This is a genomic window from Flavobacterium xinjiangense (assembly GCF_900142885.1).
GTDB classification, from domain to species: Bacteria; Bacteroidota; Bacteroidia; order Flavobacteriales; family Flavobacteriaceae; genus Flavobacterium; species Flavobacterium xinjiangense.
This window is the reverse complement of record NZ_FRCL01000005.1, coordinates 115,344-173,014: the sequence shown is the minus strand read 5'-3', so window position 1 is coordinate 173,014 and position 57,671 is coordinate 115,344. Positions and strand designations below refer to the sequence as shown.

Below are 57,671 nucleotides of genomic sequence, written 5' to 3'. Positions count from 1 at the left end.
ACCACTGATACCTTTTACCATCAGGTTAGAGAAACAGGATTTATATATGGACACATAATCTCTTTTGAAACTAAAAGTCCTATTGAAACCAAAGGCTGGTTCAAGCAAGAGATTTCTAAAGTTGCTTTATTAAATACCTTATACGCTACTTTTTGCTCTACGGAAAAAGAAATTAGTCCGGAAAATTTCATCAAACAAACTGTTGCTTTTTACAATCAAATGAATCCTCAGGGATTTAACATCTTTAAGAAAATATTACCTAAAAATTCGCCTTCGCTTACTCTCGAAAAAATCATTGATGAACGCGTTCAAACTAATGATACAATCATCAGTAAAAACTTTTCGCATCTGGTAACAAATGCCTTATTGTTTATTGATGTACTGGCGTTTCGCCAATATTTAATTCATGGATCCATCCCTGAAAAATATCTAAAAAAAATTGAGGAAACGGTTGTTAATATTGTAACACTGGCATTGAAAGTAAAGTCCAACAAAACGCAATATGATGACTTATTGATTAAGCTTTTTGAAGCTTCGATACGTTACAGTAAATTTTCGAAGAATTCAGTTCAGAATTTAGAAACAATCCAATTGGATTATTTTACAAATGACCTTGAGAAATACTATCTTATTGATGTTGCTGGAATGGCTTTATGGAGCGATGGAAAAATAGAAAATAACGAAGCCTATTTTTTACATTCTTTAGCGAATGTCCTATCCGTTTCAGAAGAATTTGTCGATCGCAGTATTAGCAGTACCAATCTCTTTATTACAAAACATAAAAAGGATATCCCTTACTTTAATTATTCGAATCCTGTTAAGCATTTTTACGACCATACCACCCAAAGTGTTGTCACCCTAATCAGTCGCAATAAAAAGCGATTGGTCAAGGAGATAGTCCAAAGCAAAGAATTAATGGTATTGCTGGCCTATTCCACCCGAAGAGATTTAAACGAAAAAGAAAAGAAAAAAGTTAAGAAACAAATATTGGATATTTGTAAAACCATACCTTCATTGACTATATTTTTACTCCCTGGAGGAAGTTTACTCCTTCCTATTTTGATTAAATTTATCCCAACGCTTTTACCTTCGGCATTTAATGAAAATCTGGAAGAAATCGAATAATAAAAAAGCCGCTCGAGAGCTACACTTGGAAACAAGTTTGTAATAGGGATGAAGTAGATTCACACTGATTTTTAAGTTGATATTAAAAAGTCAAACACGAATTTCACGAATTTACACGAATTGTGCAAATTTGTGAAATTCGTGTTTAATATCCAATCCGGTTTTGGGTCCATACCGAAGGCTCGAGAGCGGCTTATATTTAAAATTTCAATTGGTATACTTCATCCAAATCATTATTGGAACTGATATTAACTTCTAAATCAGTAACAAAACCTGAATTTAGACCATAAGCCCAACCGTGTAAAGTCAACTCCTGACCATTTTTCCAAGCCGATTGTACTATAGAAGTTTTAGCCAAATTGAAAACTTGTTCTTTTACGCTGATTTCAACAAATGTGTTAAAACGTTCTGTTTCATCTTCGATAGAATCTAAATAATTGCTATGCAAACGATAAACATCTTTTATATGGCGAATCCAGTTGTCAATAATTCCGATGGAGTCATTGCCCATAGCCGCTTTTATACCACCACAACCATAATGACCACAAACTAAAACATGTTTTACTTTTAAAACATTAACGGCATAATCCAGAACACTTAACATATTCATATCAGAATGTACGACCATATTGGCAATATTTCTGTGAACAAAAACTTCACCTGGTTTTGCACCCACTATTTCGTTAGCAGGAACCCTACTATCTGAACAACCTATCCACAATAAGGGCGGAGTTTGTCCTTTGGCTAAATCTTGAAAATAATTTGGATCGCTTGCTAAAGAAGTTTCGACCCATTGCTTATTATTATCTAATATTTTTTTATAAAAATCATCCATTATTTTAGTTTTTAATATTTTTCAAAACTTTAAAAAATTGTCCTTTAATCATGTAAAGTAACAGAATTTAAACGTTTGTACATAATTAGTTTGTTTCTTTATTCTGGAAATACTTCTGCTTGCACTTCCTTTTTTACCATTTTTCTTTTTGCAAAGTCATAATAATGCTCGATTGTAACATGATTTTGTGTCTCCGAAGTATTTTCTAATTGATATGCTTTTTTAAACCCTTTTAGCTTGACTTTTATATTATTATCAATGGCTCTTGTGGTTTTAAATTCGTGAATCAAGTCTAAAATATCATGCGCAATATAAACGGTATCCTTCGCATCAATAACTACTTTTGAGTTTTCTGGAATATCATTTAAGGTCAGTTTTATTGCCGCTTTGTTTAAAAAAGAAACTTCTTGAGCCAAATCAATATGAATCACATCGCCATCTGCATATTCTTCTTTTCTAAAACTATACGCTCGTTTGAGGTTTCCTTTTAAAACAAAAATAATACTAATAACAATTCCTAATGCCACTCCTTTCAACAAATCAGTAAAAACAACAGCCAATAATGTTGCTATAAAAGGAACAAATTGGTATTTTCCTTTTTCCAAAAAATGTAAGAATGTCGCTGGCTTGGCTAATTTATATCCAACTAATAAAAGAATTGCCGCCAAAGTAGCCAAGGGGATTTTATTCAAAACAAACGGAATTGTAAGCACACTTATCAATAGAAAAAGTCCATGAATAATAGCTGACATTTTCGATTTAGCTCCAGAATTATTATTTGCTGAAGTACGTACAATTACAGATGTCAGCGGTAAACCTCCTAAAAGAGAACTTACCATATTTCCAATTCCTTGGGCTTTCAGCTCTACATTGGTATCTGTATATCGTTTCTGAACATCCATTCTATCAGCTGCTTCAATACTCAATAAAGTCTCAATCGAAGCTACAATGGCAATAGTTAAAGCAATTACCCAAACTTTAGGATTTGTTACTCCTGAGAAATTTGGCGTTACTATAATAGACTTAAATTCTTCTAAGCTTCCAGGAACAGGCAGGGAAACTAAATGTTCTTTTGCAATAGCTAATGTACTTCCTGCAGCAGTAAAAACTTCATTTAAAATCACTCCAACAACTACCGCTACAAGCGCACCAGGAATTAATTTTAATTTTTTCAAAAAAGGAACTTTATCCCAAGCAATCAATATTATTAATGACAGAACTGTAATTATTATTGAGCCTAATTGAATATAATTAAAGATACTAAATAATGAGGATAACGTGTCGCTCCCGTCCAATTGTAGAAAGGATTGATCTCCTTCAAAATCACTGTCATAACCGAAAGCATGAGGCAATTGTTTTAGAATAATAATAATTCCAATACCGGCTAGCATTCCTTCAATAACATTCGTAGGAAAATAATTTGAAATACTTCCCGCTTTGACAAATCCTAATACCAACTGTATTAAACCCGCAATAAAAACCGCGGTTAAAAAAACATCAAAAGCTCCTAAATCTGTGATTGCTGTAAGAACAATGGCAGTTAAACCCGCTGCCGGGCCAGAAACACTTATGTGTGATGTACTTAAATATCCCACCACTATTCCTCCAATAATTCCCGAAATAATTCCTGAAAATAAGGGAGCACCTGAAGCCATTGCAATACCTAAACACAATGGAAGCGCCACCAAAAAAACCACTAAACCAGACGCAAAATCAGATTTAAGGTTAGCAAAAAGATTGATTTTTTTTGTCATAATACCGAACTAAAATTTAACACAAAGAGTTTGTCACATTGAAAAATGTGAAAATTTGATTTCATAAAAATAAAATCAACATTGTATTAAACCTGGTTTGGCGGGGGAATAAATATGGTCGAGGTTATTTTATCATGTTTTGATAAATTCTCGGAAAAGATAAGACTTGACTTGTAACTCAACTCAGGTAGATCTTCAAATGAAATATGGGAAATAAAAACTGCCTTAATTTCTTTATGCGCTTTCTCTTCTTCAGAAAAACTGTAAACAATAGACGTATCACTGTCCTTCTCTATCAAACAAACAATTGTTGGAGTTATAAGAAAGCTAATAAAAACAAATAATAATATTTGAGCAGTTATTTTCATTGTCGCAAAAATAGTGCAAAGTTTTTGACAAAAGTAAAAGCTTTATTGAATTTAAAAAAAAATTAACATTATAAAAAAAACCAGAAAGAACTCATCTCCTCTGGTTTTTCTTTTTAAATAAATCTAATATTACAAACCTTCTTCCAGCCATGCTTGCATCATCCAAATTGTTTTTTCTTGTTCTGCAATAAAGCCACTCATCATTGAATTTGTCCCTTCATCATTAATTTCTGCAGATTTGTTTAGAATTTCTCTTTCAATTTTCAATAAATGAGATAATGAGTTTACTATTAGGTGAATTGCTTTTTCATCAATAGAAATATTTTTACCTACAGGCAACTGACTATTTTTAATGTAATCCTCAAAAGTATGAAATGGAGAACCACCAAGAGTCAGCACGCGCTCAGCAATCATGTCGATTTTTAATTGTGAATCATTATACAATTCTTCAAACTTTACATGTAAATCAAAGAAACGCTTACCGCGAATATTCCAATGAATTCCTCTTAAATTCTGATAGTATACTTGAAAATTTGACAATAATGTGTTTAATTCCGATATTATTAATTCGGATTCTTTAACTGGTAATCCTAGAATGTTAGTTTTCATTATTTTTTATTTAGTTACAAATTTATGCAAGAAAACAAAATTTGTACTATAAATTAAATTGATTGTTTTTATATTTGTATCAGAAATTACTATAAAAATGACAATCACTCAATTAAAATATGTTTTGGCTGTAGCCGAACATAAAAATTTCACACTTGCTGCCGAAAAATGTTTTGTTACCCAACCGACTTTGAGCATGCAAATTCAAAAAATAGAAGAAGAATTAAGCATTCAGATATTTGATCGATCCAAGAAACCAATTCAGTTGACGGATATTGGACAAAAAATTGTGAATCAAGCCAAAAACATTGTCAATGAAGCGGATAGAATTCAAGATATTGTTGAACAGCAAAAAGGTTTTATAGGAGGTGAGTTTAGATTAGGAATCATCCCAACTATCATGCCTACACTGTTACCTATGTTTTTGAATAATTTCATAAAAAAATATCCAAAGGTAAAACTCATAATCGAAGAGCTAAACACCGAAGAGATTATAACAAAACTCAACAACGGTCATCTGGATGCGGCAATAGCAGCAACTCCATTGATGGAAGAAAAAATTAAAGAAATTGTTTTGTATTTTGAACCCTTTGTAGCTTATATTCCAGAGAGTCATCAAAATTTTCAAAAAGAAGAGATTGAAGTGTCTGACTTAAATCTGGATGAAATCTTGTTATTACAAGACGGACACTGTTTTAGAGATGGAATTTTGAATTTATGCAAAAGCCAGGGTAAAAATGAATTTAATCATTTTCAAATTGAAAGCGGCAGTTTTGAAACATTAATAAAACTAGCCGATGAGGGTTTAGGAACGACACTCCTGCCCTATCTGCACACTTTAGATTTGAAAGAGTCAGACAAACTGAAGTTGCGTCATTTTAAGGAACCTAAACCTGCACGTGAAGTCAGTTTAATTTTCCCAAAAAGCGAATTAAAAATACAAATAATTGATGCACTAAGAAGCACAATTGCCGGAGTTATAAAAGGAGCAATTGTTTTTCACAATGTTCAAATTGTAAGTCCAATTCAGAAAAAATAAAAAAAGGAACCGATTAAGGTTCCTTTTTTATTTATGAATTGACGATAAGCAAGCATTGTTTCAATTCTGGTTTTTCGATCGTGAAATTTAATAACCATTCTCGTAATTGTTCCATTTCAAACGGTAATAGGGTTTTTATGGCTTTTTCTAATTCTTTACAAAAAAGTATTGGATCAAAACTTACTCTTTCTAGTATTGATTTTGTGTAATCAAACATGATTTTTGACATATTAAAATAATATTATAGGTTAGATCTTGATTTTTAGCTACTGTAAAAATACATTTTAAATAGATAGAACATTACATATTAACATTCTTTTTGATTTTTTATTTTAGCAGTAAAAAACATCTGTATTGATTCTCTATGTTTTTCGAGCACGAAACATCTCTCTTTTACCGGGAGGCCCTTCGAGCTTTTCAACGCTAAAGCCAACTTCTATCATGCTTCTCTTCACTACTCCTCTCGCTGCATAAGTAACAAGAACGCTATTTGGTTTAAGTGCATTATACATTTTTTGAAAAATTTCAGTGCTCCATAATTCTGGCTGTACTCGGTAACCAAAAGCATCGAAGTATATTAAATCAAATTTCTCAATATCTTCAATTGCTTCAAAAAATTGCTTTCTTTTTATCAATGAAAAATCTTTGCTTAAATTGATTTCTTCCCCCCAGTTACTCTCATGCATGGTTTTAAAAATGGCGCTATCATTCGCTGCATTCAACTCCGCAACATAATTCATGGAAAGAACTTCATCTGCAGAAATTGGGTATGCTTCAACTCCAACATAGTCAATCGTCTGATTTAGTTTTTTTGCTTCTAGAAAAGTGATGAATGCATTTAAGCCCGTTCCAAAACCAATTTCTAAAATAGACAAGTGCTTATTTTCAAATAAGGACAATCCATTTTTTATAAAAACGTGCTGTGCTTCTTGAATTGCTCCATGCTTAGAGTGATAACATTCGTCCCATTCTTCTATGTGAATAGTTGTAGAACCGTCAAGAGTTTGAATAATTTCTCTTTTCAAAATTAAAAATTGAGTTTATTAGTAGTTTTTATGCGCTATGATCAGGTCAAATTTAGTCAAAACTAAAACGTATCATCTAAAAAATTCTATATTTTTTATCTATTTGATATAAATTAAGTCAAATTATTTCGATTTTTTTAAATATAAATAAATCACAATTAAATCCTATAATTAATAGTTTTATCACAAGGATTTCGATGATTTTTATTTAATTTTGCAAATAACAATGTTCGCTTTGTGAAAAAATCAAAGATTTTAATATTCTTGTTCTTCAATTATAAAAATATAAAAAATACTATCATATTATGAGTACAACTCAAACTAGCAAAATTGAAATAATAAAAGCAGCTACTACAAAAATTAATGAAGTAGACTTTGAAAACTTAAGCTTCGGTTCTGTTTTTACAGATCATTTATTTGAATGTGATTTTAAAAACGGAGAGTGGCAAAAACCAGTCATTAAGCCTTATGCGCCCTTTTTGTTAGACCCTTCCACAAGAGTTTTCCATTATGGTCAAGCTATCTTTGAAGGTATGAAAGCTTACAAAGATGAGGATGATGCAATCTGGTTATTTAGACCTGATGAGAACTACAAACGTTTCAATAAATCAGCTGTTAGAATGGCAATGCAAGAAGTGCCAGAAGACATATTTATGAGCGGTTTGAAGGAATTACTTCAATTAGATGAGGCATGGATAAAAAGAGGTAAAGGAAATTCCATGTACATCAGACCATTTATGATCGCTACAGGAACTGGTGTAATAGCGAACCCATCTGATGATTATAAATTTATGATCATTTTATCACCGGTAAGCGCTTATTATGCAGGTGAAGTTAAGGTTCTTATCGCTGAGCATTACAGCAGAGCGGCTAATGGCGGAATTGGAGCTGCAAAAGCTGCCGGAAATTATGCTGCACAATTTTACCCTACTAGTTTAGCTAACAAACAAGGTTTCCAACAAGTGATTTGGACCGATGATGCCACACATACCAAACTGGAAGAAGCTGGGACAATGAATGTATTTTTTAGAATAAACGATACATTATTTACCGCTCCAGTAAGTGAAAGAATTCTTGATGGTGTGACTAGAAAGACTTTGCTTGAGTTAGCCAAAAGTGAAGGAATTAATGTAGATGTGCGTCCTGTTTTAGTTTCTGAACTTGTTGAAGCCTCCAAAAATGGAAGCTTGAAAGAAATTTTCGGTGCTGGAACGGCCGCAGTAGTTAGTCCTATCTCTGGATTTTCTTATCAAGATGTTTATTATGAATTACCTAAAAATGAGAATTCAATGGCATTGCAACTAAAAGATAAATTAACTAATATTCAAAATAAACTAGCTGAAGATACTTTTGGTTGGACTGTTAAAGTATAGACTTTAGATTTCAAGTATAAAAAAAAGCGATTTTCATAATGAAAATCGCTTTTTTTTATATTACTCGAACTCGCGTAACCCAATTTAAAAATAAATTTCTATCGCCTAATTCAAACAATTTGAATCCGTTCCTTATTCTCCAAGTATTTTTGAAAAATTTGGTTTGAAATAATTAGGGCCTTTCATAACCTTGCCGTCTTCACGATAAATAGGATTTCCATCTTCTCCTAACTTACTCATATTACTACGCTGAATTTCATCGAAAACTGCTTCAATTTTGTGTTGCAAACCATGTTCAATTATAGTCCCACATAGAATATACATCATATCTCCAAGGGCATCAGCAATTTCTACCAAATCATTGTTTTGAACTGCTTCAAGATATTCCTCATTTTCTTCTTTCATTAAATTATAACGAAGGGTATGTTTGCTTTCTCCCAAATCAGCTGTTGGAATTTCGCTATGTCCTATTTTAAATGCAGTATGAAATACCTTAACTGAATCAATTTGTTTTTGCATCTTTTTTATTTTTTAAATGAAAAGGCAAATTAGCAACTATTTCTAAACTATTAACTATTTTTGTTGCAAATAATTTAAACTATGTTTAGTCAAGGACAATTGATATTTGCAGGCTGTTTTTTTGTTGCTTTTGTTATTGCGATGGTAATTGCTTACCGAAAGGATGTAAAAATGCACAAAATATTTTACGAAGGAAATTACAAGATATTAATCGGTTTTTTAATTTTTATTGGAATTCTATTTATGATAAAAATATTTTTCAAACGTTAGAATCTTTATTTTTTGGAATAAAAGAATGCCCACTTGAAAAGGTGAGCATTTTTTTTGAAATTATTCTTCTAGTTTTCCGAAGGCAAAAACCCAAAGTTCTTAGAATATTTCAGCATTTGTTCCGCAAATGTTTTTGGTTGTTTTACTTCGATAGAAATAATATTCCCTTTTTTATCTAATTTTGGAACTAATACTGGATTAACAAAACCACTATAGGCTGCCGAAGCGAATTGTTTATTACGTTCTAAAACTTCAACATGTAATTTCTGATCTACTTTTACACCGTAGTCTTCCACTAATGCTTTTCCCGCATTAAAGTCACCTTCCGATTTAATTCGTTGTACTTCTCTTAATAGTTGTCCGAATAAATCATGTAATTTTTCATAATCAGTAATATTGAAATAAGTTTTCCCATTACGAGTTATTTTCTCAATAACATTGTCTTTTTTCCCTTTTTCAAAAACCCATGAACTTACCCACTGACGGTTTCTCATGTGTGCTTCCTCAATATTTGCGCCTAATTCTAAACGAACTAACTGCGTCATTAAACCATTACGGATATAACTGTCATAAGATTCCATTCCCAGTTTTTTCCAATCATCAACTAATCCTAATTCTTGTAGTTTAGGATTGTATAAATAGTATAAACCAACTAAATCAGCTCTACCTTCCTCAAGAGTGGAAGCATAACTTTTTAATGATTCTTTTGGAGTTCCTACACCAGGGTTTATTTGTCCTGAAGCATGACCAACCACTTCGTGTAAAGCAGTATGCATCTTATCCCCTATTTCACCATATTTTTTAGCCAAAGCAATTTCCTCCTCATCATTTGCGAATTCCTGCAATTTTCCTTTTCCTGCAGCTTTAGCATAAGAATCAATAATATTACCCAAAGAAACTGATTTCGAACCATGTTCCGCACGAATCCAATCGGCATTTGGAAGGTTTACTCCAATAGGCGTAGCTGGTGAAGAATCTCCCGATTCACCCGCAACAATTACTGTTTTGTAGGAAACACCTACAACATTTTTCTTTTTATGTTCTGGCATTAAAGGGGAATTATCTTCAAACCATTGGGCATTTTTAGAAACAACTTCCATTTTTGCCGACATATCAAAATCCTTGATCTGAACGATTCCTTCATACGAACCTCTATATCCTAATGGGTCATTATATACTTCAATAAAACCATTGATGTAATCAATATTCCCTTCAGTTGCGTGCAACCAAGCAATATTGTAATCATCCCAAGTTTTTAAACTACCTGTTTTGTAATAGTTAATAAGCAAACCTAACGCGTCACCTTGCTTCTTATTTTCGGCTACACCCTTAGCTTTTTCTAACCAATAAATAATTTTATCGATAGCTGCACCATACATTCCTTTGCTTTTCCAAACTTTTTCTTCTAATTGTCCTTTTGCATTTCGAACCAATTTAGAATTCAAACCATAAGAATAGGGCCTTTTAGGATCTGGACTTGTTTTTTTAGCGTAAAAATCTTCAACTTCTTTTAATGTAATTCCTTTTTCGTAAAAATTAATTGCAGAACCTTCTAATAAACCTTTAGATTCATCAAGATTTACTCTTTTTGTATCCACATCATTAAAAATAATTGCTGTAACAGAAGGTGATAAAGTTGTTTTAGTAGCTTTCATCAAACTGCTAAGGTATGCTGCAGAAAAACCCGGTTTAATTTTTTCGCTGGAATAATGATGGTGTATTCCATTTGAAAACCAAACTCTTTTTAGGTATATTTCAAAGTTTTTCCAGTCTTCTGAAGTTTTTTTCCCTGCATAATTTTGGTAAATATGCTCTAATGCTTTTCTGATTTTAAGGTTGTATTTATAATGTTGGTCCCACATTATATCTCGTCCTGATGTTCCTGCTTGCGTCAAATAATAAACTAACTTTTGTTCTTTTAAAGTTAGGTTTTCCCAACCCGGAATTTGATAACGCAATACTTTAATATCAGCAAATTGCTCTACAACATAATCAAAAGGAGCTTTCTCTGTAATTTTTGCTTCGGCAGTTTTTGCTATTTGTCCGTTACAAATAACAGAAACCGTTAGAGTCACAAATAATCCAGCAATTTTAAGTAATTTCATTATTAATGATATTTAAGTGTTTAATAAATTATTATTCAACAAATATACGCCATCTTTGAATAATAGATAAAAAGTACAGAATATTTTCTGCTAAAGTACGATCAAAAAATAACTAGCCTCGTTCTGTTCCAAAGTGTGTTTTTGTAGCCTGTTAACTTTGAACGACTTTTAATAAACAATTATGTTGCCAATTTTAAGTTGCTATTGCACCTAAACCAGCTTCAGATTGAACTACCAATTTTATTATTATTTTATAGTTCCTTTAGTTTATTAATAAAATTTATAACTTTACGGGATATAACCCCCAATATATCATGAAGATTTTAAAATATTTATTTCTTTTAGTTTTACTTAGTATAGTAGCATTATCAATTTTTGTGGCAACGCAAAAAGGAGATTATACGGTAGAACGAAATAAAGTTATTAATTCGCCTAAAGCAGCGGTTTATAATTATGTAAATGATTATAAGAACTGGGCTAATTTTGGTTCTTGGATAGCTCAAGATCCCGAAATGAAAATAAATTATCCGCAAAATACTGTTGGAAAAGGAGCATCTTATTCCTGGGAAGGAAAAGAGGGTAATGGAAACATGAAAACTTTTTTTGTAAAAGAAAACGATAGTATAGCGCAAAAAATGAATTATGAAGGAACCGCTTCCAATGTGTTCTGGAGTTTCAAAGACACTGTGGGTGGAACAAAAGTTACTTGGAAAACTACTGGTAAAATGAGCTTTATTTTTAAGATTTACACCGCTTTTAATGGGGGCGTTGATAAAGTTATTGGGGGCATGTACGAAAAGAGTCTTGCTAACTTAGATAAAACGCTGGATTATGAAATAAATACCTATGCCGTAAAAGTAGATGGTTTGGTAAAAATGCCTGAGACCTTTTATTTGCATCAAACCTTCACCAGTGAAATTTCAAAAGTTATCAAAAATTTCAGAATCGTTACTCCAAAAATAATTACTTTTTGCAAAAAAAACAATCTTCCTTTAGCCGGAAAACCGTTTGTAATATACCATACTTATGATCTTGTAAATGGCCTCACGAAAATATCCATTTGCGTTCCAATCAAAAATCAGATATATACGAGTGCAGGAAGCGACCTCTTAACCGGAAAATTAGAAGCGTATGAAGCCATAAAAACAACTTTGACCGGTGACTATTCGCACATTGTAAAAGCACTTGATAAAGCCAAAGCCTATCGTAATGCAAAACAAATTGTCGCTGATCCTTCTTTATCTCATATTGAAGTCTATACCATTGGTAAAACCGAAACAGAAAGCCCTTCTAAATGGGTAACTGAAATATATTACCCTACAAAACCAAAAATTGTGGTTAATAAAATTAATGTTATGACAAAAAAAGTAGAAGCTATGCCAAATCCGACTGATGTTGTAACCCCTAAAACTGATGTTGTCCCTCCAAAAGCTAATACTGACGTTACTGCACCAAAAACTAAAACAGCAGTTGCTACACCAAAAGCTAAAACAGAAGCAGTTGTTCCAAAAACAAAAAAGACTGTTCCTGCTCCGGTTAAAGAAGTAGAGATTCCTTCTGAATTTTAATTATTTTTTTGATTCGATTAAACCTATTTGATAAATTCTATTCTAAACAGATAAAAAAACCTTGCAAGAAGAACTGGAATTCATTAAAAAGTTATTGAACCCTAAAACGCAAAATGAAGCGTTTAAAGAACTCTTGCTAGAATATCAAAGACCGTTATACAATCATATCCGAAATATTGTATTACACCACGACGATGCAGATGATGTCTTGCAAAATACGTTTGTGAAAGTTTTTCAATATTTAAAAAATTTCAAAGGTGAAAGTAAATTATTTTCTTGGATGTATCGTATTGCCACTAATGAAGCACTGACTTTTTTAAATCAGAAATCAAAAATTAACCGAATTTCATCAGAGGAATTACAAAATAAAACTATTGATAATTTACAAGCAGATGTGTTTTTTGACGGAAATGAAATCCAACTTAAATTACAAAAAGCAATTGCTAATTTACCTCAAAAACAACAATTAGTTTTTAAAATGAAATATTGTGAAGAACTTAAATATGAAGAAATTTCGGAAATCCTGGGAACTTCAGTCGGTGCTTTAAAAGCATCGTATCACCATGCAGTAAAAAAGATAGAAGCCTTTGTAACGGCAAATTAAACCTTTTATATTTAATTAAGTCTAATGAGTATTATGAAAGAATTTAAATTAGAAAACGAACCTAAAATTGAGTCAGGATTCAAAACTCCAGACCATTATTTTGATCATTTTTCGGCCAAAGTTTTACAGCAGTTACCCGAAAGTGAACCAAAAGTGATCTCGATTTTTCAAAAAAGAAAAGCGGTAATCATGATGGTTGCTGCGCTTTTAGTACTCGCACTAATGATTCCAATTTATACCAGTATTTCAACAACTCCAAAAGAATTAGACCAAACGACTTTGGAAAATTATCTAGCCTATCAGTCTAGCCTTAATCAATATGATTTAATTAGTGAGTTAGAAACGGAAGATATTGCTAAAATGCAACCGGTTTCTTCGGCTGAAGACAAAGTTATTGAAGACATTCTAACTACAGATACTGATATGCAACATTTACTTATCGAATAAAAATTAAAATTGAACTTGAAAAATAAAACAATGAAACTTAAAAAATTATTTCCAATCCTATTATTATTAATCTCCTTCAGCTTTTATGGCCAAGGCGAAGGAATGAGAGAAAAAAAAGAACAAATTAAAGCTATGAAAGTCGCTTTTTTAACAACTGAATTAAAGTTAACTTCTAGTGAAGCAGAGAAATTTTGGCCTGTCTACAACACTTTTGATGATAAACAATTTGAATTAAGACATCAAAAAATGAAATCATTCATGAGGAGAATGAATGACGAAACTTTAGATAAAATGACCGAAAAAGAAGCTAGCGCTTTCTTGAATCAAATGGAAAGCACAGAAGAAGAATTATTCGTTTTGCGAAAAAATTTCATTGCAACACTGAAAGGAATTATTCCAGCTACAAAAATCATTAAACTCCGCAAATCAGAAGAGAATTTCAATAGAAAACTTTTACAACAATACAGAGATAAAGGTCCGAGAAGAGATTAAGTTCTTTGCTGATTTAAAAAAAACCTAAACAAAATAAAATATTTTGTTTAGGTTTTTTTTATTTCTTAAAAACGATGCGAACCATTTTATTTTTACCTGCCGCTATTGCGGTATGATTATCAATAAATCGAATCGTGAAAAGACTGGAATCCTTAGATAACTGTTTCCATGTATTTCCACTGTCTGAGGAATAATACAATCCTGATGCACCTACAACAACAAGTGCTTTACCTTTACCACCAGGTACATATTGCGCACAGGAAGCATACCCGAATCCCTGATTTTCAGCACGTAAATTCCAAGTTTTTCCTCCATCGTCTGACGATGCTTTATTTCCAAAATTTTGGTTTAGAAATTCATAATTTCCTCCGGCAACAAATCCGTTTTGAGAATCATAGAAATCGGCGGTGAAAATCCCAGTCATTGTTTTTCCTTGAATTATCGGCGTGTCAAAAACTTCCCAAGAATTCCCTTTATTTGGCGAATAAAAAACTCTTGCTTTCTTTCCTCCGGAAACAATCCATGTTCTATTTCCCTTAATTACAATATTAGTATTGCTTGCCGCAAATGCTGCTTCTCCCTCACTAAGTTGCGGCAATTTATCGCACACAATCTTATTCCAGGAATTACCACCGTCTCGTGTAGTTATTATATTGAAACAATTTGTTAGCGGATCTCCGATCGCAATTCCTTCTGAATCATTCCAAAATTGCATACTATCGTAAAAAACGTTCTCGTTATTTTCTTGATAAACTAATTTTGCTTTTGAACCATCTTTAGGAATTTTATACAGTAAAGCAGGATTGGAAACATTTAAAATAAAAATATTATTTGTCGTTTGAGCAATACTTCTAAACTCTGCTTTTGATTTATCAGTACCAATGGTACTTTCAGTCTTTTGATTTTTTTCCAAATCAAAAAAACCGAATCTTGAGTTATCAGCTGCGTACCAAACTATATTTTTATCGATCGCTATGGCTCTAATGCTGATTTTATCTTGAAAAAGAGTATCAATTTCGACCGATTCAAAGGTAGCATTTATACTTTTTTTATTGCCATAATTAATTGTCTTACAAGACCATAAACAAGAAAAAGCCAACACTGTTAAAAAAAAATTCTTCATTTAGATACAATTATTTAGGCTAATTTACGATATAATATGGTATTACCATATATCTTTAAATTTATTGGCACAATAATTGGATATTGAAAAAATAATAAATTTAATACCATTAATTATGAAAACGAAACTACTACTATTGAGTCTATTGACTACTGTTTTCGCAACACAAATACAAGCGCAAGGCAGGACTTCAGTAAACGCAATGAATTCAGAAATTAGCGATAACTTAGATCTAAGAGCTATTGCATCAATTTTTGGTGATTCTCGAAATCTTCAAGATTTTGAAAGACGATTGAATGATCCTAAACTTCAAATATCAAATTTAGATTTGAATAATGATGATGAAGTTGATTATTTACGGGTTATTGAATCCGTTGAAAATAGAACCCACGTTATTATTATACAATCCGTTATTGACCAAGATTTGTATCAGGATGTAGCAACTATTGATGTTGAAAAAGACAGATATAACAATGTTCATGTTCAAGTCATTGGCGATGAATTCCTATATGGTGAAAATTACATTTACGAACCTGTTTATTATACCACTCCCTTCTTTTACGCTTCTTTTTGGTCTTTTAACTATCGCCCTTATTATTCTAGTTGGAATTGGAATTACTACCCTAGCTATTATTACGCTTGGAATCCATACCCAATATACAGATACAGAAGCAACATCAATATTTGTTTGAACGTGAATAACAATTACAATTACGTAAGCTCTCGAAGAAGTAATGTAGCAATTAACCTATATAGTTCAAGACGTTCTAATGGCTATGAAAGACAACATCCTAACTACGCCTTTTCAAGAAGAAATACGCAAGTAACAAATCGTTACGAACTAGATCAAAGAAGAGGTGACAGAAATTTGGGTTCCCGAAATGAAACGGTAAATTCTAGAAACAGAACCAATCCTTCTAGAGAAGCTGGCGCACAAAGACAAGGCCATCAAAGAGATTATTCTCAAAACAGAACCAATCCTTCTAGAGAAGCTGGTGCACAAAGACAAGGCCAACAAAGGGATTATTCTCAAAACAGATCTAATCCATCTAGTGAAGCTACTCCTCAAAGACAGGGACAACAAAGGGATTACTCTCAAAACAGATCGAATCCTTCAGGTCAAGCTTCTCCGCAAAGACAAGGCCAACAAAGGGATTACTCTCAAAACAGATCCAATCCTTCTAGTGAAGCTGCTCCTCAAAGACAAGGTCAACAAAGAGATTATTCTCAAAACAGGTCCAATCCTTCCAGTGAAGCTACTCCTCAAAGACAAGGTCAACAAAGAGACTATTCTCAAAACAGATCCAATCCTTCCAGTGAAGCTACTCCTCAAAGACAAGGTCAACAAAGAGACTATTCTCAAAACAGATCGAATCCTTCAGGTCAAGCTGCACCGCAAAGAGCAGAATCACAGAGAGGTAATTCTGAAAATAGAAACAATTCATCTCGAGAAACAGCTCCACAAAGAACAGAATCTCAAAGAGATAATTCATCTCAAAGGAACAATAACAGAAGATCCTAAAAAAATAATATTAGATTCCAAAAACACGGTTCCAAAGACCGTGTTTTTTTTTATGCCTTTTTTTAAATAAAATGCTCTAATATCTTTTAAAAGAGTAAATTTGACGAGTTTTTTAAAAAATATACATGAGCGCATCGCACAAAGACTTGCACAGTAAATTGACATTAGGCGGGTTATTAATTTCTTTAGGTATAATTTACGGTGACATTGGAACCTCACCCTTATATGTTATGAAAGCCATACTTGGCGATCATATTATAAATGCAGATATTGTTTTAGGAGGCATATCAGCCGTATTTTGGACCCTTACCCTACAAACTACAATCAAGTATGTCATTATCACCTTGAGTGCAGATAATCATGGCGAAGGTGGTATTTTTGCCTTGTATGCCCTAGTCAAAAAAACGAAAATTCAGTGGCTCATTGTACCAGCAATTATTGGAGGAAGTGCCTTACTGGCCGATGGAATAATTACACCCCCAATTTCAGTATCTTCTGCTGTTGAGGGAATTAGAACGTACTACCCCCAAATGAATACAATACCAATTGTAATAGGAATTCTATTTGTATTGTTTACCATTCAACAGTTTGGAACTAAATTAGTTGGTAAATTTTTTGCGCCAATGATGATGATTTGGTTTGGAATGCTTGCTATTCTTGGAGTAATACAGATTGCGCAGCATACGGAAGTTTTCAAAGCAATAAACCCATATTACGCTTATCATTTATTGTCTATCCATCCGGACGGATTTTTTGTATTAGGTTTTGTATTTCTATGTACCACTGGTGCTGAAGCCTTATATTCAGACATGGGTCACTGCGGTCGAAAAAACATTAGAATAAGTTGGATTTTTGTAAAAACGGCATTAGTACTAAACTATTTTGGACAAGGGGCTTATTTAATTCATCATGAAGGGCAATCATTACTGACATTAGGCGGGAAAAACGGAAATCCTTTCTATCTTATTATGCCAGATTGGTTCCAACCAATAGGGATTGTTATTGCAACACTTGCTGCCGTAATTGCATCACAGGCATTAATTAGCGGATCATTTACATTAATAAATGAGGCTATGCGTTTGAATTTTTGGCCCAAAGTAAAAATTAAGTACCCTACTGAGTTAAAAGGCCAACTTTACATTCCTTCCATAAACTGGCTGTTGTTTTTTGGATGTGTTGGTATCGTACTGCATTTTGAAGAATCCAGTAATATGGAACATGCGTATGGTCTGGCTATTATATTATGTATGATAATGACTACGATTTTACTTAATTATTATCTGATAATGAAAAGAGTTAAATTGTATTTCATTATTCCAGTAATTGCAACCTACCTAGTAATAGAATTCAGTTTCCTTATCGCCAACATCACAAAATTTGCAGAAGGTGGCTACGTAACACTTTTTATAGCTATAGTGCTAATTTCAATTATGACGATTTGGTATTTAGCTAAGAAAATCAACAAAAATTATACGAAAATTGTAAAAATAGAAGACTACAAAAAAGTGTTGATCGAATTAAGCACTGATTTATCTATTCCTAAATACGCAACACATCTTGTTTATATGACAAATGCGGGTAGAGCGGATGAAATAGAAGAAAAAGTGATGTATTCTATTTTACAAAAAAGACCTAAACGAGCTGATATTTACTGGTTTGTACACGTCAATATCTTAACAGAGCCTTACAAAACAGAATATAGGGTAACAGAAATTGTCAAAGATGATATCTATCGTATTGACTTTAATCTGGGCTTCAGAGAACCTACAAAAATAAACTTGATGTTTAGAGAGGTAATCAGAGATATGGTGAAAAAAGGAGAAGTAGACATTACTAGTGGATATGAATCTTTGAATAAAAACAACATCATTGGTGATTTCAAATTTGTTTTGTCTGAAAAATTTCTTTCTAATGATAGTGACTTGAGATGGCATGAAAAAATAGTTATGAACTCCTATTTCTTCATTAAAAAACTAAGTTTATCCGAAGAAAGAGCATTTGGTCTCGATAGTAGCTCCGTAAAAGTAGAGAAATTCCCAATGGTCCTTCATGCACCTCAAAATATAGGTTTAACTAGAATTAAATAAGTATTTTATATACATAAAATTCATAAAAAGCACTGTTTTAGAAACAGTGCTTTTTTTTTATTAAAAAATTAAAAACAACATTCATTATTAAAAATATAACATTCGGTCAATTAATAGTACCTTTGCACCTCAATTATTTAAAATGAGATTACACAGAAATTTAGTTTATACTACCATCGATGCTTTGAACGCTATTTTTAATGAAGGCGAATATGCTGATAAAGTGGTAGCAAGATCCTTAAAAAAAGACAAACGTTGGGGAAGCTCTGACAGAAAATTTGTTGCTGAAACCATCTACGAAATCGTACGTTGGAAAAGATTATACGCAGAAATAGCAGAAGTAAAAGAACCTTTCGACAGAGACAATCTTTGGAGAATGTTTTCAGTATGGGCGGTTTTAAGAGGCTACCCTATTCCTGATTGGCGCCAGCTGGAAGGAACTCCAGAACGAAAAATTAAAGGACGTTTTGACGAACTTTCGAAAGTGAGAGCTTTGAAAGAATCTATTCCGGACTGGATGGATGAATTAGGAGTTAAAGAATTAGGAGAAAAAGTTTGGGCAACGGAAATAACGGCTCAAAATCAGCCTGCAAAGGTTATCCTAAGAGTAAACACACTGAAGACAACCAGAGAAGCGCTTCGTGCTATTTTAATGGATTTAAACATTGAGACAGAAACGTTGAAAAATCAACCTGATGCTTTAGTTCTAAAAGAAAGAGCTAATGTTTTCTTAACTGATGCTTTTAAACAAGGTTTCTTTGAAGTTCAGGATGCCAATTCACAATTAGTGGCTGCTTTTCTTGATGTAAAACCAGGAATGCGAGTAGTTGATACTTGCGCTGGTGCAGGAGGAAAAACATTACATATTGCTTCTTTGATGGAAAATAAAGGACAATTAATCGCTATGGATTTGTATGAAAGCAAATTGAAGCAATTAAAAATCAGAGCCAAAAGAGACGGTGCTTTTAATATTGAATACCGAATTATTGATTCTACAAAAATCATCAAAAAACTACACGAAAAAGCAGACCGTGTTTTAATTGACGCACCTTGTAGTGGTTTAGGAGTTTTGAAAAGAAATCCAGATGCTAAATGGAAATTAAAACCAGAGTTTATTGATAACATCCGTAAAATACAATCGGAAGTTTTAGAAAGCTATTCTAAAATTGTAAAACCCGGTGGTAAATTAGTGTATGCTACGTGTTCTATATTACCATCAGAAAACCAAGATCAAATTGCTCGTTTCTTAACTACAGATATCGGGAAACAATTTGATTTCATAAAAGATCAAAAAATATTGGCTTCAGAATCTGGTTTTGACGGATTCTATATGGCTTTGTTAGAAAGAAAAGAAGCGGTCGAAAAACCTGAAAGACCTGAAAAAGTTAAGATTTAAGATTTATTCCTATAAAAAAAGTCCTCGAAATTGAGGACTTTTTTTTATGGGAATATTTTTCAGCTTAATGCTTCTCTAACTTTAAACCTTAAACTAAAAAAAACTTTAAACTTTTTTTATTAATCATTCATTGAGATTAAAAACTCTTCGTTATTTTTTGTTTTCTTGAAACGGTCATTAATGAAATCCATCGCTTCCACCGGATTCATATCCGAAAGGTATTTTCGCATAATCCACATGCGTTGCAATGTTTTTTGATCCAATAATAAATCATCTCGTCTTGTACTTGAAGAGGTTAAATCGATAGCTGGAAAGATTCGTTTGTTTGCAATTTTTCTGTCCAATTGCAATTCCATATTTCCTGTACCTTTAAATTCTTCAAAAATAACTTCATCCATTTTCGAACCTGTCTCTGTCAAAGCTGTTGCAATAATACTCAATGAACCTCCATTTTCAACGTTACGTGCAGCTCCAAAGAAACGTTTTGGTTTTTGTAATGCATTAGCATCAACACCTCCACTCAATACTTTTCCTGATGCAGGTTGTACGGTATTATAAGCTCTTGCTAAACGAGTAATAGAATCTAACAATATAACTACATCATGACCACATTCTACCAAACGTTTTGCTTTTTCAAGAACAATATTTGCAATTTTCACATGTTCCTGCGGCTCTCTGTCAAAAGTAGAAGCAATTACTTCCCCACGCACACTGCGTTGCATATCAGTAACCTCCTCCGGGCGCTCATCTATCAATAAAACGATTAAATAAACTTCTGGATGGTTCGCTGCAATTGCATTTGCAATATCTTTCAACAACATGGTTTTACCCGTTTTAGGTTGTGCCACGATCATACCACGTTGACCTTTACCAATTGGTGAAAACAAATCGATAATTCGCGTCGAGATGGTACTTTGCTTTTCAGCCAATTTGAATTTTTCAGATGGAAAAACGGGAGTTAAATGCTCGAATGAAACTCTATCACGAACTACTTGAGGATCATGTCCGTTTATTTTTAAAACTCTCACAAGCGGGAAAAATTTCTCCCCCTCTTTTGGTGGACGAACCACTCCTTTTACAGTATCTCCAGTTTTAAGACCGAATAATCTAATTTGCGATGTCGATAAATAAATATCATCTGGCGAAGCCAAATAATTGTAATCCGAAGAACGCAAGAAACCATAACCGTCAGGCATCATTTCTAATACCCCTTCACTTTCTATAATCCCGTCAAATTCAAAATCAGAATCTTTAAAATTGCTTTTCTTGTTTTTAAAGTTTGGATTTTGATTTCCATTCCCATTTCCGTTCCCATTTCCGTTCCCATTTCCGTTCGTATTTTGGTTTGGGTTTGTATTTTGATTGGGATTCTGCTTATGTAATTGATTTGGATTTATTTTTTTTATTGGTGCTGGAACTTCGCCATTTTCCTCAGTTGCTGAATCGGTAATTGCTTCAGTTTCTTTCGCTGTTTCCTTTACTTCTTCTTTATCCTTTTTTAAAGCAATTTTCTTCTCGTAAGCTGATTTACTGAATTTAACAATTTTAGGCGCTTTATTTTCAGTTTCCGTTGTTACACTACTTTCAGAACTATCCGTTGCAGCAACATTCGCTTCGGGAGTGCTTACTTCAACAGGCGCAGTAAATTCGTTCGGAGTTTCTTCCAGTTCTGTACTAGAAATTGTTGGATTTCTTTGAATAGCTACTTTTTTTACAGGAACAATCCTCACTCTTTTTGGCTTATCATCCTCAACTGTTTCTTCTTGCCTTTTATCAACAATTGAAACAACGTTGCTTTCCTTATTTTTCTCTAATGTTGTATCAACGCTAGCGGTCTGATGCTCTAAAATATGACTAATTAAAGTCTCTTTTTTTACACCGTTAAACTTTATGGTTTTAGCTGACTTAGCTATTTCTTGAAGCTCAGATAGCTTCATTTCTTTTAATGCAGAAATATCAAACATGAATGTTCTTTGAATTTAATTAATTTGGAAAATCTAAAGATAGGTAGTAAACTATTTTATTTTGAATCAACCGCAGTATGAAGTGCTTACGGTATTGTTATGCAATAATACGAATAAAATTTAATCATGCAATAGTATTTATTAAAAAGAAAAATATATTTTTGTAAAACAAATTGAAATCATGATACAAAGAATTCAGACCATCTATTTATTTATTGCTTTCGTAGTTACAGGAATACTACCTTTTTTTATTCCTCTATGGACAATGAAGGATGGCAGCGATTATTATTTTATGCAAGACCAATTTTATGTTATAATATTGGGGCTAAGTACTACGCTTTCTGTATTAAGTATTGTTTCCTATAAAAAAAGACAAAATCAATTTGTTATTGGCAGATTGAACATCATATTAAATTTGATTTTATTAGGATTGTTTGTATATCGTTCACTAAATCTATCTGGAGAAACACAAATGGTTTCGGAGAAAGGTATTGGGATGTTTCTACCTATCTTGACTATCGTGTTATTAGTTTTAGCTAATAAAGCCATCAAGAAGGATGAAGATCTTGTAAAATCTGTGGACAGATTGAGGTAAACCTATAAACTTAGTTTATTAGTGCGAAGGAAACCCGAATGTAACAATTCGGGTTTTTTTGTGTCTTATAATAAATCTTGATGTTTTAAAAATAATAAAAATCTTATTAAATGAAATGTTAATGATTTTTTTATAAATTTGATTATAGCAAAAAATATATGATGCCAAAAATAAGAATCCATCTGGCCGACGACCATCAAATACTAATACACGGTATTAGCTCGTTGCTGCAAACCATTCCAAACTTTGAAGTGGTTGGGTTCTCTTTAAACGGCGCTGACCTTTATAACGAAGTCACTCAAAACAAAACTGACGTTCTTATTCTGGACATAAACATGCCACTGAAAGACGGCATAGCAGTCATTAAAGAATTTGCCGAAAAAGGTTTCCCCTGCAAAGTAATAATTCTCTCCAGTTACGATGATTTGAAGTTAATAAAAGAAATTATGAAATTGGGTGCAAGCAGCTATCTTACTAAGCAATGTGCAGGAGAAAATATTGTCGAAGCTATTCAGGCTGTCTATAGAGGTGAAGAATATTTCAGTGAAATCGTAAGAGAAAAAATATTCAATAATGTAACCAAAGACAATCCAAAATTAAATAATTTAATTCCTACCATAAATTCTCTATTGACGGGACGAGAAGTAGAAATCATTACATTAATCTCATTAGAATACAGTGGTAAAGAAATCAGCGAACAATTGTATATAAGTATAAATACAGTAGAAACCCATCGCAAAAATATAATGAAAAAACTAAAACTAAAAAACACAATCAGCTTAGTAAAATACGCTATTAAAAACAACTTGATTAAATCATGAGCTCTTGTTTTAACTGTTTTTTAAAATCAAAAACACATTTCTCTTCAAATAAAAAAATGTAATAATCATGGGTTTTAAGTCATATTCGAATTATTAGAAAAAATTATTTATTTTTAATTTAAAAAAATAAGAAGTTTGAACCATAATTAACATCCTTGCAGATAGATATCCCTTTTTATGTCACAACAAAACCGAATCATTTTTTTGTTTCTTTTATTACTGAATCTTTTCAGTACTTGCATAGAGGCTAAAGAAAAAATACCCTCTAAAGAAAAAATTACTTTTTTAGCAAAAGAGGCTTGCCAATATATGAAAGAGGACAAGTTTGAAAAATCACTGGTTAAATCCAGAATTGCGTTGCATTATGCTATTACCATTAAAGATGATAATCTAATTGCCACGATCTACAACACTATTGGGGCAAATTTTGATGAAATGTCTGAATTTGACAAAGCTTTTTTTTACTATAATAAGGGCCTAGTGTACGCTAATAAAACCAAAAATTACCAACTAAGAAATTGGCTCTATAATAATCTGGGAAACATCTATTGCTTTGACAAAAAACAGTATGAAAAAGGAATTTTTTATTATAAAAAAGCTCTGGAATACAGTACAAAAATAAAGGATTCAAGTCAAATTGTTTTTACAAAACTCAACATCACTTGGGCCTATTTTGATATTGGACGTTTTGATAATGGTTACCCCTATTTACAATTCATTAATAAACATCATAAAAAACATGGTGACGAAAGCACGATAGTAGCCTTAAATATGCTTAACGGAATGTATTACGGTCATAAAATGGAACGTGAAACAGCAAATCTTTTTTTTAAAAATGCCATTAGACTAGGAAATAAAGGAAAAGAGAAATCTGATTTGTCATTTTCACATCTTGAGTATTCTAAATTTTTATTAAAAAATGGTCAGTATCAACAAGCTTATGAAAACCTGGCTACTTACAATACCATTTCTGCTGAACTCAATAATCAAGAAAAGCTCAAAAAAGTGAATGTAGCCGGCATAAATCTCGAATTAGATCAATATAAAAGAGAGATCGATAATATCGAAGCTAAATATCAGACAAGCCAACAAGTATTGATTGAACGACAATATAAAAATAAACAAATAAGCGTTATAATAATAGCTTCTTTAATCTTGATAATCATTCTCTTTTACTTTTTCTTTCAAAATACGAGGCTAAAACAAAACAATAAACTTAAAGATATTCAAAGTAAAATTCAGGAAAATATCATAAACGCCTCTATTAACGGTCAAGAAACGGAGCGAAAAAAAATCGCCTCCTTTTTACATGATAATATTAGCGCTTTATTGTCTTCCGCAGGATTGCATTTGACTGTTTTCACTTCACAAAACCAAACACCACCGGAAGAAATAGTAAAAACTAAAGTACTATTAAAAGAAGCACATGATAAAGTACGGGATTTATCTCACGAGCTTATGCCGACACTTTTGGCACGATTTGGTTTATTTTATGCACTCGAGGATTTATGCGAAAAAAATTCAAACTCTGCAATAGATTTTAAATATTCCAGTGCTGTACCCACAAAAATTAGGTATAATGAAGATTTCGAGATGAAAATGTATTTTATTGTTTCTGAACTCTTAAACAATATAACTAAACACAGTCAGGCAAAAAAAGGCACGGTGACTATTCACGAATATAATGAATCAATCCACATTCACATCCATGACAACGGAAAAGGTTTTGACACTGATAAGTTCGAAATTATCGAGGGTTTTGGCCTTAATCAAACTAGGTCGCGGATTAATAATTTACATGGAAACTTGACCATTAATTCAAAATTAGATTCTGGCACATCAGTTTCTATTTTAGTTCCTGTAGTACATTAAAATAAATTACGGCTTTTTTTCGATTTCAATAATCTCCAAATCTTTTATTTTATCGCCTTCAATCACAAAACGCAACATGGTACGCACTTGATGAAAACCACTTTTTCCTGCTGCTCCTGGATTCATGTGCAACAGATTGTGTTTTTTATCGAACATTACTTTCAGAATATGCGAATGTCCGCAAATAAATAATTTTGGAGGATTTGCAACAATCTCCGCTTTAATATTTGAATTGTATTTCCCCGGATAACCGCCAATATGGGTAATCCACACATCCACTCCTTCGCACATAAAACGGTTGTGCAACGGAAATTCCAATCTTGCTTTGGCGTCATCAATGTTACCATAAACACATCGCAACGGCTTTAGTTTTTTTATCGCATCAGTCACAGCCAAATCGCCAATATCTCCTGCATGCCAAACTTCGTCAGCTTGGGCAACATATTTTAAAATTGTATCGTCAATATAACTATGCGTATCGGAAAGTAGTAGAATTTTTTTCATATTTAGGTATCATTGCGAGGCACGAAGCAATTTGAAACTATTTACTTCGACAGTTCGTTTTGCTCGTTTCTTGCTATACGTCGCAATCTTTTCTGTCTTAAAGGAAAAACAGAAACGGATTTTTCCCGAAACTTCGGGACTATCAGGGCTAGAATTTTATGGCAAAATTAAACATTCGAATTCCAAATAAAAAATCAAATTGAAACTTAACAAACTTTGCGCCTATGCGACTTCGTGGCAAAAAAATTTATAAGTATCTTTGTAGCTTCAAAAAAATTGACTTGAGGTATTTTATAAAATTAGCATACAACGGAACTCATTATCATGGCTGGCAATACCAACCTAATGCTTCGTCAGTGCAGGAAACGATGAGCAAGGCCGTTTCTACCATATTGAATACCGAGATTAATCTAATGGGAGCGGGACGAACAGATACTGGCGTTCATGCCAAGAAAATGTACGCCCATTTTGATTTTGAAACGCCTTTTGACATTCCGAATCTGGTACACAAGCTCAACTCCTACTTGCCAAAAGACATTGCAGTTTATGATATTATTCCCGTTCACGATGAAGCGCACACTCGTTTTGACGCTACAAAAAGAACCTACGAATATCACATCAACACACTCAAAAATCCTTTTTTGCAAGAACAAAGTTTGTATTTTCATCAGCCGCTAGATGTGGATTTGATGAACGAAGCCGCTGAAATATTGTTTAATTATACTGATTTTCAATGTTTCTCTAAAGTAAATACCGATGTAAACACATTTGATTGCACGATTTTTGAAGCCTATTGGAAACAAGAAAACGAAAAACTGATTTTTACGATTTCGGCGAATCGTTTTTTACGGAATATGGTTCGCGCCATTGTGGGTACTTTGATAAATATTGGTTTACACAAGATTACATTAGCTGATTTTAATGCTATTATTAAAAGTAAAAATAGAGACAAAGCTGGTTTTTCGGTTCCGGCGCATGGTTTGTATTTAACCGAAATAGAATACGATTATTTATAGCTTTAGGTATAAGCTTTAAGCAATATGCCTAAAGCCTAAAACATAAGGCTTAAAGAAAAAATATGAAAGCAAAAGCATTTGATACCCGATTATTCAAACGAATACTACAATACACCAAACCATATCAATGGCGTTTTAATGGCGTGATTATTTTTGCCATATCGCTTTCGGTATTCGCGGCTTTGCGTCCTTATTTATTAAAACAAACCGTTGATGGCTACATAAAAACGCAAGACCAGCATGGATTATTACTGTATGTAATCTTGATGGGAATTGTGCTTTTGATGGAAGTATTTTCGCAATTTTTCTTTGTTTATTGGGCCAACTGGCTTGGGCAGGACATTGTGAAAGACATTAGAACCAAGCTATTTCGCCATATTCTAAGTTTCAGAATGAAATATTTTGATCTGGTTCCTGTGGGACAACTGGTGACACGTTCGGTCTCGGATATTGAATCGATTGCGCGAATTTTCAGTCAGGGATTATTTATGATTATCAGTGACTTGATGAAAATGGTTGTGGTACTGGCTTTTATGTTTTACATGAACTGGACCTTGACTTGGATTGTAATTGTTGCCATGCCAATTCTGGTTTTCATCACCCGAATTTTCCAAAAGAAAATGCAAGTGGCTTTTGAGGAAGTGCGTACGCAAATTGCTAATATGAACTCCTTTGTTCAGGAACGAGTGACGGGAATGAAAATCGTACAACTTTTTAACAGGGAAGATATTGAGTTCGAAAAATTCAAAGAAATCAATGATAAACACAACAGAGCTTGGATAAAAACCATTCTTTATAACTCCATATTCTTTCCAATTGCTGATATTATTTCGTCATTAACATTAGGCTTTATCGTTTTATACGGCGGAATGAAAATCTTAAACGGTGATCATTTTACCACTTTTGGAGATTTGTTTTCTTATACAATGTTCATAGGAATGCTTTTTAATCCATTGCGCCAAATCGCGGATAAATTTAACGAGATGCAATTGGGGATGATTTCCGCCAATCGTGTTTTTGATATTTTGGACACTCAAGATCAAATTCAGGATACAGGAACAATTGAAGCGCCACTTTTTAAAGGCGATATTAGATTTGAAAATGTACGTTTTGGTTATATTCCTGAAGAAGATGTAATTAAAGGAATTCATCTTGAAGTAAATGCCGGTCAAACCATTGCCATTGTAGGTTCTACAGGTGCAGGAAAATCAACGATTATAAACTTGTTAAACCGTTTTTACGAAATAAACAGCGGTTCTATTTATATTGACAATCACAACATCGAGAATTATACTTTAAGTTCGTTACGCAATCAAATTGCGGTGGTTCTGCAGGATGTTTTCCTTTTTGCTGATACTATTTTCAATAACATCACATTAAATAACCCCGCTATTTCTCGTGAACAAGTTTTGGCTGCAGCCAAAAAAATTGGGGTGCACGATTTCATCATGAGTTTGCCTGATAATTATGATTTTGACGTAAAAGAACGCGGTGTAATGCTATCATCCGGACAACGCCAATTGATTGCGTTTTTGAGAGCCTATGTGAGTAATCCAAGTATACTTATTCTGGATGAAGCGACATCTTCAATCGATACCTATTCTGAGGAATTGATTCAGCGAGCCACCGAAACTATTACTGAAGGAAGAACTTCTATAGTTATTGCTCACCGTCTCGCAACTATCGTAAACGCTGACAAAATTGTGGTTATGGATAAAGGATTGATCGTAGAACAAGGAACGCATCAGGAATTAATCAACCGCGAAAGTGGGTATTACAAGAACTTGTATGATTCCCAGTTTTCAGTAGCGAATTAACTTTTGATTCGGTTATTTGTTTATGCGAAAATAGCACAAAGTTTTAATTGATAAGGTTTCATAGCCGTTAGTTCAAGTAATTACATTTAAAATAATAGTGAATTTCTGAAAATTTGTTACTTTATTACTTTATTACTTTGAAACTTTCTCAAAACAGAATAAATCCTTAAATTCGCCCAATCAATTAAATAAGAAAACACAAAATGAAATAAGTTTTTACGAATTCATTTTACCAATAAAAAACAAATAAAAAACTTTGAAATGAAATACGATATTATAGTTTTAGGAAGTGGTCCTGGAGGATATGTTACCGCCATAAGAGCATCACAATTAGGCTTTAAAGTGGCCGTAATTGAAAAAGAAAACTTAGGTGGAGTTTGTCTAAACTGGGGTTGTATCCCAACAAAAGCATTGCTGAAATCAGCTCAGGTTTTTGATTATCTAAAACACGCTTCTGATTACGGATTGACTGTTTCATCATTTGACAAAGATTTTCCTGCGGTAGTACAACGCAGCAGAACTGTTGCAGACGGAATGAGCAAAGGAGTTCAATTCCTGATGAAAAAAAATAAAATTGACGTCATCGATGGTTTTGGAAAGCTAAAACCAGGAAAAAAAATTGATGTTACTGATAAAGATTCAAAAGTTACTGAATATGAAGCAGACCATATCATCATTGCCACTGGAGCACGCTCTCGTGAGTTGCCTAACTTGCCACAAGATGGCGTAAAAGTAATAGGATACCGTCAAGCAATGACTTTAGCAACACAACCAAAATCGATGATAATCGTAGGTTCTGGAGCAATTGGAGTAGAATTTGCACATTTCTATAATTCCATGGGAACTGATGTTACCATAGTTGAATTCATGCCAAATGTAGTTCCTGTTGAAGACGAAGACATTTCGAAACAAATGGAACGTTCTTTGAAAAAAGCGGGAATCAAAATCATGACCAGCTCTTCTGTAGAAAGAATTGACACAACTGGAGCAGGTGTACAAGCATTTGTAAAAACAGCAAAAGGAGAATTAGTTCTGGAAGCAGAAATCTTGCTTTCGGCAGTTGGAATCAAAACCAATATTGAGAACATTGGTCTTGAAGAAGTGGGTATCGCTACTGACAAAGATAAAATTTTAGTAAACGATTATAGCCAAACTAACATTCCGGGTTATTACGCCATTGGTGATGTTACACCAGGACAAGCATTAGCTCACGTAGCTTCTGCCGAAGGAATCAACTGTGTGGAAAAAATTGCAGGATTACACGTAGAACCTATCGATTACGGAAACGTACCAGGTTGTACCTACGCAACTCCTGAAATAGCATCTGTTGGTTTAACTGAAAAACAAGCTAAAGAAAAAGGATATGAATTAAAGATTGGTAAATTCCCGTTCTCGGCTTCTGGAAAAGCGAAAGCTGCCGGAACACCAGATGGTTTTGTAAAAGTAATCTTTGATGCCAAATACGGCGAATGGTTGGGTTGTCACATGATTGGAGCCGGAGTTACGGATATGATTGCTGAGGCGGTTGTAGCACGTAAACTGGAAACTACAGGACACGAAATCCTAAAATCAATTCACCCGCACCCAACGATGAGTGAAGCCGTTATGGAAGCCGTGGCTGATGCCTATGGCGAAGTAATCCATTTATAGACATAAAACGCGTAGAGATGCACTGCAGTGCATCTCCACAAAACAATATAAATCCGATTTGCGAAAGCAAGTCGGATTTTTTTATGGATTCTTCTATTGGTAAAAATCTACCAGGAAATCTGATTACATCTATTAATCAATTAATTATGAAACTTTTCTAAATAATTTCGTAACAAAAAAAATTCGTCTAATCACGTACTTTGAATATATCAAAATAGTTAAAATAAACGGAGTCTATTTTCTTTTTCTAATTATTTAAAAGTATGCCTTATGAAAAATATTTATCTTAATGCCGGAACCATTAACAAAGTTTTTAATGAACTGGAAACTTCCTTCAAAGGAGTTTTAAATTCAAATAATAACGAATTTAAATTAGCCTTAGATTCCAATTTAATTAAGGGAAATATTGATGGAGTAACTTTTATAAATGGCATCACCTCTATTCAGGCCAGCATTACTTTTTCTGATGAAACCTTGCTAAGTATTGAACCATTAAGTAAATCTTCCATTTTATTTGCGTACTGCACTGAGGGATCCGTCAAACATAGCTTTGGTATATCTGGACACAAATCAATCCTTAGAAAACACCATTCGGCAGTAGTAACCAGTACCCGAAGTATAAATACTATTTTACATTTCCAAAAAAATATACCTGTTAAACTTTCTCTTATAAAAGTGGAAACTGAAGAAGCAGCACACGCTAACAGTTCCTTAATTTCACAATTGAAGAAGACATTTTTGCATAGAGAGCCGAATTATAGTTACCAAGGTCTACAAAATCTAAAAATCGCAGAAAAATTCGAGCAATTAGATGACGTTACATCGCATGGCATGATTGGCCACACAATCAAAAAAGAAATCTTACAATCAATATTAGCCTTAGAAATCGAAGACAATACCGATAATTTGATTAAAATGTCACGCGCAATCAAACGCTCGACTCTAAACCAAATTAACGAATTAAAAAAGATACCTAATTTCATTAAAAACTATGCTGTTGAAACACTTTACAGTAAAGTTATCAATTCAAAAAACAGAATTATTTTCAAGTAATCAATAGGAAGGTTTGTCCCAATCCTATTTTTGGCTATCAGTTAAATATATCCTATCTATTAATCCGATTTGTGAAAAGCAAGTCGGATTTTTTATGAATTATAATTTTGAATAGCCTCAATAAAATTAAAATATTAAAAATCAACATATTACATCTTAATGCTATTTAATAAAGTCATTCTATTTAATATATTACTTGATATTTTTGTAAATTAGTTGTATCAAAAAAACTCATTTACGACTCTAGATATTTAAAAATATATTGTTACCTACAATTTTTTGATGCAGATAATCAAATCCATTGACTTAAACCTCAATGCTTGTATGATTTGATATTTTTTACTTATTTGGATTCAATGTTGATGTCTAACAAACAATCATTCATCAACTTAAACTACCATCTTAATATAATTACCGCGCTGAAAAAAATACAGACCGATTAAATGAATAAGGTCTGTTGATTATTAAAAAAATAAAGATGAGACACATATTCAATTTTTTAATGATTTCAGGAGTATTACTAGGAATTATTTTTATAATTGCCACTCAATTCTCCAAAAACGGAAAAGACAAATCTATTATATACCTCAATCTTGTGGTTGCCTTTTTGATGCTCAATAACCTTCAAGCTTGCTTATTGGAAACTCTATTTACAAATGCCCCTTTTTTTATTCAAAGATTACAAATTCCCTGGTATGTACTTATTTTTCCCTCTTTTTATATTTTTTTAATTCATTACTTGAAGATTGAAAAAAAAGTTTCTTCCTATGTTTACATATCCTTTGGCCTATTTATTTTGGAAGTAGGAATACGAATTGTACTTATTCCCTATTTCTACAATGAAAACAAAAGTCTCTTTATTGCAAAATATGCACAAATAGAAGAGATTGTTAATGCTTCTTACTCCATATATCTTTTTATAAACGCAATTTTAATACTTTTTAAATATTCAGAATTGTACCAGCAAGTGTTGGCTTTTGATAATTTGAAATGGCTGAAAAATTTCATGTTTATTGGAAGTATTGTCATCCTTATGTGGGTTTGTGCCATTTTATTAAATTTAGACAAAACAATGAATCCCCAAATTTTCATTTATTATCCTTTGCGCTTGAGCAGTACTTCGCTATTATATTGGATTAGTTATCAAGGCTTTTACAATTATTCTTTGATGACGGAACGCATTCAGTTAAGAAAAACAATTGCGGTTGATGAGAAAAATAAAAGTAGTATTCCAAACAGCAACCATGTAGAAGAAAATAAATTTCAACAGATAAGAACCTACATCGAAAAAAATAAAAGGTTTCGTGATCCAACATTTAGTTTAGAAAAATTGGCTTCCGAAATGAAAATAAGTACAAGCAAATTATCTCACTTAATTAATCAAGAAAGCGGATACAATTTTTCGGACTATATTAATTATTTGAGAGTCGAAAAAGCAAAAAAATACCTGATAAAATCAAATTACTCGACTTATACAGTAGTCGCTATTGGATTAGAATGCGGATTTAACTCTAAATCAACGTTTTATACCGCTTTCAAGAAATTTACCAATGTTACTCCTTCTGAGTTTAAGGAAAAACATACTTCCTTACTATCCTGATTTACAATAACTTGTCCTGATTTTTGTAAGTTGGATAATCTTGGACACTTCCTTTTCTCTCTTGTCATAATTTTGAGACTGAATTTAAAAGTCTAGAAATCATGAAAAATTCTATTATTTACTTCATTATTATTTCTTTCTTATTCCAAAGTTGCTATACCTATAAAGCCATCGATTTGAAAGAAACGCAATTAGTTGTCGGCGAAAATTATAAAATAAGACAAGACACAAAATTTACCAAGGCAGAATTAAAGTCTGCAAATGACAGCATAACCACTTTTGTGATTAAGAATCATCCAGTAAACATTCCTACCTCTCAACTTAAAGAAATCAAAGTGCAAAAATTTTCGACATTGAAAACCATAGGATTAATATTGTCTCTTGGCTTAGTGGCTGTTACTGTATATGGAGCTATAGAAATGAGTGATTTTGGCTTCGGAGATTTTACATTTCCCGGAAACTAATATTTAGAAATCATGATCCTTTTTATTATTTATACTTTATTAAAAAAGTACAAAGTCCAAAGGTGGATCAAGACCTATTCAAAAATAAGTAAATTTTTGAAAGTCAGCATCCATACTATTTATGACAGTCTTCTAATCAGACTTATGTTGCTTTTGCCTATAGTGTCAATCGCCCAAAACGTGCAGCTGAATTACAAAATAATGCAAGGGAGAAATGACATAGGCTGGTTGCGAATTGAAAAAAATAGTACCGGAAATAAATCAGAACTATTATTGGTTTCTGAAATAAAAACCAAAGTCATTTTACCAATCACACTGTTTACAAGAGAGTCTTCCACTTTTGAAAATGGAAAACTGATTTATTCCTCTCAGTTCAGAAAAACCAATGGCACTACAAAATTGGACAAACAAACAAAGCTCGTTGAAGATAAATATGAAGTATTGGAAAACGGAGAAAAGGTAAAACTTGCATTTCCTACTGTCTACACAAACTTGTTGAGTCTGTATTTTCAAGAGCCCATAACTTCAAATTCTGTGTATTGTGACAGGCAGCAGTGCTTTGTCAAAATAACAAAAACGGAGGATGGAGGATACAAAATGAAGTTCCCCAATGGCAACAGCAATTGCTTTTATTACAAAGAGGGCATTTGCACTAAAATTAAGATTGACCATTCCTTCTATTCAGCAGAAATAATTCTTAAACCATAAAACAACAGTCATGCAAGCAACAAAGAGTATAATCTATATCATCAGCTATGTTCTCTTTTTTGTCCTAAGTTGGATAGGCAAAACCAACAATAGTAGCAGATTAATCAATGATCATGGTGAATTGACGTCAAAACCCGGTAAACTAATTGGGTTCCATATCATAGGGATAATTGTGCTTGGACTTGTTCCTGGAATTTTGTTGAAACATTCCATTTTAAAAGTGTTGGCAGGCAATAAAACCCCTGATCCTATTTTAATCTTTCTATACCTTCTGATTTTTATCGCAATGGTAATCCTTGCATTCAAACAAAGTAAATCTGCCTATGAAAAAAAACGGGGATTACCTGAAAGTCTTACTCATTTATTCCCAGATTTCTTTATTTCCTATTTCATAATCCGGGCTTTATTTCTGCTTGCTTATGAATTATGGTTCCGGGGATTTCTACTTTTTGATAGTATAAGTTGGGTTGGAGCTCCATTAGCCGTTGTGGCAAATACGTTCCTTTATGTTTTAGTACACATTTTTAACAGCAAAAAAGAAATGTGCGCTTGCATTCCTTTTGGAATTTTGGTTTGTGTTTTAAGCATCATATTTGATGCGGTATGGCCAGCCATTATTCTTCACATTGGTTTTTCATTGGTTTATGAACTTAATATTTACCGATTGAATTTAAATAACTTTAAAATAGCAAAGTCATGAAAATTTTAATAACAGGCGCCACAGGATATGTTGGCAATAATCTGGCTCATACACTTGCAGATATGGGAAATGAGGTTCATGCAATTGTTCGTTCTGCTTCAGCAAAAAATATATTGCAACATCCAAATATTACTCTTTTTGAAGGTGATATTCTGCAAAAAGAAAGCTTGCTGGTTGCCATGAAGGGATGCCGTCAAGTTTATCATACAGCGGCCAGAGTGGGTTTATGTATAAAAGACCCCACTGTTTTTTATAATGTAAATGTTGAAGGCACCCGTAATGTAATGCAAGCAGCCTTAGAAACAGGTGTAGAAAAATCACTTTTCACCAGTACTTGCGGCGTCATTGGATCATCGCTTAATAAGCCTTTGAACGAAAAAAACACTCGCCTTACCAAGATTGAAAGTGTTTATGATTTATCTAAAAAAATGGGAGAAGAAATAATCTTTCAATATGCTAATGAGGGAATGAACGCCGTTGTAGTGAGTCCATCAAAAATTTACGGCCCTGGAAATAGTTCTCATTCCCTTACTGCTAATGCTGTAATAAAACTTTTCCTAAAAAAAAGAATCACCTTTATTCCATCACCGGGTACCTACAAGGTTTGTTTCGCTTTTATAGATGATATCGTAAACGGTCATTTATTGGCCATGGAAAAAGGAAAAAGTGGCGAAAAATATATTTTGGGAGGAATCAATATTTCATACCAGAAATTTTTTGAACAAATTCGAACCATTTCTTCCAGCAACGAACATATTATCCAACTTTCAAAAAATACCCTAAAAGGATTGGCTTTTTTACAACTATTGAATTACAAAATCACAGGAAATCATCCTCGTTTTACTACTAAGTCAATAGATTATCTTTTTAATAATTATACATTTTCCAGCGAGAAAGCAACCCAAGAGTTGGGCTACCAAATAACTCCATTGGAAGACGCATTAAAACAAACTATTCACTTTTTAAAAAATCAAAGTCATGTGTAACAATTTATATACCCTGATAACTGGTGCCAGTGAAGGATTTGGAAAAGCATTGGCAATTGAATGTGCATCGCGAAAAATGAACTTAATTCTTGTGGCATTGCCTAAATCCAAACTTAATTCTTTCGCTGAATCATTAAAACAAAAATACGAAATTGAAGTGCTTGCTATAGAAAAAGACCTTTCTATAGAAGAGAATTGTTTCTTGGTTTTCAAAGAAGTACATGAACTTCAGCTTTCTGTTAACATGCTTATCAACAATGTAGGGATAAGCAGTACCATGTTTTTTAGCGAAGGAAATGTCGATTTTTATCAAAAGCAAGTAAAATTAAATGTGATCGTCACTACACTACTCACCAGCTTGTTTCTTGACATGTTGAAAACGAATAAACCCTCCCATATTTTAAATGTAGGCAGTCTTAGCAGTTTCTTTTATTTGGCAAAAAAACAAGTGTATGGCGCCACTAAATCTTATATCTATTCTTTTTCGAAAAGCTTGCGCGGGGAATTGAGTTCAGATGGAATAAATGTAACTGTAATTTGTCCAGGCGGCATGAATACCAATGCAACAATAATAATGACCAATAAATCAAATAACTGGCTGGCACGTCAATCAATAATGAATCCTGAAGAAGTTGCACCAATAGCCATTAAAGGCTTATTAAACCGAAAAGAAATCATTATTCCCGGACGTATGAACAAACTGTTTTTAATAATTGATAAGCTGTTGCCCTCGTTCATTATTAAAATGATTGCCAATAATCATATAAATAAATTTAAGTCCTACAGCATTGGAAATCAAAATAATGTCCCGTTCATCGGTAGAGCGTATTGATAGTGTGTCTTAACGATAAGGCTAAGAAAAGTAATATCACTAAAAAATACCCTGTAATTTTAACAAATAAATCATTATTAATTCGTAAATTTAATAGGACTACTGGTTATTTATGTAAAATATATTAAAATTTAATCCTTTAATTTATTTGCTATGAAAACACTACGACAATTCAGTTTAAAGCCCGTATTAATCATTATTAAAATTAATGCAACTTGCCCACCACCAGCAAATGATTTTAATACAGGTAATTACTTAAAGGGTATAACACCAATAGCTAACCAAAATAATGTTACTATTATTGTTACCGAAGGAACTTTGAAAATAACTTTTTATTGGGATTCCAATCTCAATGAAACAATTAATTTCGATTCATTTAATTTTAGTTTTGGAGCAAATAACGAATTAATAGCCACTGAAGGAACAAATACATATAAAGGAACATGGTCAATTACAGATACAAATGGCTATATCGACACTTTATCTAATTTTAAATTCGACATTACTTTTACAACCCCAATTCATTTTGTGGAAATAATAGATGATTGGGAAATTATTAATGAATCTGCCAGTTATATCAAATTAAGGGAGGTTATAGAACGCAACGATCAAAAGGATTTTTTAGCATTTAGCAAAAATTAAAAATTGGTTTAAGCCCAAAAACAAACTGGTTTCAAAAAAGAATATTTGAAATTCAATATTACTATTAAGAACAAAAAAAAATCGTCCCGATATTTTACGAGGCGATTTTTTTTGACTAAACTTTTTAGCGATACTGTGAATACAAAACCCCCTTAAGCGAAGATTTAGCTATACAATACATTACTTATTTTTAATTATATTAGCAAAGTAGTTAAAATCCGATTAGCACAACCGAAGGTTTAGTTCGACAGGAGTTTGACATGATTTCCTTTTCGGCCCACTTAAAGTGGGTCTAGTATTTAAAAATTAGTATCAAACCGAAAAAAATATTAATTTAGTCCTAACCTTTTTTTAATAGTAGATCATTGCACATCAGCATCAAAAAAACAAACTGAAATTTCAAACCACAACTATAATCAGAAAAAATGACAGAATTAAATTCCGATAAGAAAAATACTTCTAACATTAGTAATGGAGTAATGCTAAATGCATATCCAGATAGCATGGGAACCAATTTGAGCGATATTGTTACCATGTTAAAAATGCCACAGTTTAAAAATACATTTTCGCTTTTTTATGTTTTACCTACCTTTTTTAATAGTGACTTAGATCGAGGCTTTTCGATTATAAATTATGACATTAATGAAGAATTGGTTTCAAAAAAAGATCTGCTGGCTTTACGTGAATTAAATATTATGTTGAAGTTTGACATTGTTTTAAATCATTTATCTGTTGCTTCACCGCAATTTAAAGATTTAATTAAAAATGGTGATCAATCTAAATTTAAAGACTTTTTTATCGACTGGAACGAATTCTGGCAAGGCAACGGGGACCTTAACGAAGATGGAGTAATTGTTCCTAAAAAAGATTTTTTGGACAAGCTTTTTATGCGCAAATCAGGCCTTCCTATTTTAAAAGTTTTATTTCCTGATGGAAAAGAAAAACCATATTGGAATACATTTTACCAAAAAGTCACCTATCAAAAAATTTCGACAGCAGATTTAAAATCTATAGCGAATTTAAGTACGGAAAACGCAGTTCAGATTTGCGAAAAAGCAAACAGGGCTATTGACGAAAACCAAGATTTACAGTCTTTAGATTTAGGCGATCAGTCTTCGTTTAAAGCAGATGTACTGCAGATACTGAATAGAAATCGCACCTATTTAGGTCAAATGGATGTCAATGCAAAATCGCCATTAGTCTGGGAATTTTATGAAGAAGTGTTAGCCAAGGTAGCAAGTTATGGCGGCCAGATTTTGAGATTGGATGCATTTGCCTATTTACACAAAGAAATAGGAGAAACCAACTTTTTTAACAAGCCGGGGACTTGGGATTATTTAGCAAAAATTAATGAAATCGCAAAAAAGAATAATTTAGTACTACTTCCTGAAATCCATGCGGAGTTCGGATTGCATCTTCATGATGAAGTTGCTGACGAAGGTTATGCTATTTATGATTTTTTTCTTCCCGGCCTCACTATTCATGCAATCGAAAAAGGCACCAATAAAGCGCTAATGACTTGGGCAAAAGAAATCATTACTAAAGGATTCAAAACTGTTAATATGCTTGGATGTCATGATGGTATTCCAGTATTGGATTTAAAAGGCAAAGAGGTAAACGGCGTTTATCATAAGGGACTTTTAGATGATGAGGAAATTTCAGAAATGATGGATCTTATTATAGAACGTGGTGGTAAAGTAAAAAATCTTTATGGAGCAGAAGGTAAAAAAATCTCTTACTATCAAGTCAATGCCACTTATTTTAGTGCTTTAGGTGAAAATGAGCAAAAACTACTCTTGGCCAGAGCTATTCAAATGTTTATGCCGGGGATTCCTCAAATATGGTATTTAGATATTTTTGCTGGAGCAAATGATTACGAAGCAGTTGAAAAAGCGGGAAAAGATGGGCATAAAGAAATTAATAGAACTACCTTAAGTTTAAAAGATATTGAAGACGGTCTAAAAAAAGAAGTAGTGACCAAACAGTTAGAAATTATTCGATTAAGAAATACTTCAAAGGCATTTTCAGGTACAGTAGCCTTTAAGGAAACTACTGATGAGGAAATTAATATAATTTGGACCAATGATGGCGAATTTGCGCAATTGCAATCAAATCTTAAAACACATGATTTTTCAATTCGATATTCCGAATTGGGTCACGAGAAAAGTATCAAATTATAAACAACGAACCGTCTATTAAAAAGGATCTAGCTAAAGATAACAAAATGCCATTTTATTTTTTTAAAATGGCTTTTTGTCTTATGAACCAAATAAATATCATGCTGACATTTAACAAAAACTACTTTGCTTTCGCTGGTTTAATTTTTTTTATTGAAATTTTGATTGCCCTATTTATCCACGATGATTTTATTAGGCCATATCTTGGAGATGTTTTGGTTGTTATTCTAATGTATTGTTTTTTAAAATCATTTCTCAAATTGCCCGTTTTAAACGTTGCACTATTCGTTTTAATTATCTGCTTTACTATTGAATTTCTTCAATTTTTAAATATTGTAGAAAAGCTAAGCTTAGAAAATTCACAAATTGTCAAAACGGTTATTGGAACTTCATTCTCATGGATCGATTTACTGACTTATATTGCCGGAATTACAATCATTATTATAACCGAAAAATATTTGTTAAAAAAAGAAATGAAATTTGCATCTAAGCCATAACTCACAAATATTCTATAAATAAACGCTACTTTAGTCGTGCATTGGTTGAAACGATTATTTGGGTTTTATTCTTTTTTTATAGGAAATCTTGATTATTACCGACGAATATGATTGTATCTTTTAAGAATTTCCCACACCAATGTTTCCAGTATTAATTCCTTCAAACAACGGGTCCATAACCCGTGCGGCACCGTCAACAATATCTAAAGGAGGTTGAAAGTCCTCTAATTCTTGTTTCTTTTTAGCTAATTCTGCTGGATCTTCATCGGTTACCCAACCCGTATCCACCGCATTCATAAATATACCGGCTTTTGCTAATTCTCCTGCAGCGGTATGAGTAAACATATTCAAAGCGGCTTTCGCCTCAAAATATTTTCACTGCCAACCTATAGGTATTTTCGTGGACCCTGTAATTTCTGGAAACAATTTCTAAAAAGCTGCTTTAGTGGAATCCCTATAAAATAACTATACTACTAAATATCAGTGTTTTATATTTTATTTATCACAAATAAAGTAGTACTTTAGTTCTTTCTTATCCGCCCTATGTAAATAATTGTAAAAAAGACATGGCAACGTTATACCCTAGTTGGACTGTTTTTCAAGCACATAATAATGACTTCTTTTACATCTTTTTTATTTGCATGACTAGAAGAAAAATTAGCCTGCAATACTCTGATAAATTTAATCTTTTTTTGCATCTGAAGTATTGGGCAAAGCAATCGATATAAGTAGCGCAAACGTCGCCTGCAATTTATCTGAGACATATTTCAAACTATAAAACTATCAAAAATGGATACAACAGTAATGACAAATAAAAAGATTGCCCAAGCCGTCTATGACTATTTCGGGCAAGGTAATGTTCCAGCTATTCTCGACCTTGTTACCGATGATATTATATGGACCTGTCCTGGACCCACAGAGATACTGCCTTATGCACAGGTTTACAACGGAAAAAAAGGAGTGGAAGAATTTTTTAGGCTTATTTATGCAAATAAGGATTTTCCCAAATTTGAGGTGAGGGAACTTATTGGAGAAGGCGATAAGGTAGTTGCCCTTGGACACTGGGATGCAAAATCCAAGAAAACAGGAACCCCTTATTCTGGCGATTGGGCTATGGCATTCTATTTCAGAGATGGTAAATTATATGAGCATAGAGAATATTACGACTCTTATGGTGAAGCAATGGCTTCCAAAGGATAAAATTGCTCGTGATTCAAAACTCGTTTTATTTATCCCACGTTATCAAGTCACTCTCGCCTTCTTAATTTAAAATGCGAAGGAATGCCCTCAGCTTGCAAAATTACCGTACACTGCAAAAAATTGCGCATATAAACCAATATTCCTAGCATTCGCATACTTCCGATGTCACTATGAAGGTGTGTGCCAATACATTAAAAGAACTGTTTAAAACCGCTTGCGAGGAACAAGCTATTTACTGAAAAATGGCTTTTGTAATCAAATGATTGCTGATGGTTCTCAATAAAAATCATTGTGCACTCCGTAGATAGCATAACGCTGTTAGTTGACTTTCTATCTGAAGTACTTTTAAATAGTCATATCAATTGCCAACCTACCATATTTCAACAAAAAAAAATTTCAAGATACTTGTAAAGGATATAAAAATGTATTCCTGCAAAATAATAAAAAGGGGGAGCCGAAAACCGAATAGAGTAGGCATAAACTAAATGCAAAATAAAATGAAAAATTTAATTACTAGATTCATTATGATTTTTGGTGTGGCTCTTATGCCATACACTATTTGCGCGCAGGCAAATCAGCAAACGGCTGATGAAATTATTAACATTGTTAAAGCCCAATGGGCAGCTGAAATGACTGATCCGGGAAATATTGCGGAGCAGTTTAAAAACATCGCAGATGATTACACCGAATTTAATGCGGATTATTCTACGCGTCTTGATGGCAAGTCCATGGCGATGAGATTATCTGAACCTGGTGGAAAAGATCCAAATCGTGTTGTAGCAGCAGAAATGTTGAACTCCAAAGTACAGGTTTACGGAGATACAGCCATTCTTACTTACAATTTTGCCGGTGTTTCAAAAAACAAAGACGGAGAAACCAAAACAAATCGTGCCAAATCAACGCGTGTGTATGTTAAGCAAGGAGGAAAATGGAAATTGGTGCATGCTAACTTTGCGCCTGACCCACAACCGAAAAATTAATACTTTTTTAAAAATTCATGTTTCGCCAACTCTAACAGAAACGTTTGAAAAATAAAATTAGATACACGCAAAACAACAAGATTAAAAGAAATAAAAAAGAAGGTTAATTGTTGGACAGACGCGGATGATGCTTTTACTGTACAGTTCTGCTTAATTACACTTTAACAACATTTAACCTTCTTTTTTTACTTCTAAAAGTATAAGCCGTGAAATGCCAAATGGAGGACTCAATAACCTTGCATAGCAAATTATTATTGTGACCGAATTCTCCTTCAAAAAAGGGTTTAACCTCGCGGGGATATCGGTGATCTTTATGAACTCATGAATATTACCAAGGAATAGGATTGTAATCTTTTAAGAATTTTCCGCTCCAGTGTTTTCCTGTATTAATTCCGTCAAACAACGGATCCATAACCCGCGCCGCGCCATCAACAATATCTAGTGGCGGTTGAAAATCTTCCAGTTCCTGTTTCTTCTTGGCTAATTCTGCTGGATCTTCATCTGTTACCCAACCGGTATCTACTGCATTCATGAAAATCCCGACTTTCGCCAGTTCTCCTGCTGCGGTATGGGTAAGCATATTGAGAGCTGCTTTGGCCATATTAGTATGAGGATGTCTAGCTTCTTTAAAGAAACGATGAAACTTCCCTTCCATTGCTGACACATTAATGATGTGTTTTTGTCCGGTATTGTCTTTTTTCATTACTTCAGAAAGTCGGTTACACAATACAAAAGGCGCTACCGAATTCACAAGCTGCACTTCAATCATTTCCGTCGTTTCTATTTGCCCCAGCTTTAAACGCCAGCTGTTGGTCTTTCTCAAATCTACTTGTTGCAAATCAGCATCCAACTCCCCTTTCGGGAAAACTTCATTCGCCACCAGTGTATTATCAAAACTATAAGGAATCTGAGATAATTTGGCAGAAGCTCTTAATCCTATTCCCGGTTCCGGTCCATGCCAGGTTACCGGCATATTTTGATTAGACGAAACTCCAGCAGTCAACACTTTTAATTCCTCCAAACAATCGGTATGATCCAGTAATAAATCCTGTGCGTATTTTGGCAAAGACGCTATTAGGCGCTCTTCGTTTTCCATTAAATGGGTATAGAATCCGGCTGGCCGTCGCACCGTTTGCGCCGCATTATTGATTAGAATATCTAAACGTTCGTATTTTTGCTCAATAAAATTGCAAAAAATCTCGACACTCGGAATATGACGTAAATCCAATCCATGTATCTTTAAACGATGCCCCCACTCAATGAAATCATCTTCCTTAGCAAAACGCAAAGCCGAATCCACCGGAAACCGAGTGGTTGCAATAACTGTTGCTCCTCCTCGCAAAAGCATTAATGTGATATGATATCCTATTTTTAATCGAGAACCTGTTATAACCGCAATTTGTCCTTTTACATCAGCAGTTTGAAAACGTTTTGCATAATTAAAATCGCCACAATCGGTACACATGGTATCATAAAAGTGATGCAATTTAGTAAACTCCGTTTTACAGACATAACAATTTCTGGGTGTCTCTAATTCTAGTTGTTCTTTATTAGCCAAATCATTCATGGCCAGCAATTTTGGTGCAACAAAAACACTCGCTTCACGCGCATGGCGTATTCCTGTTTCCTTACGGGCCGTTTTGTCCCTCTTTTCCATTTTGCGTTTGGTTGCAAGTTTACCATCCTTAACTCTGCGTGAAAACTCATCGCGATTCGGTCTGGAAAACTGACCTGCCGCTTTAATCAAAGCAATTCTTTGGTCTGCAGGAATATCAAATATTTGGTCTGTATTTGTATTCAATTGTGCCAAAATAGCGATGCACTTGTCAATTTCTTCTGAAGTAATTGCACTGTTATTATCTATTTCATTCATCCTCATTATAAAAAAAATCGTATCGATCTCAGCGTAAATACCAAGGCCGCAAATATAGTTCTAAAATTTTGGCTGTCATTCCTTTTTTTTTGTTCGTCGCTGCAAACTATTTGCCCTAAATTATTTAAATTTATTTTTATGTTACTCCTCTTACTTTATCGTTTTTGTATCAAAATTTAACAGTTTACAATAATAATTGTCATTTTATGAAAATCACTTTAAAAAAGCTAGAAAACAGCTGTCAGTTACCCGGATATGAGTGAGTTTCAAACTTAGAATCTCGATCTGTTCAATATCAACAACTGAAAGTTACTTGCAATTAGAGCATTCTAAAAAAGTCATGTTTGTTGGATTAATTGCTTTTTTTATATCTTTGTAAAGTAATAAAACACGGCCAATATTCCCCGAAATCATCACAGCCGCAAGAAGTTAGCATTAATCTACAAAAACTTTACGTCTATCTAAAAAACAACAAAATGAGAAGAATCATTTTTGCTTTAATTTTAATTGGAACATTATTATTGAGCTTAACAATTTCATCAAAAAGTTTGGGGAATACAACTTCTACAATTTCTGAGTCAGATAATTCAATAGAAGAAAAGCTTTTAAAACATGTTAATATTATAAAGGATTTAGTCCGCACAAATCCAAATTATAATAATGAAATTGCTTTTTTTATCGATATGGAAATCATGTCTGGAAAAAACAGATTTTTCATTTATGACTTAAAAAATGATAAAATAATTGATCAGGGTTTAGTTGCTCAAGGTTTTGGTTCAAGAATTGATCCGGAGGGGAAATTAAAATTCAGTAATGAAAATAATTCCCTTTGTACTTCATTAGGCAAATATTCTGTAGGGAATAGCTACTATGGACAATACGGTAAAGCCTACAAATTATATGGATTAGATGCTACAAACAACAATGCAGAAGTACGAAACATTGTGTTGCATAAAAATCAAAAATTGCCTTATGAAGAACAAGATAAACCAATAGGTTACAGTTTTGGTTGTCCTATGGTAAATGATATCTATTATTCCCGAATTGAAAAAATAATTGACAACTCTAAAGGAAATATTGTTTTAGATATTTACTATTAAACACATTAATATTACTGAGTATTTGTTAGAACTCGTGAACATCAAAACTCGCAACGTATGGGCAGATTTGATTATTATTTATCTCATCAACAATCGCTTAATCCTTACTATCAATTCGTTTGGACTAAATGGCTTGGTTATAAAATCATCTGTACCTAATTCAAAAGCTTTCAACACCGTTTTTTCTAAACCTACGGCAGACAAAATAATGATTGGAATATCCAGTTTCAATTCGATTTTTACTTTATTTACTATATCAAGACCTGAAGCAAACGGCATCTCTATGTCGGAAATAATTAAATCGGGATTTTCCGAGACTATTTTTTCTAATGCTTCTTTGCCATCACTACATGAAATGACTTTATATCCTTCGCGACTTAGTTTAAACTCCATGGTTTTTAACATCATCTCATCATCCTCAGCAATTAATATTTTCATTTTTTACTATTATTTTTTTAAAGCAAAATTAAACAGGTGTAACTTAAAATAATTGTTTTTTTTAAAGAAAACATGTTGATTAAAAACTCTTAAAATTGTATTTAAATATCAATTTATAACTCCTCTATTTATTGGCATAACCACATCGCATTTCCAATTCTGCAAAAACCTGCTGGCAGATGTCATTAAACTTTTCAACTTCTTCTTTTCGCTTCTCACCGAAAGGATTTACTTCGATTTCATTTTCAATGATTTCAATACTTTTAGATGCAGGTACAATTCCTAACAAAGTGATTGACGATTTCAATTTATGAATTTCAGCTTTTAAAATTTTAATATCATCCGTTTGGTTTGAATTCAATATTATTTCTAAAGCCAAAGGGAGATTTTGCATAAACAAATCTACCATCTTTTGAATAAAAGCCGCGTCACCCTCGGCAAATTCATTTAAATAGGTAAAATCTACAAGTTTTGGGGTATTTATTTCCTGATTTGGTTCGTCAATAAAACTGTTATTATTAGCATTCATTAAATTATGATATATTTTTTCAATTAATTCATTAAAATCAAATGGCTTAGATAGATAATCATTCATCCCATTATCTAGGCAACGTTTTTCTTCAATTGAAGTGGCATGCGCAGTTAATGCAATTATTGGTGTTTTTGATTTCGCTCCAAAGTGTGTTCGTATGTACTTGGTTAATTCAATACCGTCCATTTCCGGCATTTGAATATCCATCAAAATGATGTCATAGCTGTTTTTCTCTATTTTATCAATTGCAATTTTTCCATTATCGGCAATATCAATTGTTTTATCAAATTTCGCAAAAACTTTAACCGCTAAAAGTTGGTTGAGTTCATTATCTTCGACTAAAAGGATATTAGTATTTTTCAGGAAATCAGGATTTATCTTCTCTTTCTTTAATTTCACCGTTTTAACAATTCCTTTTTGCGCCTTTTTAAATTGAATTAAAAATGAAAATTTACTTCCTTTATCAATTTCACTTTCTACTGCAATTGAACCTCCCTGCAATTCAATAAGTCTGCGGGTTATGGTAAGCCCTAGACCTGTCCCTCCAAATTTTCTTGTTGTTTCATTTGACGCCTGATTAAAACTTTCAAAAATTGAATCGATTTTATCGTGAGGAATACCTACTCCGGTATCAATTATTGCAAATTCTAAAAAACTTTCCGTTTCTGATTCTTTCAACTGAGAAACAATTAATTCAACATACCCTTTATCCGTAAATTTCAAGGCATTTCCAATCAAATTGATTAAAATTTGGGACAATCTTGTAGGATCTCCAATCAAAAAATTATCTATTGTGTTGTCAATGTTAAAAATTAATTTTATTTTTTTATCGTTTGCAATTGGAGAAAGTAGCTCAATTACTGCTTTTATATTTTGAGACAAAGAAAAATCTACTTCTTCAAATATCATTTTATCAGCTTCAATTTTAGAGAAATCTAGGATATCATTAATGACAATCATTAAATTCTTACCTGCTCTCTTTATAGCATTGACACTTTGCTTTTGTTCGTCATCTAAATTAGTGCCATCCAGAATTTTTGCAAATCCCAGAATTCCATTCATTGGCGTACGAATTTCATGACTCATATTAGTCAGAAACTGCTCTTTTACGCGAGTTGATTGTTCTGCTAAATCTCTTGCTTTTATTAATTCTCTTTCTATTTCCTTTTGATCACTGACATCTTGAATAGTCCCTAAAATTTTGAGTGGTTCATTCTGTTCTCCATTCAAGCATTTTATATATTCGTTGATATATTTGATTGTACCGTTTTTACTGATTAAACTGTGGGTAAACTGTACTTCTGAATTATTTTCTTTAACGTAGTTAAGGTTCTTTTCAAAAAGTAGGACATCAGTCGCATTAATCAACCGTGATTTTAACAGGTCAATCGTCGGCCTATTATCATTCTCGATTTCAAAAATAGAATAGAATTGATCCGAAATAAATACTTCACCGTCCTTTAGATTAATTTCCCAGCTTCCTATTTTTGCTAGTTGTTGCGCTTCAAAAAGTCTTTTTGCATTTAGTTTTAAAGCTACCTCCGTCTTTTTACGAAGGATAAGACTTTCGTGTAGTTTAAGTGCGTTTCTAATACTTTGCGAAACACCGTCAGGAGTCAATAATGTTTTTGGGATATAATCTGACGCGCCTCCTAATATAGCCTGACTTGCAATTTTTTCATCCCCTTGCGAAGTCACAAAAATAACTGGAGTTTCTATATCTAAATCTCTTAGTTTTTTCAGAAATGAAATTCCGTCACTATCCGGCATCATATAATCTAAAAAGATCAAATCATAATTAACTGACTTAATCTTTTCTATTCCATCTCGAGCCGAAAAAGCACTTTCAACATCAGCAATAATTCCCGAATGTGATATCGAACGAATTATGGTTACCGTATCGACTTTGTCGTCATCAATTATTAATATTTTTAAAGTAACAGCCATGTTTAAATTTATTTTAGCTTGAAAATTCTATACTATTCCAATAATCATTCAAAGTTGAAAAAAAATCGATCATTTCTCCTTTTTCAAATGGCTTATGCATATATCCTGCGATATTCAAGTTTAAAGCAGCACGTTTATTTTCACTGTTATTTACATCGCTGACCACGAATATTAAAATCGATTTTAGTTCAAAATCAAGTCTAATCTTATTTATTAAATCAATGCCGTTTAATCCTTCAGCATTAATATCAATCAACATAATTTTTGGTATTGGCAATAATTTATCATCTCCTTTAAGCATTGACCATGCTTCGATGTCGTTCTTTGCAAAACGTAAAGTAGCCTGGATACCGATTTCAGAAAATGCTTTTGCAGCATTTTCGAAATAAGTTTTACAAGTATCCACTAATAATATGTTTGCACCTACCATAGATTATATTGTTTAAAATTTTACATCTCACATAATGACCAAAAATTCTTTAGTGTAGCAACTGAAGTAATAAATTTTTCAAAAGACAATGGTTTCAAAATGTATCCCGCAACATTAAGATTGTAAGCATTAATCTTATCACTATCTTCATTAGAAGTAGTCATGACAAAGACAGATATGTTTTTAAGATTTTCATCATCTCTTAAATTTTTAAGAAATTCAATCCCATTCATTTTTGGCATATTAATGTCCAAAATAATAATTCTTGGCAAAGGAACAATTGATGTACGCAGCATATCTAGGGCTTCGACTCCGTTACCGGCAACAAAAAGTTCATTTTTTATATTATTTTTTGAAAAGGCTCTTTTCACATTCATTACATCAACCTCATCGTCTTCTACTAATAAGATATTCACCAATTTTTGTATCATAATTTAATTTTTTAAGCTTATTATTTTTGGCCAATTAATCTGAAAAATTGAACCATTATTTATTCCTGGCGTGTAGTAAATTTTTCCACCAACCATTTCTACTATTTTGCTGCTAATTGTTAACCCTGCTCCTGTCGAATCTAAAACGTCTTTTGAATTGACGGTATAAAAAATAGCGAAAATCTTATTTCTCACTTCTTCCGCTATACCGGGACCATCATCACTTATTTTTATTTCATAATCGCTTTCATTTTCACGGACATCCACAAACACATTTTTGATTTCTTTATCGTGAAATCGAACCGCATTGTCTAGCAAATTAAAAACAACCTTATTCAATTTTTTCCCCAAGGTAATGCAGTTTTCATTGGACAAATTATAATTTACGTGAAACTTAACATTTACTCCATTATCCAGACTAGCGATACATTCCTCCACCATCTTAGGAAAATTAACTTCGTACAGTTCCATTTCGGTTCTGTTGACTCTTGATAGTTCCAGTAAAGCATTCAACATATTTTCAAGACGTCCTACCCTATTTTTTAATAATGTGAAATTATTTAAAATATCTGCACCAGCATCAGGACCTAGATCATCTTCAATCCATGTTGTTATGTTAGAGATAGCTCTCATGGGTGTTTTTATGTCATGAGAAACAATATAGACAAAGTCTTCATACTCTTTTTTTAGTGCTGATAACTCTTCCTGACAACTTTTAGCTGACTCTTCCATCTAAATTTCTTTAGGAATTGTAAAAATAAAACTTGCCCCTTTACCCTCTTCCGATTCTATGCGAATGGTTCCTCCCGCTTCGTCAATTATCTTTTGAACAATTGACAATCCAATACCGGTACTTTCTTTTTTGTCACGTGCTTCAATGGTTTGAAAAACTTTAAATACCTTTTTATGGTATTCTTCCGCAATTCCGGGTCCATTATCTTTTACGGTGAACTGGTGGAAATCAGGCAAAGATTCATAGAAACATTCTATTTTTCCTATTGGCTTGTCATTATACTTTACGCTATTACTTATTAGATTACTGAACAACTGTTGAAACAATATTCTTGCAATTTTTATTTCAGGAATGTTGTCAGCAATGTAAATTTCAAATCCTTCGGTTGGAACAATTGAATCAACAATCTGATGTAACATAATTTTCAAGTCAGTATCTTGTTTTTCAATTTTTGTCCTACCAATACGGGAATATTCTAATACGCCATTAATTAAATTCTCCATACGCATAATTCGACCGCGTAACAATCCAAAATTAGAATTTACAGCCTCAGGCATTTCAGGCATATCCTCGACAATCCATTCTGAAAGATTGTTTATGGCACGCAAGGGTGCCTTAAGATCATGTGAAACAATATAAGCAAATTGATCTAATTCTTTATTCGTTTTTTCAAGGTCTACCAGGGCATTATCTAAATTTTCTTTGGCTAATTTCTGTTCCGTAACATCTGAGCTTATAGCTATATATTGATACGGTTTCCCCTCATTATCCAAAAATGGAACAATAGTTGAATTTACCCAATAATGGGATCCGTCTTTTGCTCTATTTTTTATATCTCCCTTCCATACTTTGCCATTGGCAATTGTTTTCCAAATGTTCTTTATAAATTGATTTAATTGGTACTCTGGGTTGTCAACGTAGTGATATTGCCCAATAAGTTCTTCTTTTGAATATTTAGAAATAGAGCAAAACTTGTCGTTTACAAAAGTGATTACTCCTTTTTGATCTGTAATTGTTACAATTGTAGACTCATCTAATGCGGATCTGATATCATTTATTTCTTTTGCTTTTTCAGCAATCTTTTGCTCTGCAAGGGTTTTTTCAGTAACATCTAATATAGATCCCTGAAGTCCAATCACTTCCCCTTTTCCATTTTTAAACGGTTGACCTATTTCGGATATGTATTTTATCCTATTATCAGGAAATAAAATTCGATAATTCGTTTTATAATCTTCCCCTGTTTTTATAACATTTTCATCAAACTCATCCAGTGTCGTTAAATCGTCATAATGTATTCTATTGCGATACGATTTATACAATTGGTCTGCAGGAACACCATCTAATTCAAAGATGCTGTAGTGCCCTTTAGACAGCATAAGATCTTTTGTAATTAAATTAAATTTCCAACTTCCAATTTTAGCAATACTTTGCGATTCATCTAATAATTTATTACTCTTTATTAAATTTTGTTCAGCGATCATTTTTTCAGTAATATCCTGAGTACTTCCCTGGGCACCAATTACCTGTCCAAATTCATTTTTAATAACTTGGCCTAGTGTCAAAATATGTTTAACTCTGTTATCACTAAAATCAATACTGTTCATAAACTCAAAATCCTGCCCAGTAGTTATGCTTTTTTCTATCGCCTTGTCCAAACGTACCAAGACTTCTGGACGAAGTATCTTTCGATAGGCGTCGTATAATTTATTCGCAGGTAACTCTTCAAATTCAAAAATTTTATAATTTCCTTTTGACCAAACTAAATCCTTCGTGACTAAATCAAATTTCCAACTCCCCGTTTTAGCAATACTTTGCGATTCGTCTAATAATTTATTGCTGTTTAATAAATTCAGCTCTATTTCTTTTTCTTTAGTAATATCCTTAGATATACCTAAATAACCTGTCAGTTCACCTTCACTATTCTTTATTCCTGTAACTGATAAAACTATTGGGACCAGACTACCGTCTTTCCTCACATAAGTCCACTCATTAGAGTCTGCAACTCCTAATTCTCTCGCTTTGAATACAAATGTATCGTATCCAGGTGCTAGATCTTTTCCAAACTCTATTGATAAATCTTCTGTTCGTTTAACAACTTCATCCCATAAGTGAAAAATAGATGGACTGGTCTTTCCTATTACTTCTTCTGATTTATATCCAAGTAATATCTCCGCACCTCTATTGAATTCTTTAATCGTTCCATCTAGATCAGAGGATATTATTGAAAAATCAGTAGAATTAAGAATTGCCGATAATTCGCTACTAGTTTTAACCAATTTCTCTTTTTGCTGATATTCTATAGTCATGTCCCTGGCAATACAATATAAATTTCCAGAAACAGGATCTGGAGAGGTGTTCCAGCTTAACACTATATATTCGCCATTTTTACAGCGGTACCGATTTTCAAAACTGATTGTTTTGTGTCCTTCTGCTAATTTAGCAACTTCTTTATAAGTTTTATCTAAATCATCCGGATGAACAAAATCAACAAAAGGCGTCCCTTCTAATTCTTCTTTTGAATATCCTAATACATTCGAAAAAGCAGGATTTACTTTAAAAAACATTCCATTCACATTTGCAATGCAAACCAAATCCTTTGACAAATCTATAAAATTCTGAAATTCCTTTTGGGTAGTATTTAAATCCGCATTCTTTTTTCGCAATTGCAATAATAAAACGACTTGGTTTGCTAGTAGTTTTAAAGCATTTTTTTGTTCTGCATTCAAGGTCCTAGGTACTGTATCAATAACGCACAGCGATCCTAAATTAAAACCATCTGAATCTTTTAGAGGTGCTCCCGCATAGAATCGAATGTCAGGATTGCCAGTTACCAGAGGATTATCAGCAAATAATTTATTCTCTGAAGCATTTGTAACTTCATAGACTTCCTCTCCCATGATGGCATATTGGCAAAACGAAATCTCTCTCGGAGTTTCGGACGCTCCTAATCCAACACTTGATTTAAACCACTGTCTTTCTTTATCCAATAAACTGACTAAAGCTATTGGTGTTCCGCAAATGTAGGAGGCCAGTTGTGTTATTGCGTCATACTCTTTTTCAGGCAAAGTATCCATAATTGAATAACTTTCAAGGGCAGTTAATCTGTCAGATTCATTTGTAGGTAACGGGATTTTTTTCATTAATTTGGGTGGTTATTCTTTTAAATTTCATTAAATATGAATTCAAATCCGTTTAAATACCTTTTGATTATTAGCTAACAAATTTATAGCACTTCCCGCTTTAAGAAGGTGTACGTACAAAAATAATTTTTTTTTTGAATAATTGGAGTCTTAATCCCATTTTATATGATAAAAACTAAAATCAAACTTAAATTTGTGGATTCTTGACTCTAAAATTAACATTAGATAAAAGAATAAACTTTCACACAAAAATCTCATTCTTGTTTTTTTCTTCAATGCAATAACTCTTTAAAGCGAAACACTTTTTTTTAAACAGTTATCTTTTGTACTACAATTCTACCTTTTTTGTGCTTTTCAAAAGTTAAAAAAATTTGTGAATAGGAAAAATAAATCTATTTTTGATTCAATAACTATTTGTTCAAAACGGATGAGCTACCTCAAAAAAGAATTATACGAACTTATCAAAATAGACAATTCTATTTTTGATTTCATTCAGGAATCCGCATTAGATGGACTATGGTATTGGGATTTAGAAAAACCTGAAGAAGAATGGATGAATCCTAAATTTTGGACAACACTAGGCTATGATCCTCTAGAAATGCCTCATAAGTCTGCATCTTGGCAGGACATTATTCACACCGATGATTTAAAAAAAGCAACCGAAAATTTTATCAAACATTGCGAAAACCCCAGTCATTTATACGAGCAAATAGCCCGATACAAACATAAAAATGGGACTACGGTTTGGATAAAATGTAGCGGGAAAGCCATACGGGATCAAAACGGGAAAGCAATCAGAATGCTTGGTGCCCATACCGATATAACACACCTAAAAAAGCAAGAAGAATTCTTAAAAAACTGTAATTCCGCAGCCCGTATAGGATACTGGGAAGTGGATTTAATCTCTCAAACGTTACATTGGAGTCCAGTAACCAAAGAAATTCACGAAGTTGGCGCTGATTACGAGCCCAATTTAGATACTGCAATAAATTTTTACAAAGAAGGCGATAGTAGAGCTCAAATAATAGCTTCTGTGGGATTAGCTATTAGTGAAGGCGCCCCATTTGACCATAAGTTGCAAATAGTAACTGCTGAAAATAATACGCGATGGATAAGATCTATAGGTCAAACAGAGTTTTCTAATGGTGTATGCACCAGAATATATGGTACATTTCAAGATATTCATACTGAAAAAGAAGCCAAATTGGCCTTGATTCAGGAAAAAGAGAAACTGCAAAGTGTACTCGAAGGCACAAATTCCGGTACTTGGGAATGGAATGTACAAACGGGAGAAGCCCATTTTAATAAACGTTGGGCAGAAATTATAGGATACACGCTCGAAGAACTGGAACCCATAAGCATTCAAACCTGGATCGATCTGGCTCATCCTGATGATTTGATTACTTCCGGTGAAAAGCTAAATAACTGTTTCGAAAAAAAATCAGAGTTCTACAATTGTGAATGTAGAATGAAACATAAAAATGGCGAATGGATATGGGTTTTAGACCGTGGAAAAGTTATCAGTTGGACTGAAGAAGGTTTACCGTTAATGATGTACGGCACTCATTCAGACATCACTGAATACAAGAAAACCTTTGAACGAAACAAGCTTTTTATCGAACAAACCCCTACGGCAATAGCTATGTTTGATACGAACTTATGCTACTTAGCTTCATCGGAAAAATGGAGAGATGATTACGGACTACAAGACAAAACCATAATAGGCAAATCACATTATGAAATATTCCCGGAAATCGGGGAAGAATGGAAGCAAATTCATCGTGAATGTCTAAGCGGAATAACGAAAAAAAGAGATGAAGATAAATTTGTTCGAAGCGACGGTACATTCCATTGGTTAAAATGGGAAGTTAAACCCTGGTATACCGATAATGGAACAGTAGGAGGATTAATAATGTACACCACCGATATCACAGCCAGAAAAAAGACCGAAGAACAACTCCGCATCAGCGAAGAAGCTTTTAGAGGAAACTTTGAAAGTGCAGCTATAGGAATGGCTTTACTTAATGAATCTGGACAATGGCTCAAAGTAAATAAAAGTCTATGTGAGATAGTTGGATATAATGAAGAGGAATTGATGCTACTTACTTTTCAGGATATTACCCATCCAGATGACTTAGATACGGACCTCAACTTGCTCCAGGAACTTATTGATGGGAAAAGAAGTTTCTATCATATGGAAAAAAGATACCTCTGTAAAGATGGAAGTATTGTTTCTATCATTTTGGCCGCTTCTCTTGTAAGAGACGAAGACAATAAACCTATATATTTTATTTCACAGATAATAGATATAACTGCCCAAAAAAGAGCAGAAAAAGAACTGGAACACGCATTATCTAAGATTCAGGGTATTTTTGATGCCAGCACTCAGGTTTCAATTATTGAGACTGATGTTAATGGAATTATTACCACTTTCAATGTTGGCGCAGAAAATCTATTGGGGTACCTAAAGGAGGAAATTATTTTTTTAAAAACACCGGAAGCCATTCATCTGAAAGAAGAAATTATAGCCAGAGGAATAGAGCTAAGTTCTGAAAATAACTGTAAAATAGAAGGCTTTAATGTTTTTACCCACGCAGCAAATAATGGTGAATTTGAAACGCGAGAATGGACCTATGTAAAAAAAGACGGTAGTCAGTTCCCGGTGCAACTAACCGTTACAGCTGTAAAAAATAGAGACATTATAATTGGGTATTTAGGAATTGCGGTCGATATCAGCATAATTAAAAAAGCTGAAAATGAGATACAATCTCTGCTCCACGTAACTAAAGACCAAAATGAGCGGTTAAAAAATTTCGCTCATATTGTTTCACATAATCTTAGATCACATTCCGGAAATATAGCTATGATGCTCGATTTGCTGCTATATGAAAACCCAACATACGCAGAAAACGAAATTGTCCAATTATTAGATGGTGCTTCAAAAAATTTAAAAGAAACGATTGGACATCTTAACGAGGTAGTATTAATGAACACTACAATAAGTGAAAACCTAATAACTATCAATCTACAAAAATCTTTAAAAACGTCCATTAATAGTATTAATGCTCTTGCGAAAATTTCAAACGTAACCATTTATAACGAAGTAGATCCAAATCTGGAAATATTAGGTATTTCAGCTTATGTTGATAGTATTTTACTGAATTTCCTATCGAATGCTGTGAAATATAAATCCGATAAACGTTCCGCGTTTATAAAATTATATACTGAAATAGAGAATGATTTTGTAGTTTTACATATCGAGGATAATGGCCTGGGAATTGACCTGAAAAAACATAGTGGTAAACTATTTGGAATGTACAAAACATTTCATGGGAATTCAGACGCTCGTGGTATAGGTCTCTTTATTACCAAAAACCAAATTGAAGCCATCAGCGGCAAAATAAAAGTCACGAGTGACTTAGATAAAGGAACAACTTTTAAATTATATTTTAAATATGCCTAAAATTGACATTGCCTGTATTATTGATGACGACCCTATTTTTGTTTTTGGAACAAAAAGAATAATGGAAATTGCTAACTTTTGCGAAAGCTTCATGATTTTTAGAAATGGAAAAGAAGCATTTGATAAACTAAAAGCCATTATTATTGCTGATGAGAAACTTCCTGATTTGATCCTTTTGGATTTGAATATGCCAATATGGGATGGATGGCAATTTCTGGACGAGTTTATAAAAATTCCACATGCAAATCCTATCACGATTTACATAATGACCAGTTCTGTCGATCCAGCGGATATCGAAAAAGCCAAAACTTACGATGCCGTTAGTAATTATCTGGTAAAACCTATCACTATGGCTGAGTTAAAAAAGCTTATGGAATAAAGAGTAAATTATTTCTATTCAACAAGAGCTAAAATATATAAAACGTTGATTTTAGTTCTTGTTACATTTAAAATTCCATCTTTCCGTTTACTGTAACTTTATAAATATGTTTTTTTTTCGGGTGCAAAAATAGCTTTTCAGTTCCCTAAAACTGTCTCGAACGCAACAAAAACAAACTTACAAAAACCTAAAAATCAAATACATATTAAAAAAAATAATCATTTTTCTATTTTTTTAAGTAAATTTATGTAGTGGTTTTTATCCCAATAAATATTTGACCCAAACAAAAATTTAAATACCATAAACACGGTTAATAATAAAATTTAAACCAATTATTATGGATACTCATATTGTTAAAGTGATAAAAGCGGTTTACATTACCCACGATGTAAAATGCTTTACAGTTGAAAAACCTGCAGGCTTTGATTTTATACCAGGTCAGGCAACCGAAGTTTCCGTAAATCTCCCATTATGGAAGAATCAATTACGGCCTTTTACCTTTACCTGCCTGAGAGAACAGGACTATCTCGAATTTATGATCAAGATCTATAGAGATCATCAAGGCGTAACCAATATGTTAGGCCGAACGAATGCAGGTGCCGAATTGATTCTGCACGATGTTTTTGGGGCAATTCAATACAAAGGCCCAGGCGTTTTTATTGCTGGTGGTGCGGGAATCACCCCCTTTATTTCAATTTTCCGTGATTTGTATCATAAAAATCGGATTGAAGGCAACAGCCTAATATACAGCAACAAAACCTCCGAAGATGTCATTATGCAAGACGAGTTGCAGGAGATGCTTAAAGACAATTTTATCAAACTGTTCACCCGTGAAAACGTTTTGGGTTTTAGAGGACGAAGAATTG

At 33.0% G+C, this 57,671-nt stretch carries 49 protein-coding genes and 1 pseudogene (2 of these 50 cut by a window edge); 32 read left to right on the top strand and 18 right to left on the bottom strand.

Annotated elements, in window-relative coordinates:
* Positions 1 to 1,125 carry the 3' portion of an LETM1-related biofilm-associated protein gene (locus BUC23_RS08045; RefSeq protein ID WP_073208167.1) on the top strand. Its footprint begins 78 nt before the window's first position, so 1,125 of the gene's 1,203 nt are visible here — the last part of the coding sequence; its start codon lies off the left edge, out of view; its stop codon occupies positions 1,123 to 1,125.
* A gap of 199 nt (positions 1,126 to 1,324) precedes the next feature.
* Here the strand turns inward: BUC23_RS08045 and can are convergent, their stop codons facing one another.
* The 3 genes from can to BUC23_RS08025 form a co-directional block, all read right to left on the bottom strand.
* Positions 1,325 to 1,960: a carbonate dehydratase gene (gene can, locus BUC23_RS08040; RefSeq protein WP_073208164.1), complete on the bottom strand. Its 636-nt coding sequence runs from the start codon at positions 1,958 to 1,960 to the stop codon at positions 1,325 to 1,327.
* Between the two features lie 98 nt (positions 1,961 to 2,058).
* On the bottom strand, positions 2,059 to 3,714 hold the full coding sequence (locus tag BUC23_RS08035) for a SulP family inorganic anion transporter (protein ID WP_073208162.1): 1,656 nt from the start codon (positions 3,712 to 3,714) through the stop codon (positions 2,059 to 2,061).
* 497 nt (positions 3,715 to 4,211) lie between these two features.
* Positions 4,212 to 4,691, bottom strand: coding sequence for a Dps family protein (locus tag BUC23_RS08025; protein ID WP_073208156.1), 480 nt, complete (start codon positions 4,689 to 4,691; stop codon positions 4,212 to 4,214).
* A 97-nt stretch (positions 4,692 to 4,788) separates the two neighbouring features.
* On the opposite strand from BUC23_RS08025, the gene BUC23_RS08020 reads away from it, so the two are divergent.
* Positions 4,789 to 5,730 carry a LysR substrate-binding domain-containing protein gene (locus tag BUC23_RS08020; RefSeq protein ID WP_073208154.1) on the top strand — a complete coding sequence of 314 codons (942 nt, stop codon included), beginning with the start codon at positions 4,789 to 4,791 and terminating at the stop codon, positions 5,728 to 5,730.
* Positions 5,731 to 5,761: 31 nt separating this feature from the next.
* Here BUC23_RS08020 and BUC23_RS08015 read toward each other — a convergent pair whose 3' ends face one another.
* Positions 5,762 to 5,959 carry a hypothetical protein gene (locus BUC23_RS08015; RefSeq protein ID WP_073208151.1) on the bottom strand — a complete coding sequence of 66 codons (198 nt, stop codon included), beginning with the start codon at positions 5,957 to 5,959 and terminating at the stop codon, positions 5,762 to 5,764.
* A gap of 133 nt (positions 5,960 to 6,092) precedes the next feature.
* Positions 6,093 to 6,755 (bottom strand): tRNA (5-methylaminomethyl-2-thiouridine)(34)-methyltransferase MnmC2, encoded by a 663-nt coding sequence (gene mnmD, locus BUC23_RS08010; RefSeq protein ID WP_073208148.1) that lies wholly within the window; start codon positions 6,753 to 6,755, stop codon positions 6,093 to 6,095.
* A 305-nt stretch (positions 6,756 to 7,060) separates the two neighbouring features.
* On the opposite strand from mnmD, the gene BUC23_RS08005 reads away from it, so the two are divergent.
* Positions 7,061 to 8,128 (top strand): branched-chain amino acid aminotransferase, encoded by a 1,068-nt coding sequence (locus tag BUC23_RS08005; RefSeq protein WP_073208145.1) that lies wholly within the window; start codon positions 7,061 to 7,063, stop codon positions 8,126 to 8,128.
* A gap of 132 nt (positions 8,129 to 8,260) precedes the next feature.
* Here BUC23_RS08005 and BUC23_RS08000 read toward each other — a convergent pair whose 3' ends face one another.
* Together BUC23_RS08000 and BUC23_RS07990 are read right to left on the bottom strand one after the other, a co-directional pair.
* Positions 8,261 to 8,647 (bottom strand): pyrophosphohydrolase domain-containing protein, encoded by a 387-nt coding sequence (locus BUC23_RS08000; RefSeq protein ID WP_073208142.1) that lies wholly within the window; start codon positions 8,645 to 8,647, stop codon positions 8,261 to 8,263.
* Between the two features lie 338 nt (positions 8,648 to 8,985).
* Positions 8,986 to 11,022 (bottom strand): dipeptidyl-peptidase 3 family protein, encoded by a 2,037-nt coding sequence (locus BUC23_RS07990; protein ID WP_073208136.1) that lies wholly within the window; start codon positions 11,020 to 11,022, stop codon positions 8,986 to 8,988.
* 314 nt (positions 11,023 to 11,336) lie between these two features.
* On the opposite strand from BUC23_RS07990, the gene BUC23_RS07985 reads away from it, so the two are divergent.
* The 4 genes from BUC23_RS07985 (at position 11,337) to BUC23_RS07970 (ending at position 14,133) form a co-directional block, all read left to right on the top strand.
* Positions 11,337 to 12,590: an SRPBCC family protein gene (locus BUC23_RS07985; protein ID WP_073208133.1), complete on the top strand. Its 1,254-nt coding sequence runs from the start codon at positions 11,337 to 11,339 to the stop codon at positions 12,588 to 12,590.
* A 61-nt stretch (positions 12,591 to 12,651) separates the two neighbouring features.
* The gene (locus tag BUC23_RS07980; protein WP_073208130.1) at positions 12,652 to 13,194 is read left to right on the top strand and encodes an RNA polymerase sigma factor; all 543 of its coding nucleotides are present in this window, start codon (positions 12,652 to 12,654) and stop codon (positions 13,192 to 13,194) included.
* Positions 13,195 to 13,227: 33 nt separating this feature from the next.
* On the top strand, positions 13,228 to 13,641 hold the full coding sequence (locus tag BUC23_RS07975; protein WP_073208127.1) for a hypothetical protein: 414 nt from the start codon (positions 13,228 to 13,230) through the stop codon (positions 13,639 to 13,641).
* Positions 13,642 to 13,671: 30 nt separating this feature from the next.
* Positions 13,672 to 14,133, top strand: a complete 462-nt coding sequence (locus tag BUC23_RS07970) for a sensor of ECF-type sigma factor (RefSeq protein ID WP_073208124.1) — start codon at positions 13,672 to 13,674, stop codon at positions 14,131 to 14,133.
* A gap of 58 nt (positions 14,134 to 14,191) precedes the next feature.
* Here BUC23_RS07970 and BUC23_RS07965 read toward each other — a convergent pair whose 3' ends face one another.
* Positions 14,192 to 15,256 (bottom strand): WD40/YVTN/BNR-like repeat-containing protein, encoded by a 1,065-nt coding sequence (locus tag BUC23_RS07965; RefSeq protein ID WP_073208122.1) that lies wholly within the window; start codon positions 15,254 to 15,256, stop codon positions 14,192 to 14,194.
* Between the two features lie 115 nt (positions 15,257 to 15,371).
* Between BUC23_RS07965 and BUC23_RS07960 the strand changes: the two genes are divergently transcribed.
* From BUC23_RS07960 to BUC23_RS07950, 3 genes are all read left to right on the top strand, one after another.
* Entirely contained in the window at positions 15,372 to 16,778 is a 1,407-nt protein-coding gene (locus BUC23_RS07960; RefSeq protein WP_073208119.1) for a hypothetical protein, read from the top strand.
* A 125-nt stretch (positions 16,779 to 16,903) separates the two neighbouring features.
* On the top strand, positions 16,904 to 18,865 hold the full coding sequence (locus BUC23_RS07955) for a KUP/HAK/KT family potassium transporter (RefSeq protein WP_073208116.1): 1,962 nt from the start codon (positions 16,904 to 16,906) through the stop codon (positions 18,863 to 18,865).
* Positions 18,866 to 19,007: 142 nt separating this feature from the next.
* Positions 19,008 to 20,261, top strand: a complete 1,254-nt coding sequence (locus tag BUC23_RS07950) for an RsmB/NOP family class I SAM-dependent RNA methyltransferase (RefSeq protein WP_073208113.1) — start codon at positions 19,008 to 19,010, stop codon at positions 20,259 to 20,261.
* A 119-nt stretch (positions 20,262 to 20,380) separates the two neighbouring features.
* Here the strand turns inward: BUC23_RS07950 and rho are convergent, their stop codons facing one another.
* On the bottom strand, positions 20,381 to 22,225 hold the full coding sequence (gene rho, locus BUC23_RS07945) for a transcription termination factor Rho (protein ID WP_073208111.1): 1,845 nt from the start codon (positions 22,223 to 22,225) through the stop codon (positions 20,381 to 20,383).
* Between the two features lie 181 nt (positions 22,226 to 22,406).
* Between rho and BUC23_RS07940 the strand changes: the two genes are divergently transcribed.
* From BUC23_RS07940 to BUC23_RS07930, 3 genes are all read left to right on the top strand, one after another.
* Positions 22,407 to 22,820, top strand: a complete 414-nt coding sequence (locus BUC23_RS07940; RefSeq protein WP_073208108.1) for a DUF4293 domain-containing protein — start codon at positions 22,407 to 22,409, stop codon at positions 22,818 to 22,820.
* A gap of 158 nt (positions 22,821 to 22,978) precedes the next feature.
* Positions 22,979 to 23,641, top strand: coding sequence for a response regulator (locus BUC23_RS07935; RefSeq protein WP_073208106.1), 663 nt, complete (start codon positions 22,979 to 22,981; stop codon positions 23,639 to 23,641).
* Between the two features lie 177 nt (positions 23,642 to 23,818).
* A complete protein-coding gene (locus BUC23_RS07930; protein WP_073208103.1) occupies positions 23,819 to 25,513 on the top strand; it encodes a tetratricopeptide repeat-containing sensor histidine kinase in 1,695 nt (564 codons plus the stop codon).
* Positions 25,514 to 25,519: 6 nt separating this feature from the next.
* On the opposite strand, the gene BUC23_RS07925 is transcribed toward BUC23_RS07930, so the two are convergent.
* On the bottom strand, positions 25,520 to 26,017 hold the full coding sequence (locus BUC23_RS07925) for a metallophosphoesterase family protein (RefSeq protein ID WP_073208101.1): 498 nt from the start codon (positions 26,015 to 26,017) through the stop codon (positions 25,520 to 25,522).
* A 281-nt stretch (positions 26,018 to 26,298) separates the two neighbouring features.
* Here BUC23_RS07925 and truA point away from each other — a divergent pair, with 281 nt between their 5' ends.
* From truA to BUC23_RS07860, 13 genes are all read left to right on the top strand, one after another.
* Positions 26,299 to 27,033 (top strand): tRNA pseudouridine(38-40) synthase TruA, encoded by a 735-nt coding sequence (gene truA / locus BUC23_RS07920; RefSeq protein WP_073208451.1) that lies wholly within the window; start codon positions 26,299 to 26,301, stop codon positions 27,031 to 27,033.
* Positions 27,034 to 27,095: 62 nt separating this feature from the next.
* Positions 27,096 to 28,850, top strand: a complete 1,755-nt coding sequence (locus BUC23_RS07915; protein ID WP_073208097.1) for an ABC transporter ATP-binding protein — start codon at positions 27,096 to 27,098, stop codon at positions 28,848 to 28,850.
* Between the two features lie 261 nt (positions 28,851 to 29,111).
* Positions 29,112 to 30,500, top strand: a complete 1,389-nt coding sequence (gene lpdA / locus BUC23_RS07910) for a dihydrolipoyl dehydrogenase (RefSeq protein WP_073208094.1) — start codon at positions 29,112 to 29,114, stop codon at positions 30,498 to 30,500.
* Positions 30,501 to 30,770: 270 nt separating this feature from the next.
* Positions 30,771 to 31,553 carry a hypothetical protein gene (locus tag BUC23_RS07905; RefSeq protein WP_073208090.1) on the top strand — a complete coding sequence of 261 codons (783 nt, stop codon included), beginning with the start codon at positions 30,771 to 30,773 and terminating at the stop codon, positions 31,551 to 31,553.
* A gap of 478 nt (positions 31,554 to 32,031) precedes the next feature.
* Positions 32,032 to 33,153 (top strand): helix-turn-helix domain-containing protein, encoded by a 1,122-nt coding sequence (locus BUC23_RS07900; protein ID WP_084538320.1) that lies wholly within the window; start codon positions 32,032 to 32,034, stop codon positions 33,151 to 33,153.
* A gap of 101 nt (positions 33,154 to 33,254) precedes the next feature.
* Positions 33,255 to 33,617 (top strand): hypothetical protein, encoded by a 363-nt coding sequence (locus tag BUC23_RS07895; protein WP_073208085.1) that lies wholly within the window; start codon positions 33,255 to 33,257, stop codon positions 33,615 to 33,617.
* Between the two features lie 96 nt (positions 33,618 to 33,713).
* Entirely contained in the window at positions 33,714 to 34,325 is a 612-nt protein-coding gene (locus BUC23_RS07890) for a DUF6134 family protein (RefSeq protein WP_139259799.1), read from the top strand.
* Positions 34,326 to 34,335: 10 nt separating this feature from the next.
* Positions 34,336 to 35,025, top strand: a complete 690-nt coding sequence (locus BUC23_RS07885; protein ID WP_073208078.1) for a CPBP family intramembrane glutamic endopeptidase — start codon at positions 34,336 to 34,338, stop codon at positions 35,023 to 35,025.
* Positions 35,022 to 36,011 (top strand): NAD-dependent epimerase/dehydratase family protein, encoded by a 990-nt coding sequence (locus tag BUC23_RS07880; RefSeq protein WP_073208075.1) that lies wholly within the window; start codon positions 35,022 to 35,024, stop codon positions 36,009 to 36,011. The genes BUC23_RS07885 and BUC23_RS07880 overlap by 4 nt, the downstream gene beginning before the upstream one ends.
* Positions 36,004 to 36,843, top strand: coding sequence for an SDR family NAD(P)-dependent oxidoreductase (locus BUC23_RS07875; protein WP_073208072.1), 840 nt, complete (start codon positions 36,004 to 36,006; stop codon positions 36,841 to 36,843). Before BUC23_RS07880 ends, BUC23_RS07875 begins: the two co-directional genes overlap by 8 nt.
* Before the next feature lie 153 nt (positions 36,844 to 36,996).
* Positions 36,997 to 37,485, top strand: coding sequence for a hypothetical protein (locus BUC23_RS07870; protein WP_084538319.1), 489 nt, complete (start codon positions 36,997 to 36,999; stop codon positions 37,483 to 37,485).
* 425 nt (positions 37,486 to 37,910) lie between these two features.
* Positions 37,911 to 39,665 (top strand): alpha-amylase family protein, encoded by a 1,755-nt coding sequence (locus BUC23_RS07865; protein WP_073208069.1) that lies wholly within the window; start codon positions 37,911 to 37,913, stop codon positions 39,663 to 39,665.
* Between the two features lie 80 nt (positions 39,666 to 39,745).
* Positions 39,746 to 40,159 carry a ribosomal maturation YjgA family protein gene (locus BUC23_RS07860; protein ID WP_208609310.1) on the top strand — a complete coding sequence of 138 codons (414 nt, stop codon included), beginning with the start codon at positions 39,746 to 39,748 and terminating at the stop codon, positions 40,157 to 40,159.
* A gap of 76 nt (positions 40,160 to 40,235) precedes the next feature.
* Here the strand turns inward: BUC23_RS07860 and BUC23_RS07855 are convergent.
* Positions 40,236 to 40,522: pseudogene (locus BUC23_RS07855) on the bottom strand (hypothetical protein); the annotation flags it as partial.
* 426 nt (positions 40,523 to 40,948) lie between these two features.
* Here BUC23_RS07855 and BUC23_RS07850 point away from each other — a divergent pair.
* Together BUC23_RS07850 and BUC23_RS07845 are read left to right on the top strand one after the other, a co-directional pair.
* Positions 40,949 to 41,359, top strand: coding sequence for a nuclear transport factor 2 family protein (locus tag BUC23_RS07850; RefSeq protein WP_073208066.1), 411 nt, complete (start codon positions 40,949 to 40,951; stop codon positions 41,357 to 41,359).
* Positions 41,360 to 41,856: 497 nt separating this feature from the next.
* Positions 41,857 to 42,339, top strand: coding sequence for a nuclear transport factor 2 family protein (locus BUC23_RS07845; RefSeq protein ID WP_167365566.1), 483 nt, complete (start codon positions 41,857 to 41,859; stop codon positions 42,337 to 42,339).
* A gap of 328 nt (positions 42,340 to 42,667) precedes the next feature.
* Here BUC23_RS07845 and BUC23_RS07840 read toward each other — a convergent pair whose 3' ends face one another.
* Positions 42,668 to 44,212: an SDR family oxidoreductase gene (locus BUC23_RS07840; protein WP_407918677.1), complete on the bottom strand. Its 1,545-nt coding sequence runs from the start codon at positions 44,210 to 44,212 to the stop codon at positions 42,668 to 42,670.
* A gap of 476 nt (positions 44,213 to 44,688) precedes the next feature.
* Between BUC23_RS07840 and BUC23_RS07835 the strand changes: the two genes are divergently transcribed.
* On the top strand, positions 44,689 to 45,312 hold the full coding sequence (locus tag BUC23_RS07835; RefSeq protein ID WP_084538318.1) for a murein L,D-transpeptidase catalytic domain-containing protein: 624 nt from the start codon (positions 44,689 to 44,691) through the stop codon (positions 45,310 to 45,312).
* A 78-nt stretch (positions 45,313 to 45,390) separates the two neighbouring features.
* Here BUC23_RS07835 and BUC23_RS07830 read toward each other — a convergent pair whose 3' ends face one another.
* From BUC23_RS07830 to BUC23_RS07805, 6 genes are all read right to left on the bottom strand, one after another.
* The gene (locus tag BUC23_RS07830; protein WP_073208057.1) at positions 45,391 to 45,750 is read right to left on the bottom strand and encodes a response regulator transcription factor; all 360 of its coding nucleotides are present in this window, start codon (positions 45,748 to 45,750) and stop codon (positions 45,391 to 45,393) included.
* A 124-nt stretch (positions 45,751 to 45,874) separates the two neighbouring features.
* Entirely contained in the window at positions 45,875 to 48,229 is a 2,355-nt protein-coding gene (locus BUC23_RS07825; protein WP_073208054.1) for a hybrid sensor histidine kinase/response regulator, read from the bottom strand.
* A 13-nt stretch (positions 48,230 to 48,242) separates the two neighbouring features.
* Positions 48,243 to 48,659 carry a response regulator gene (locus BUC23_RS07820; RefSeq protein ID WP_073208051.1) on the bottom strand — a complete coding sequence of 139 codons (417 nt, stop codon included), beginning with the start codon at positions 48,657 to 48,659 and terminating at the stop codon, positions 48,243 to 48,245.
* Positions 48,660 to 48,679: 20 nt separating this feature from the next.
* Entirely contained in the window at positions 48,680 to 49,075 is a 396-nt protein-coding gene (locus tag BUC23_RS07815) for a response regulator (protein WP_244153790.1), read from the bottom strand.
* 18 nt (positions 49,076 to 49,093) lie between these two features.
* Positions 49,094 to 49,822: a sensor histidine kinase gene (locus BUC23_RS07810; protein WP_073208046.1), complete on the bottom strand. Its 729-nt coding sequence runs from the start codon at positions 49,820 to 49,822 to the stop codon at positions 49,094 to 49,096.
* Complete coding sequence (locus BUC23_RS07805; protein WP_073208043.1) at positions 49,823 to 52,963, bottom strand: PAS domain S-box protein; 3,141 nt, start codon at positions 52,961 to 52,963, stop codon at positions 49,823 to 49,825.
* 427 nt (positions 52,964 to 53,390) lie between these two features.
* Here BUC23_RS07805 and BUC23_RS07800 point away from each other — a divergent pair, with 427 nt between their 5' ends.
* From BUC23_RS07800 to BUC23_RS07790, 3 genes are all read left to right on the top strand, one after another.
* Positions 53,391 to 56,426, top strand: a complete 3,036-nt coding sequence (locus BUC23_RS07800; protein ID WP_073208040.1) for a PAS domain S-box protein — start codon at positions 53,391 to 53,393, stop codon at positions 56,424 to 56,426.
* Positions 56,419 to 56,805: a response regulator gene (locus tag BUC23_RS07795; RefSeq protein WP_073208037.1), complete on the top strand. Its 387-nt coding sequence runs from the start codon at positions 56,419 to 56,421 to the stop codon at positions 56,803 to 56,805. Before BUC23_RS07800 ends, BUC23_RS07795 begins: the two co-directional genes overlap by 8 nt.
* 337 nt (positions 56,806 to 57,142) lie before the next feature.
* A protein-coding gene (locus tag BUC23_RS07790) for an FAD-binding oxidoreductase (protein WP_073208035.1) crosses the window boundary here: on the top strand, positions 57,143 to 57,671 show its 5' portion. The gene runs 140 nt beyond the window's last position; the window shows 529 of its 669 coding nt (coding positions 1-529); the start codon lies at positions 57,143 to 57,145; its stop codon lies beyond the right edge, outside the window.

What these genes read in the sequence shown, in the direction of transcription:
- BUC23_RS07810 (WP_073208046.1), bottom strand. Translation starts at nt 49,822, where the DNA reads ATGGAAGAGTCAGCTAAAAGTTGTCAGGAAGAGTTATCAGCACTAAAA.
- BUC23_RS07985 (WP_073208133.1), top strand. Translation starts at nt 11,337, where the DNA reads ATGAAGATTTTAAAATATTTATTTCTTTTAGTTTTACTTAGTATAGTA.
- BUC23_RS07940 (WP_073208108.1), top strand. Translation starts at nt 22,407, where the DNA reads ATGATACAAAGAATTCAGACCATCTATTTATTTATTGCTTTCGTAGTT.
- BUC23_RS07930 (WP_073208103.1), top strand. Translation starts at nt 23,819, where the DNA reads ATGTCACAACAAAACCGAATCATTTTTTTGTTTCTTTTATTACTGAAT.
- BUC23_RS07915 (WP_073208097.1), top strand. Translation starts at nt 27,096, where the DNA reads ATGAAAGCAAAAGCATTTGATACCCGATTATTCAAACGAATACTACAA.
- BUC23_RS08015 (WP_073208151.1), bottom strand. Translation starts at nt 5,959, where the DNA reads ATGTCAAAAATCATGTTTGATTACACAAAATCAATACTAGAAAGAGTA.
- BUC23_RS07805 (WP_073208043.1), bottom strand. Translation starts at nt 52,963, where the DNA reads ATGAAAAAAATCCCGTTACCTACAAATGAATCTGACAGATTAACTGCC.
- BUC23_RS07950 (WP_073208113.1), top strand. Translation starts at nt 19,008, where the DNA reads ATGAGATTACACAGAAATTTAGTTTATACTACCATCGATGCTTTGAAC.
- BUC23_RS07825 (WP_073208054.1), bottom strand. Translation starts at nt 48,229, where the DNA reads ATGGCTGTTACTTTAAAAATATTAATAATTGATGACGACAAAGTCGAT.
- BUC23_RS07905 (WP_073208090.1), top strand. Translation starts at nt 30,771, where the DNA reads ATGAAAAATATTTATCTTAATGCCGGAACCATTAACAAAGTTTTTAAT.
- BUC23_RS08000 (WP_073208142.1), bottom strand. Translation starts at nt 8,647, where the DNA reads ATGCAAAAACAAATTGATTCAGTTAAGGTATTTCATACTGCATTTAAA.
- BUC23_RS08025 (WP_073208156.1), bottom strand. Translation starts at nt 4,691, where the DNA reads ATGAAAACTAACATTCTAGGATTACCAGTTAAAGAATCCGAATTAATA.
- rho (WP_073208111.1), bottom strand. Translation starts at nt 22,225, where the DNA reads ATGTTTGATATTTCTGCATTAAAAGAAATGAAGCTATCTGAGCTTCAA.
- BUC23_RS07975 (WP_073208127.1), top strand. Translation starts at nt 13,228, where the DNA reads ATGAAAGAATTTAAATTAGAAAACGAACCTAAAATTGAGTCAGGATTC.
- BUC23_RS08020 (WP_073208154.1), top strand. Translation starts at nt 4,789, where the DNA reads ATGACAATCACTCAATTAAAATATGTTTTGGCTGTAGCCGAACATAAA.
- BUC23_RS07990 (WP_073208136.1), bottom strand. Translation starts at nt 11,022, where the DNA reads ATGAAATTACTTAAAATTGCTGGATTATTTGTGACTCTAACGGTTTCT.
- BUC23_RS07970 (WP_073208124.1), top strand. Translation starts at nt 13,672, where the DNA reads ATGAAACTTAAAAAATTATTTCCAATCCTATTATTATTAATCTCCTTC.
- lpdA (WP_073208094.1), top strand. Translation starts at nt 29,112, where the DNA reads ATGAAATACGATATTATAGTTTTAGGAAGTGGTCCTGGAGGATATGTT.
- BUC23_RS07895 (WP_073208085.1), top strand. Translation starts at nt 33,255, where the DNA reads ATGAAAAATTCTATTATTTACTTCATTATTATTTCTTTCTTATTCCAA.
- BUC23_RS07925 (WP_073208101.1), bottom strand. Translation starts at nt 26,017, where the DNA reads ATGAAAAAAATTCTACTACTTTCCGATACGCATAGTTATATTGACGAT.
- BUC23_RS08005 (WP_073208145.1), top strand. Translation starts at nt 7,061, where the DNA reads ATGAGTACAACTCAAACTAGCAAAATTGAAATAATAAAAGCAGCTACT.
- BUC23_RS07800 (WP_073208040.1), top strand. Translation starts at nt 53,391, where the DNA reads ATGAGCTACCTCAAAAAAGAATTATACGAACTTATCAAAATAGACAAT.
- BUC23_RS07835 (WP_084538318.1), top strand. Translation starts at nt 44,689, where the DNA reads ATGAGAAGAATCATTTTTGCTTTAATTTTAATTGGAACATTATTATTG.
- BUC23_RS07795 (WP_073208037.1), top strand. Translation starts at nt 56,419, where the DNA reads ATGCCTAAAATTGACATTGCCTGTATTATTGATGACGACCCTATTTTT.
- BUC23_RS07865 (WP_073208069.1), top strand. Translation starts at nt 37,911, where the DNA reads ATGACAGAATTAAATTCCGATAAGAAAAATACTTCTAACATTAGTAAT.
- BUC23_RS07820 (WP_073208051.1), bottom strand. Translation starts at nt 48,659, where the DNA reads ATGGTAGGTGCAAACATATTATTAGTGGATACTTGTAAAACTTATTTC.
- BUC23_RS07845 (WP_167365566.1), top strand. Translation starts at nt 41,857, where the DNA reads ATGAAAAATTTAATTACTAGATTCATTATGATTTTTGGTGTGGCTCTT.
- BUC23_RS07860 (WP_208609310.1), top strand. Translation starts at nt 39,746, where the DNA reads ATGAACCAAATAAATATCATGCTGACATTTAACAAAAACTACTTTGCT.
- BUC23_RS07955 (WP_073208116.1), top strand. Translation starts at nt 16,904, where the DNA reads ATGAGCGCATCGCACAAAGACTTGCACAGTAAATTGACATTAGGCGGG.
- BUC23_RS07840 (WP_407918677.1), bottom strand. Translation starts at nt 44,212, where the DNA reads ATGAATGAAATAGATAATAACAGTGCAATTACTTCAGAAGAAATTGAC.
- BUC23_RS07830 (WP_073208057.1), bottom strand. Translation starts at nt 45,750, where the DNA reads ATGAAAATATTAATTGCTGAGGATGATGAGATGATGTTAAAAACCATG.
- BUC23_RS07850 (WP_073208066.1), top strand. Translation starts at nt 40,949, where the DNA reads ATGGATACAACAGTAATGACAAATAAAAAGATTGCCCAAGCCGTCTAT.
- BUC23_RS07960 (WP_073208119.1), top strand. Translation starts at nt 15,372, where the DNA reads ATGAAAACGAAACTACTACTATTGAGTCTATTGACTACTGTTTTCGCA.
- BUC23_RS07875 (WP_073208072.1), top strand. Translation starts at nt 36,004, where the DNA reads ATGTGTAACAATTTATATACCCTGATAACTGGTGCCAGTGAAGGATTT.
- BUC23_RS07885 (WP_073208078.1), top strand. Translation starts at nt 34,336, where the DNA reads ATGCAAGCAACAAAGAGTATAATCTATATCATCAGCTATGTTCTCTTT.
- BUC23_RS07880 (WP_073208075.1), top strand. Translation starts at nt 35,022, where the DNA reads ATGAAAATTTTAATAACAGGCGCCACAGGATATGTTGGCAATAATCTG.
- can (WP_073208164.1), bottom strand. Translation starts at nt 1,960, where the DNA reads ATGGATGATTTTTATAAAAAAATATTAGATAATAATAAGCAATGGGTC.
- BUC23_RS07870 (WP_084538319.1), top strand. Translation starts at nt 36,997, where the DNA reads ATGAAAACACTACGACAATTCAGTTTAAAGCCCGTATTAATCATTATT.
- BUC23_RS07965 (WP_073208122.1), bottom strand. Translation starts at nt 15,256, where the DNA reads ATGAAGAATTTTTTTTTAACAGTGTTGGCTTTTTCTTGTTTATGGTCT.
- BUC23_RS07900 (WP_084538320.1), top strand. Translation starts at nt 32,032, where the DNA reads ATGAGACACATATTCAATTTTTTAATGATTTCAGGAGTATTACTAGGA.
- BUC23_RS07935 (WP_073208106.1), top strand. Translation starts at nt 22,979, where the DNA reads ATGATGCCAAAAATAAGAATCCATCTGGCCGACGACCATCAAATACTA.
- BUC23_RS08035 (WP_073208162.1), bottom strand. Translation starts at nt 3,714, where the DNA reads ATGACAAAAAAAATCAATCTTTTTGCTAACCTTAAATCTGATTTTGCG.